Here is a 56592-nt window from a genome sequence, read left to right on the forward strand (position 1 = left end):
TTCGAACGTGCAGGGCCAACGCACCGTCGGCGTCACCGAGAAGCCCGAACTCGCGCCGCTCGATCAGCTCGCGAAGCAGTTCTCGTTCGAACCGCCGCGCAAGCAAGGCATGAACACCATCGAGGCATTCGAGGCGATCGTCAAAGGCGAGGCGAGAGCCGTCGTCAACCTGGGCGGCAACCTGGTACGCTCGGTACCCGACCGTCTGCAAACGGAACCCGCATGGGCCCGGCTGCGCCTGACCGTCAGTGTGGCGACCAAGCTCAATCGCAGCCATCTGGTACACGGGGAAGTGTCGTATGTGCTGCCGTGTCTGAGCCGGATCGAGACGCACCGTACGCCGAAGGGCGATCAGGCGGTGTCGATGGAAGACAGCACCGGCTGCATGCACGGCTCGCGCGGCGTCACCGAGCCGGCCAGCGACAAAGCGCGCGCTGAGCCGTTCATCGTTGCCGGCATCGCGAAAGCGACGCTTGGCCAACGCTCGACTATCGACTGGGACGCGTGGCGCGACGACTATGCGCTGGTGCGCGACGAGATCGCGAAGACTTACCCCGAGATCTTCCACGACTTCAATGCGCGCATGTGGGAACCCGGCGGCTTTCACCGCCCGTTGCCTGCTTGTCAGCGGCAGTGGAAGACCCAATCGGGCAAAGCCGAATTCATCGTTCCACATTCGCTGGGCGAAGACCCCGATATGCCCGAGAAGGTGCCGGATGCGCTGCGCCTCATGACGCTGCGCAGCGACAGCCAGTTCAATACGACGATCTACAACCTCGGAGACCGCTTCCGCGGCGTCAAGGGCACGCGGATGGTGATCTTCATGAACAAGGCCGATATGGAGAAGCGCCAGCTTCGCGAGGGCCAGCAAATCACGTTGCAGACGATCGCGGACGATGGCATCGACCGGCGCCTCGCGGGGCTGGAGGTAAAGGCCTACGAGATTCCCGAAGGGTGCATCGGAGGCTACTACCCGGAGTGCAATGTGCTGTTGCCGCTGTGGCATTACGCAAAAGAAAGCAAGGTACCCGGGGCGAAGTCGATCCCGGTGCGCGTCGTGGCTCCCTCGGGCAGTGCTCTCCGATGAGAATGCTCGCGGTGGATGCGAACATGAATCGGGGTACGGCGAGGCTTTGTGCGGCAGGCCCCGTCAGGAGTGGCAGAAACGTTGATGACCCGGTCAGCTAGCCGTCCAGACAAGCGCGCAACTTTCGCGCGAGGCGGCTAGCATCGTCGGCACTGGCGATATTCGCGAAGCCCATCACGAGGCCGCGCGGCGTGCGGCGTGTGCCGGCGTTGGCATACCAGATCGAAAGCGGCAGCACGGCGAGCCCCGCCTCGCGTGCGCGCGCGGCAACGGCAACGTCGTCGATCGGCCCGTCCGGGCCTTCGGCGAACCGCGCTGCGAACTGGATTCCTCCCGGCGGCAATTCGACGATCAGCCGTTCGCCGAACGCCTGCTCCAGTGCACGGACGATCAACACGCGCCGCTCGGCGTATAGCGCTCGCATGCGCTTCAGATGCCGCGCAAAATGCCCCTGCTCGACGAAGTCGGCCAGAGCGGCCTGCAACAAGGTGGGCGATCCCGCGTTCATGCTGCGCGCCACCCGCCCGACGCGCTCTACGGCCCGCTCGGGCACCACCGTATACGCGAGCCGCAGGCCGGGAAACATCACCTTGCTGAACGTGCCGCAATAGATGACATGATCGTGCCGGTCGAGGCTCTTCAATGCCGGCAGCGGCCGGCCCAGATAGCGGAATTCGCTGTCGTAGTCGTCTTCGACGATCCAGCTCGATGCCTGTTCCGCCCAGTCCAGCAGCGCCATGCGCCGGGCGAGCGACAACGTGTGCCCAAGCGGGCTCTGGTGCGACGGCGTGACCAGCGCGAAGCGCGCTTGCGCTGCGAGCTGCTTGCCGCGTTCCACATCGATCCCTTCGTCATCGACCGGCACTGCGACGAGATGCACGCCGGTTTCGGCGAGAAAACCCCGCGCAAGGAGATACCCCGGATCTTCGTACCACACGCTGTCGTTCGGGCGGCCGAGACTGCGCAGCAGGAGCTCGAGCGTCGCACGGTAGCCGCCGGTCACGAACACCTGGTCCGGCACGCAGGTCACGCCGCGCGAGAGCCCGAGATACGTGGCGATGTGTTCGCGCAGCGGCCGGTAGCCGGCAGGATCCGGATAGGCGAGCAGCGCGCGCTCGCCGCCTCGCGCGCGATGCGCAACGAGACGATTCCAGACCTTGAGCGGAAACGCGTCGAGCGCGGGAAGGCCGGGTTGGAGCGGTCGCGGCTCGCCGCTCATGGCGGCGGCAATGGCTGGCTGGTGCGGCGCCGGTCGAACGCCTCGCGCATCACCCGGCGTTTGCGGTACGGCCGGGTTTCCGGTGCTTTGCCTGCTGTTCTGTTCGTTGGCGCCTCGCGCACGCAGGGAGTGCGTGATCGACGCCGGCAGCGAGGGCGATACGAACGTGCCGGCTGCTCCGCGCATCTGAAGGTAGCCTTCGTCGACGAGGATGGTATAGGCCAGTTCAACGGTGCCGCGTGCGGTATTCAGTTGCGTGGCAAGACTGCGCAGCGCGGGCACGCGCTCGCCTGGGCGCAGGTGCCCCGCGGCGATCGCGGTTCTGAAGCGCTCGCAGATCTGCAGGTAGATCGGTAACTGCAACTGCCGGTCGATATCGACGGTGAATGCGTTAGGCGCGGTCATGACATCCTGGAGGCAAGCGGACCGGAATCAGAATGTCCTGGTCCGCTCGACAATTCTTGGCACTTTTCGATGGTTCATGATCTTCCCACAATGGCCTCACACGATGCGAAGGCGGCGAGGGCTTTCCCCGATGCCATGGCTGCCAGCCGCTTTGCCGTGTCAACTGAATCTCATCTGGAGAATGTGCCATGAAGATCGTCGTAATCGGTGGTTCCGGCCTGATCGGCTCGCGTCTCGTCACGCTGCTTCGCGAAGCCGGTCATGAGGCGCTCGCTGCGTCGCCGCGCAACGGCGTCAATGCCGTGACGGGCGAAGGCCTGAGCGAGGCGCTGGCCGGCGCGGACGTCGTCGTCGATGTGGCGAACGCGCCTTCGTGGGAGCCCCAGGCGGTGCTCGATTTTTTCCGCACCGCGACGCGCAACCTCGGCAAAGCCGAAGTGGCCGCGGGGGTACGCCATCACGTCGCGCTGTCCATCGTGGGCTGCGAGCGCACGCCGGATAACGCGTACTTCGTCGCCAAGGTTGCCCAGGAAGAGGCGATCGAAGCGGCTGGCGTGCCCTACACGATCGTGCGCGCGACCCAGTTCATGGAGTTCATCGGCGCCATTGCTGAGTACGGCACCGTAGACGGGACGGTGCGCGTTGGGGAAGGACTGTTCCAGCCAATCGCCGCGGACGACGTCGCAGCAACCCTCGCGCAAATCGCGCTTGCGGCGCCGCTGAACGGCACCGTCGATATCGCGGGCCCGGACCGTGAATCGTTCGCCGCGATAGTCGGGCGCTATTTGAAGGCGGTCGGCGATCCTCGCCCCGTGGTGACGGATCGGGATGCGCGCTACTACGGCGGTCGCGTCGAGGAACAATCGCTCGTACCGCTTGGCGACGCGCGCATTGGCCGCATCAGTCTCGATCAGTGGCTGGCGCAGGCAACAAAGGGCTAGTTGCAGGTTTGCGCGGAACATCGACCACCATGCCCGGCGTCTGGCTTTATCGAAGCCGTAGACGCGGCGGGCGTGGCGGACGGGCAATCAATATTCAGGTCTTGAGCATGAGCACATCACAAAAGGTTGTCGTCGTAACCGGCGCCTCGCAAGGTATTGGCGCCGAAGTGGTCAAGGCGTTTCGCAAGCTCGACTATCGCGTCGTCGCAACTGCGCGTTCGATCAAGCCGTCCCACGACGCGAACATCGTGAGCGTCGCGGGTGACATCGGCGACCGCGAAACCGCAGAGCGCGTCATTACCGAAGGCGTCGCACGATTCGGCCGGATAGATACGCTGGTGAACAACGCCGGCATTTATATCGGCAAGCCTTTCACCGAACACACCGTCGAGGACTACACGGCAGTGATGAACGTGAACATGGCGGGGTTCTATCACATCACCCAACTCGCCATCGCCCAGATGGAAAGGCATTCGAGCGGCCACGTGGTTAGCGTGACGGCCAGTGCCGTCGACACTGCGCACAGCGGTGTCTATTCGGCACTGGCAGCGCTGACGAAGGGCGGCCTGAACGCCGCGACGAAGTCGCTGGCGATCGAGTACGCGAGAAAGGGGATTCGCGTGAATGCCGTCGCGCCCGGGATCATCAAGTCGCCGATGCACGCCCCGGAAACCCATGGTGCGTTGGGCGCCTTTCATCCGTTGGGGCGCATGGGCGAGATGAGTGATATCGCCGACGCGATACTCTTCCTTGATTCCGCGCCGTTCATCACCGGAGAAATCCTGCACGTCGACGGTGGCCAGAGCGCTGGCCACTGAGTTGAAACGGGCACCGCAAGTCGGTGCCCGGTCGCGTGCGAGAGCGCGCCGGGCGTCGTTGTGGAATCGGCTATTCGTGCCGCGTGGCGAGGCGACTTGATGATGCCGGGAGAAACCGCATTGGCACGAATGCCGCGCTTTGCGTACTCGATGGCAAGCGAGCGCGTTGCGGCCGCGAGACCGTCCTTGGTCAGCGAGGCCAGCACCGACGGCACGCTCGGCACGGCGCGAAGCACGTGCTATCGCACCGACGTTTTCGCGCAGTACGATGCACAAGCCGACGGCGAGATCGCGAAGATCATCAAGGAAAACGAAATGGCTTCGGCCGCGACTGCGGCACAACCGTCGGCACAGCATGTGGCGGCCCGCGAGCACAAGGGGAATGCGGGCTAGCAATGGCTGGCCGCGCAAAGCGGCTCAGCTCAGCGCATCGGCGTCCGCGGCCAGCGCTTCGGGTACCGCCTCGCGCAAGTCATCGGTAAACCTCGGTCGGCCGTCTCCAGCGCGCATGCGCCGCAGCGAACCGCCCACCGCCGCGTCAAAAAATCGAGCGGCCGATGCGCGTGGTCAGCCACTCCAGGGCCAGCGAGCCCACCAGCGAATTGCCCGTCGCATCGAGTCCCGGCGACCACACGCATACCGCGAATTCACCGGGCAGCACCGCGACGATCCCGCCGCCCACGCCGCTCTTCGCGGGCAAACCCACGCGGTAGACGAAGTCGCCCGCGGCGTCGTAGGTCCCGCAGGTCAGCATCAGCGCGGAGAGGCGCTTGGTCGAACTCGCGTCGAGCACGCGCTCGCCGCTCGCGGGCGAGACACCGCCGTTCGCGAGGAAGAGCGCCGCGCGCGCGAGCTCTACGCAACTCATCGAAATGGCGCACTGCCGGCAATACGCGTCTATGACGGCATCGGCGGGCATCTCCAGATTGCCGAAGCTCGCGATGAAATGGGCCATCGCGCGGTTGCGCTCGGCATGCGTGAGCTCCGACTGCGCGACGCGCAGGTCATAGCCGATGCCGGGCTCGCCCGAGAGCCGCCGCACGAAATCGACGAGCGCGGTTTCCGCCTGTACGAAGCGGCGGCACAGCACGTCGGTGACGACGAGCGCGCCCGCATTGATGAACGGATTGCGCGGCTTGCCCGCTTCGAATTCGAGCTGCACGAGCGAGTTGAACGCCGTGCCCGAAGGCTCGCGGCCCACGCGTTGCCACAGCGCGTCGCCGAGGAGCTGGAACGCGAGCGTGCAGGCGAAGAGCTTGGAAATGCTCTGGATGGAAAAGCGCATGTCGGCGTCGCCGGTGCGGTAGACATGGCCGTCCACCGTCACGATCGCCATGCCGAAGTGATCGGCGCGCACGTGGGCAAGCTCGGGAATGTAGTCGGCCACGCGGCCCGTGCCGAAATGCGGTTGCAGGTCGCGATGGATCGCTTCGAGAATGGGGGCGTAGTTGAATGTGTGATTCATGGGCGGCGCGGTGAAGTCGCGGCGGAGCGCCCGCCGCGGTCCACGCGATTGTAGCGGCTCCCTTCGCGTGCCGCGATCGTGGCCCTGCTGCGTACGAGCGCACAGTGCGCAGGCGCGTGCGTCGTGCGCTATTCGGCGTCCGCCTTCATCTCGCGCAAATGCTTGTACACCGTCGCGCGCCCCATGCCGAGCACCTTCGCCACGTAGTTGGCCGAGCTCTTGCCCTTGAACGCGCCTTCGGCATGAAGCGCCTCGACCAGTTCGCGCCGGTGCTCGCGCGTGAGCGAGTTGAGCGCGATCTGGCGTTCGCGCAGCCAGCCGTGCAGGAAGGTGTTGATGCGCTCCTGCCAGTCGTCCCTGAAAAGCTCCTCGGGCTGCGCGATCACGCCCGCGCCGCGCAGGAAGAGGTTGAGCGTGGCCTGCACGTCCTCGAAGGCGGCGATGTTGAAGTTGATGCACATGACGCCCGCGGCTCGCCCTTCGTCGTCGAAGAGCGCCGTGCTCACGCAGCGCATGCGCCGCCCGTCCCAGTTCACCTTTTCGTAGGGGCCGAGCAGCTTGTTGCGCGTGGTTTCCTCGACATCTTCGAGCGCCGAGTCGTCGCCGATCTCGCGCTTCGACAGGTTGTTCGAGATGTACACCACCGTCTGGTCCGAGAGGTCGTGAATCACGACTTCCGCGAACGGGAAAAAGAGCGTCGTGATGCTATCCGCCACGTGAGCGTAGCGCGCGAGCAGCATCTCGCGCGACGTTTTCGGGCTGGCGGACGGCTTCGCTTTCTCGTTGGCTCGTTTGTGCATCGGACTTTGACCGTGTTGCGGCGGGAAGGACGTCGATGATACTGCGTTCGGCTTTGTTAGCGGCTTTCGCGCAGATGCGCGTACAGCGCGTGCGCGACGGCGATATCTTCGAGGCCGAGGCCGATCGAGCGGAAGAACGCGTGGCGCGCATAGGCGGGCCGCGGGCACGCGTCGTTCGCGAGTTCCGCGAGATCGCCCACGATCGCTTGCGGCGACCAGCCATGCTCGCGCGCGGCCAGGACCATCTCGCCCGCGCTTTGCGGCGTGGTGTGGCGATAGTCGCAGTAGACGTCGAGCGAGGGCAGCGCGGCCGGATCGATCTCGTGCGCCAGGGCGACGTTCGTGCTGATCGACGTGATGAGCGCGGGTTTCGTGAGGGCGTCCAGCGCGAGCACGGGTTTGCCCGAGGAGGTGCACAGCATCACGACGTCGGCGTCCTGCACGCAGGCTTCGGCCGTCGCGGCCACGCTCGCGCGTGCGTCGAGCGCGCGGATTTCGGCCTGCCGCCGTGCGTCTTCGGCCAGTTTCGGCGAGTACACGCGAATGCTTTCCCACGCGCGCAGCGGCGCAACATGGCGAACGTGCGCGAGCGCGACGGCGCCCGAGCCGATCACGGCAAGGCGGCGCGCCTCGCGCGGCGCGAGCTGGTCGACGGCGAGCGCCGTGGTGCCCGCGGTGCGCTCGGTGGTGAGCAGCGCCGAGTCGCACCACATGAGCGGCTGGCCAGTTTGCATCGACATCAGCGCGGTCCATGCGGTGATGACGGGCGGCTCGCCTGCGGCGCCAGCGATGTACGGCGAGAGCTTCGCGCCGAACACGCCGGCCTCGGCGAGCACGCCGAGATAGGTGATGAAGTCGCCGGCCTGCTTCGGGAACAGCGCGAGTGTCTGCGGCGGCTGGACGGCGTCGCCGCGGCCGAGCGAGGCGAACATGCGCGCAAGTTCGCCGCGCACATCGAGAGCGGGCAGGGCCGCGCGCACCTGCGCGGCTTCGACGACGAACGGTGCAGCGGCGGGTTGGGACGTCTCGTTCATGTTGGGGCTCCAGAGTCGTGCTGTAGACATTTTTGTCCATTCTAGACTTTATTTTTATTTTTCGTCTATAGTGCTCCTGCGGCCGCGGCTCTCGGGAGAGGGCGCCGCAAAAAGCGCATGGCGCTCGAACGGATACTTATTACGAAACAAGGTGACGACGATGAACAGGAAGACGATTCGCTTCGCGGCTGCGGCCAGCCTCGCTTGCTTTGCGGCGATGACGGCGAGCGCGGCCCACGCGCAGGACCCGAAAACGCTGCGTTTCGGCGTGGAGGCATCCTATCCGCCGTTCGAGAGCAAGACGCCCTCGGGCGATCTGCAGGGCTTCGACATCGACATCGGCAATGCCGTGTGCCAGAAGCTGCAGATGAAGTGCGTGTGGGTGGAGAACAGCTTCGATGGCCTGATCGCCGCGCTCGAGGCGCGCAAGTTCGACGTCATCAACTCGGCGATGAACATCACCGACAAGCGGCGCCAGCAGATCGCCTTCACGCCCGCCATCTACGTGATGCCGATCCAGATGGTCGCGAAGCGCGGCTCGGGCCTCGAGCCCACGGCCGCGAGCCTGAAGGGCAAGTCGGTCGGCGTGCTGCAGGGCTCGACGCAGGAAGACTACGTGCGCAAGCACTGGGGCACGCAGGGCGTGAACATCGTCACCTACGAGAACCAGGACCAGATTTTCGCGGACCTCGCGGCCGGCCGTCTGGACGCCGCCGTGCAGGAAGTGCAAACGGCCACCGACGGCTTCCTTTCGAAGCCCCAGGGCAAGGGCTTCGACTTCGCGGGCGCGCCGCTCAAGGACCCTGCCACGCTCGGCGAAGGCACGGGCTTCGGCATGCGCAAGGACGACGCGGCGCTCAAGGCCAGGGTGGTCGCGGCGATCGATTCGCTGCGCCAGGACGGCACGCTCACGAAGCTGTCGATGAAGTACTTCGGCCGCGATATCGTCGCGAAGTGATTTTGCTTACTTCGGCATCCAGAGTAAATCCATGACAAGGAGCGCGATCGTTCTCGGCGCGGGCATCGTGGGCGTGAGCGTCGCGCTGCATCTGCAGGCGCGCGGCGTGCAGGTCACGCTCGTCGACCGGCGCGGGCCCGGAGATGAAACGAGCCATGGCAATGCGGGGCTGATCGAGTCGTCGTCGGTCGTGCCGTACGGCTTTCCGCGCGACTGGCGCACGTTGCTGCGCCTCGTGCGCAACGACTCGACCGTGCTGCGCTACGACGTGCGCTCGCTGCCCGCGTACGCGCGCTGGCTCGCGTCGTTCTGGCGCGAGTCGTCGCCGGCGCGGCTCGCGCTTGCCGCGCGCGACATGCTGCCGCTCATCGAGCGCAGCGTGGCCGAGCACGACGCGCTGATCGCGCGCGCGGGTTTGCGCGAGATCGTGCGGCCCACGGGCTGGCTCGAAGCGTGGCGGTCGTCCGCTGGCTTCGAGCGCGAAATGCGCACGGCGCAGGGCGTGGCCGACGCGCACGGCCTGCACGTGCGGATGTTCGACGCGCCGGGCTTGCGCACGCTGGAGCCGTCACTGGCCGCAGGCTACGCGGGCGCGATCCACTGGGTCGATCCCGCGAGCGTGGCCGATCCCGGCGCTTTGACGAAGGGTTATGCCGCGCTGTTCCTGCGCGAAGGCGGCGCGCTCGCGCGCGGCGATGCGCGCACGCTTGCGCGCGAAGGCAAGGGCTGGCGGGTGCAGACCGACGCTGGCCCCGTGAGCGCCGAACTCGCGGTCGTGGCGCTCGGGCCGTGGTCCGATTGTGTGACGCAGCCGCTCGGCTACCGCGTGCCGCTCATGGTCAAGCGCGGCTATCACATGCACTACGCGAGCGAGGCGTCTGCGCCGCTCGTGCGCCCGGTGGTCGACATCGAGGGCGGCTATGTGGTCGCGCCGATGCGCCGCGGTTTGCGTCTCACCACCGGCGTGGAGCTCGCCACGCGCGAGCGTCCGCCCAACTATGCGCAGCTCGATGCGGCCGAGCGCGAGGCGCGCCCCGTGTTCGGCCTCGGCGCGCGGCTGGACGATACGCCGTGGATGGGCCTGCGCCCCTGCACGCCCGACATGCGCCCGCTGCTCGGGCCCGCGCCGCGCCATGCGGGGCTGTGGTTCGCGTTCGGCCATAACCATCACGGGCTCACGCTCGGGCCGGTCACGGCGCGCCTCGTTGCCGAGCAGATCGTCGGCGAAACCCCGTTCGTCGATCCCACGCCATATTTGCCCGCGCGTTTTGGCTGACACATCGATACGCCATCGACGCGACACCGAGGCGAGGCGGGTCAATGCGCGCCCGCCGCGCCGCCTGCGCCGCCCCTCGTCGACTTCGTGATCCAGATGAGCGGAATGATCATGAGAAAGATGATCGCCGAGATATAGAAGATGTCGTTCAGTCCCATCATCGCGGCCTGCGTCGTGAGCTGAAAATCGAAGAGCGCGCGCGCGGAGGGCTCGCTCAGGTGCAGCACCTTCTGGGTCTGGTCGATTGCCTGGACGAACGTCGGATTGTTGACCGATGCCTGCTCGGTGAGCCGCGCGTGATGGAGGATCGTGCGGTTGTTCCACGCGTTCGTGGCGATCGACGTCCCCACCGCCCCGCAGAACACGCGCACGAAATTCGAGAGGCCCGCTGCCGCCGGCACGCGGCTCGGCGGCTGCCCTGCAAGAATGATCGCCGTGAGCGGCACGAAGAAGAGCGCCATCGGGACGCCTTGCAGCGTGGGCAGCACGAGGTGGAAAGTGTCGATCTCGATCACGTACTTCGATCGCATGTAGAACACCAGCGCGAACAGCACGAACGCGATCGTCGCGATGATGCGCGCGTCGGAGCGCGGCAGCAGCCGGCCCACCACGGGCGAGAGCAGCAGCGCGAAGACGCCGAGCGGGGCGGTGACGAGGCCCGCATCCACCGAGCGGTAGTTGAGGTACTCCTGCATCCACTGCGGCAGCAGCACCAGATTGCCGAAGAACACCGCATACGCCACCGAGATCGCGATCGTCCCGCCGAGGAAGTTGCGCTGCCCGAAGAGCCGCAGATCGACGATCGGATGCGCCTCGGTCAACTCCCACACGAGAAAGAACGCGAAGCTCACGAGCGCGACGATGCCGAGCGTGACGATCACGGGCGAGTTGAACCAGTCGAGGTCCTTGCCCTTGTCGAGCATGATCTGCAGCGAGGCGACCCAGGCAACGAGCAGAGCGAGCCCCACCACGTCGATGGGCGGCTTGCGCGTGGCCGATTCGCGATGGCGGTAGATCGACCACGTCACGAAGGCCGCGAAAAAGCCCACCGGTATGTTGATGTAGAAGATCCACGCCCAGTTGTAGCTATCGGTGATCCAGCCGCCGAGCGCGGGCCCCGCGATCGGTCCGACGGTCGTCGTCATGGCCCAGAAGGCGAGTGCGCTGGCCGATTTGTCCTTCGGCCAGGAGCCGAGCAGAATGGCCTGCGAGAGCGGAATTAGCGGGCCGGCCACGGCGCCTTGCAACACGCGCGCGACGAGCAGGAAAGGCAGGCTCGGGGCGATGCCGCAAAGCCACGAGGCGAGCACGAACGAGAGGATCGAGGTGACGAAGAGGCGCACCTGCCCGAAGCGCTGCGTGAGCCAGCCGGTGAGCGGAATGGACACGGCGTTGGCCGCCGCGAACACGGTGATGACCCACGTGCCTTCATCCACGGAAACACCGAGATCGCCGGAGATGGTCGGAATCGCGACGTTGGCGATCGACGTGTCGAGCACGTTCATGAAAGTCGCGAGCGAGACCGCGACGGTACCGAGGATCAACTGGCCTCCGTGGAGCGGAGGCGGCGGCGCGGGCGGCGCGGATGACGCTGCGGGCTGGCTCAAGCTTGTTCTCCGTGGGTCCGGTTTGAGGCACAGAATACCTGCATTCGCCCGCGGCGAAACGGGCGCCTGGAAGCATCCCCATGCCCCGCAGGGTCATCGCGACAGCGAACTGGCACCCGGTGGAGGGGCTTTACGTAACGTGAGGAAATGCAGTCTTTCATACACGCGGCGGGGGGCGCGCGTATCCTTGCGCCTGCCGCACCGCGCATAATGCGAGCGCTGGACACACAATACTCACAATTCGACAACGCCCTCGAGGGGAGACCCGACCATGAGCTGGGAAGCATTCGAAGGAGGCTGGCGTCTTGCGCCCGCCGCAGGCGCCGCGCGCGCACTCGTCGTGCTGCTGCACGGCGTGGGCAGCAATGCCCGGGACCTGACGCCGCTCGCCGATGTCTGGCGCGACGCGATGCCCGACGTCGCGTTCGTTTCGCTCGATGGCAGCGAGCCGTTCGATGGGGGCTTTGGCGGCCGACAGTGGTTCAGTCTGCGCGATATCAGCGAGAGCAATCGGGAGGCGCGCGTGATTGCCGCCTCTCAGGTGTTCGAGCGCCGGCTCGGCGCCGAACTCGCCCACTGGGGCCTCGGCTCTGACGCGCTCGCGCTCGTCGGCTTCTCGCAAGGCTCCATCATGTCGCTCTATCACGTGGCCACGCAACCCTCGGGCGCCGCGGCCGTGGTCGCCTATGCGGGCCGGCTCGTCACGCCCGTGGTCGCGAAGAGCCGCACCGTGCTCACGCTCGTGCACGGCGAGGACGACGAAGTGATTCCGGCCAGCGAACTCGAGCGCGCGGCCTCGGCGTTCAGCGACGCGGGATTTGCGGTCACTGCCTTTGCTCTGCCGGGCGTCGGCCATACGATCACGCCCCAGGGCGTCATGCTCGGGCGCGACGCTTTGGTTCGCGCGCTCGTTCACGCCTAGCCGGGAAGTGCGAGGTCGGACCCCGTTAATCGGCGCAAATCGGCAAAAACGAGGCATCCGCTGCGTGGGCGGGTGTCTTATTTCGGCCACTTTTGCCGGCTAATCTATGCAGTTTTTCTGGGCACGGTTAAAGTTCGCGCCGGTCGCGGCCGTTAAAACGGGGAGTCGCCGCGAACCTATGGGCCGCGTCGGCCCGTTCCGCCCGGCGCGCGGTGACTTCGCGCTGGATAGACGAGGACGCCATCGGGAATGCCATCCGGCGGTGTTTCGTCTGCCGGGCTGCTAAAAAAACCGCACATCAGACCAATATGGCCCGAGCCAAGCCGCATTCCCTCTTTTCCAAAAGCCTGTTCCGCCAGGACGTGGCGCTCGATCTTGGCACGGCCAACACGCTGATCTATACCGCCGACAAAGGCATCGTGCTGAACGAGCCCTCCGTGGTCTGCTTCGAGCGCCGCGTCGGCGCGAGCGAGACGACGGTCGCCGCCGTGGGCAGCGAGGCCAAAGATCTTCTTGGACGCACGCCGGGCAACCTCGAGACGGTGCGTCCGCTTTCGCACGGCGTAATCGCCGACTTTTCCGCCGCCGAGCACATGATGCGCCGCTTCGTGGCGATGGCGCAGCCGCGCCGCCTGCTCGGGCGGCGCGCGGCGTTCACGGTGTGCGTGCCGGCCGGCGCGACTCGCGTCGAGCGCCGCGCCGTTCGAGAGGCGGCCTTCGCGGCGGGGGCGGCGAGCGTGAACCTGATCGGCGAGTCGCTGGCTTCGGCGCTGGGTGCGGGCCTGCCGGTGCACGCGGCGACGGGTTCGATGGTCGTGGACATCGGCGGCGGCACGACGGAAGTGGGTATCGTCGCGCTCGGCGGCGTGGCGTGCAGCGGTTCGGTGCGCGTGGGCGGCGACCAGTTCGACCGCGCCATCGTCGATTACGTGCGCGCGCTGTACGGTGTCGTGCTCGGCGATCAGACCGCCGAGCATGTGAAGAAGACGATTGGCTGTGCGCTCTACGGCGAGCCGATCGAACGCATGCGCGCGACCGGGCGCAGCATGGAAGACGGTCTGCCGCGCACCATCGAGATCACGAGTCACGACGTGGTGGACGCACTGGCCGCGCCGTTGCGCGTGGTGATCGGCGCGGTGCGCCAGGTGCTCGAGACGGCGCCCGCCGAACTCGTCACCGATATCGCCGACAGCGGCATCGTGCTCACGGGCGGCGGCGCGCTGCTCGGCAGGCTCGACCAATGCCTCGCGGCGGAGCTTGGCGTGGCCGTGCGCGTGGCCGATGAGCCGCTCACCTGCGCGGTGCGCGGCGCGGGCGCGGCGGCGTCGCTCATGAGTGAGCACGCTTTCGAGATGGTCGAGTAAGCGGCCGCCCGCCGCCTGCATAAAGACGCTGGCGGGCGCATGAGGCAGCACCCTCAGCGCACCGCATTTCGCGGCGCGGGCATGGGACAATACGCCACTTTGCCGGCGTGCGCCGCGCCGGGCCTCCCTTTGCCGCGCGCCGCCGATCCGTTGCTTCCTTATCGTCCAGCCGTGAACCCAGCCGCTTTTCCGGCCCCCGGTACGTTCATCGAATTGCCCGGCGGCTTGCCCATGCCCTATGTCGAACGCGGCGAGGGCGAACTCCTTCTCTTCGTGCACGGCTCGCTTTGCGATTACCGCTACTGGCAGCCGCAGCTTGCGGGTCTCGCGCGGCAGTATCGCTGTGTCAGCGTGAGTCTCACGCACTACTGGCCTGCCGGCGACGCGGCGCGTGGGCAACCCTTCAGCTGGCGCAGCCATGTCGACGAACTGGCGGTGTTCGTCGATGCCCTCGGCGCGGGGCCGGCCCACGTGATCGGCCATTCGCGCGGCGGCAGTGTCGCGTTCCAGTTCGCGCGGCGCCATCCGCGGCATGTGCGCACGCTCACGCTCGCCGATCCAGGCGGCCCGGTGCAACAGCCGGGACAGACGCTCGCCACGCTGCCGGAGACCGTCAACGCCCTGCGCGCGCGCGCGGTGACGCTGATCGAGTCGGGGCAGGTGGATGCGGGGCTGGAGCTGTTCGTCGATTCGGTGAGCCGTCCGGGCTTCTGGGCAAAGAGCACGCGCGCGTTCCGCCGCATGGCCACCGACAACGCGCACACGCTCGGGCCGCAGTTCAAGGATCCGCTGCCTGCGTATACGCGCGAGAGCGCCGCCGAGGTGCAATGTCCGGTTCAGCTGATCGATGGCGCGTTGAGTCCCGAAGTGTTTCACCGGGCCGTGGCCGCACTCGACGCGTGGCTACCCGACGCGCGGCGCGCCAGCGTGGCGGGCGCATCGCACGGGATGAATCTGGCGCGGCCCGCGGCCTTCAACGAATTGATCGATCGATTCGTGAGCGGCCACGGGCGCTGAAGCGGGAAGGGCGGGCCCTTCCGTCGGTTCCTTTGATGCGTGAAATGTCGTAGTCCGAACGACTTCCGCTCAATCGCGGCCGTGCGCGTGGGCGTCGAGCTTGTGCTCGGCAGCTTCGCCCACGAGGCCCGCGTAGTAGAGATGGACGCCGATCGCGAGCGAATCGTTGCGGATTTCGTGGAAGGCCTTCCATGCCTTCACGGGATCCTTGAACACGAGATAGTGCGCTTCCTGCGCAACCAGGCGGGCGACCTGATGCAGGCCGTGACCGTGCAGCGCGTCCACGAGGGCGTCGAGGCTGCGGTGCGTGCGCGCGTCGGTACGCGGATACAGCATGTGCAGCACGGCGACGCGTTCGCTGGCGAGCGCCGCCGAAAGCGCGACCACGATGTCCTGGTGATTGAGTGCCGTGACGACGGCGCCCGCTGCTTGTTCGTCTTCCGCGAACAGGGTGTCGACCGAAATGTTCATCTGTTGCTTCCTTACGTTTTTGCTTTAAGCGTGCGTGGTGATGAAAAGCCCGCGAATGAGAACGGGTTCATTACAAAATGCAAGTAATGGAAAACCCTTGCATGTCAAGCAGTATCGCAAAGGTGGGGTGCGACATGTTGCGCTGCAGAGCAAAATATTGTTGCGGGAATCGACGTTAAGGAAGCCGCAAGGTTCGCAGTGTTGCGGGCTGGAGGAGGGATTGTTGCGAGCTGCGCTATCAATCGATGCTGCACCGCGCCTTAGAATGCGGCGAGCGGTCGCGGCAACGCCGGCCCGGACGATGAAAGACCGGCGGCTGCGTCCTGTTGCGAAATGACAGCAATTCAAGGACATCAAATGATCGATTCGAAGACACACGCCACGCTCACGATCCCCGGCTTCGCTGAAGGCGTTCAGTTGCCGGTCTACAAGGGCGCCATGGGCCCGGAAGTGATCGACATCCGCAAGCTGTACGGCCAGACCGGCATGTTCACGTATGACCCGGGCTTCATGTCCACGGCGTCGTGCAACTCGGCGATCACCTATATCGACGGCGACAAGGGCGAGCTGCTCTATCGCGGCTACCCCATCGACAATCTCGCGCAGAACGCGGACTTCCTCGAGAGCTGCTACCTGCTGCTCAAGGGCGAGCTGCCCACGCAGCAGCAGAAGGACGAATTCGTGGCCTCGGTGAAGAACCACACGATGGTTCACGAGCAAATGCACTTCTTCTTCCGGGGGTTCCGCCGTGACGCACATCCGATGGCGATTCTGGTGGCGGCGGTCGGCGCGCTGTCCGCGTTCTATCACGACTCGCTCGACATCAACGACCCGCGGCATCGCGAGGTGTCGGCGATCCGCATGATCGCGAAGCTGCCGACGCTCGTGGCCATGGCGTACAAGTATTCGATCGGCCAGCCCTTCGTGTATCCGCAAAACGACCTCTCGTACAGCGCGAATTTCATGCGCATGATGTTCGCCGCGCCCACCGAAGAGTACAAGGTCAACGACGTGCTAGTGCGCGCGCTCGACCGCATCCTGATCCTGCACGCCGACCACGAGCAGAACGCTTCGACCTCGACTGTGCGTCTCGCGGGTTCGTCGGGTGCGAATCCGTTCGCGTGTATCGCCGCGGGTATCGCGTGTCTGTGGGGTCCGGCGCACGGTGGCGCGAACGAAGCCGCGCTGAACATGCTGGAAGAAATCGGCTCGCCGGACAAGATTCCCGAGTTCATCAGGCAGGTGAAGGACAAGAACTCGGGCGTGAAGCTGATGGGTTTCGGCCATCGCGTGTACAAGAATTACGACCCGCGCGCGAAGCTCATGCGCGAGACTTGCTACGAAGTCCTGAACGAACTCGGCCTGCACGACGATCCGCTGTTCAAGCTCGCCATGCAGCTCGAAAAGATCGCACTCGAAGACGAATATTTCGTGTCGCGCAAGCTCTACCCGAACGTCGACTTTTACTCGGGCATCGTGCAGCGCGCGCTGGGCATCCCGACCTCGATGTTCACCTGCATCTTCGCGATGGCGCGTACGGTGGGCTGGATCGCGCAGTGGAACGAGATGATCGCCGACCCCGAGCAGAAGATCGGCCGTCCGCGTCAGCTCTTCGTCGGCGAAACGCCGCGCGCAGCGTTGCCGATCGCACAGCGCTGAAGCTTGCGGCGCGCCGCTAAAGGCGTGCTGCGCGTACATTGAACGATATTGCCTCCACGGGCGCCCGCACGTCATACCGTGCCGGCGCCCGCAATTTTTTCCGCGCACGTTCCTTGCAGACGCCGCGCATCGCGTCGGTTTCGATGCCTGCGTCATGCATTCATCGCCAACGCATCCGCCGAAGCCACTACAATCGAGCGGAAGCGAATGTACCGTAACTCACCTTGATGTGACCGGAGGCATGCAATGCAGGATCCTGAAACACTCGGTGGCGTCACACGCTCGAGCGGCGTGGATCATCCCGTGCAAGACGCCCGGGAAGCCGATAGCGCATTCATCGCGCCCGAAACCCCCGAACTCGCGAGCGCCGACCAGCACGTGCTGAAGTCGGGCGGCACTTTCATCGTCAACGATCCGCTCGGCGACATCACGGGCATCGACGACGGCCTCTTCGTCAATGACACGCGCGTGCTCTCGTCGCTGCGCCTCACGTTTGGCGGGCGCGTGCCTTCGCTGCTCTCGGGCAGCGTGAGCAGCGACAACGCCGTATTCACGGCCCACCTCACGAATCGTCCGCTGCCGCCGCTCGGCGGTGCGACCACGCCGGAAGGCGTGATTCACGTGGAGCGCGAGCGCGTGCTCTCGGGCACGATGTTGACCGAGGCCATCGAACTCACGAACTACGGCACGCAAGACGCCGTGGTGCCGCTTTCGATCTCGTTTGCAAGCGACTTTCGCGACATGTTCGAAGTGCGGGGCCTGAAGCGCGAGAAACGCGGCACGCTCATGCCGCCGCGCGTGGAAGACGGCGAGGTGCGGCTCGAGTACATCGGGCTCGACAAGGTGGCCCGGCGCGTGCGCATCGAGTTCTCGCCCGCCCCCAGCAAGCTGTTCGCCGACCGCGCCGATTTCACGGTGGATCTCCCTCCGCAGGCCTGCGTCTCGATCTATCTCACGGTGGCGATCGAAGTCGAGGCGCTGCCCGGTGCCGCGCCGGGCACGCAGAGCGCGGGCATCTTCCAGCCCGCGCATTGCCTCGCAAACTCGAAGGAGCAGCGCGTGGGCCGCGCGGCCGTGCGCGCCGCGCTGGTCGATTCGCATATCGTCATGCGCGAACGCCGCCGCGCCGCAGGGCGCCTGCGCTCCAGCAATCCGCTTTTCAACGCGTGGATCAACCGCTCGATTGCCGACCTGGGCCTGCTGACCACCGATCTGCCGACCGGCCCGTATCCTTACGCGGGCATTCCGTGGTTTTCCACGCCGTTCGGCCGCGATGCCGTCATTACTTCGCTGCAGACGCTGTGGCTCACGCCCGAACTCGCGCGCGGCGTGCTGCGTTTTCTCGCGGAGCACCAGGCGCGCGAGGACTCGGCGTTCCGCGACGCGGCGGTCGGCAAGATCATGCACGAGATGCGCAAGAGCGAGATGGCGGCCACGGGCGAAGTGCCGTTCGCGCTCTACTACGGCGGGGTGGACACGACGCCGCTCTTCGTCGTGCTGGCGGGTGCCTACGTCGAGCGCACGGGCGACCTCTCGCTCATCGACGAACTGTGGCCCTCGCTCGAACTGGCAACGGCCTGGGTCGCGGGTGTGTGCGACCGCAACAAACTCGGCCTGCTCGACTATCGGCGCGAATCGGAGGGCGGGCTGGCGAACCAGGGATGGAAGGACAGCCACGATTCGGTGTTCCACGCAGACGGCCGTTTCCCCGATGGCCCCATCTCGCTCGTCGAAGTGCAGGCGTATGCGAGCGCGGCGTTCGAGACGATGTCGCGCTTCGCCACGCATCGCGGCCAGGTGGAAGACGCGGCCCGCTATGCCGCGCGCGCCGCGAAGATCCGTCAATGCGTGGAAGAGAAGTTCTGGATGCCGGAGTCGGAGTTCTACGGCATTGCGCTCGACGGTCATGGCGAACTGTGCCGCGTGCTGGCGTCGAACGCGGGGCATCTGCTCGCGTTCGGCCTGCCGCAGGAGGAGCGCGGCCGCGCCGTGGCGGAAATACTCGAATCGGCGCTCTTTCACACGGGCTGGGGCGTGCGCACGCTGGCGGCTAGCCAGGCCCGCTTCAATCCCATGGCCTACCACAACGGCTCGGTGTGGCCGCACGACAACGCACTGTGCGCGCGCGGCCTCGCACGCTATGGCCGCAAGGCCGCGGCGGTGCGTCTCCTGCAGGCGCTGTTCGAGGCCGCGGTGACGTTCGACATGCGTCTGCCCGAGCTTTTCTGCGGCTTTCCGCGCCGCCGTGGTGAGCCGCCCACCGCGTATCCCGTCGCTTGTCTGCCGCAAGCCTGGGCCGCGGGCTCGCCGTTCATGATGCTCGAAGCATGTCTGGGCGTGACCATCGACGCGGCGCGCAACGAAGTGCGTGTCGAGCAGCCGATGCTGCCCGAAGGCATCGACTGGATGGAGGTGGGGGATCTGCGCGTGGGCAAGAATACGGTGACACTCATGTTCCGCCGCGTGGACGGCAAGGTCGTGGCGTCCGCCGATCGCAGCGACGTGAAGGTGGTGGCGCTGCTTTGAGCGTCAGCGCGGGCGCCGCATTCCATTGGCGGCCCGCGTCAGCGCTTCATCCTTGCTTGCCAGGCGGGTGATCGACGCGCTCTAGTGCGAACCGGGGCGCAACGCGACCCGTCTCGACGCCCATCGTGTTGACGATGGGCGGGGCGTCAAATTTGCTTAGTCCTGCGATCTGTTCCGTGGTGCCGATGCCCAGTTGCCTGAGCACCGCCACGACGGTTGTATAAAGCGCGGTCTGATCGCCGTCTTCGATCTTGATCGCGATACCCAGCGCGGGGCCGCCCGTGTGCCGAGCGGTCGCTGCGCTTGCGCGCACGCCGATCGCATAGCTGCCCGCCGCGCCCACCTTGCCGACGAGCGCGCCTTCGAACGCGCGCATGAGCGCCGTGCAGAAGCGGCCTTCGCCTGCCACGAGTTCGGGGTATGACGTCATCGCGCGATAGATGTGCGCGAGCGCCTGCGTGCGCGTGTCGGTCGGTGCGCTTGCGGCATCCGCGCGATCCTGCGCATCGGCGAGCTTCACGAAGAGCCGCGCGAGCCGCTCCAGCGGGAACGCGGGCGTGGGCAGATTGCAGCCGTCGATGGCCCACTCGACGCCCGTCTCCGGAAGATCGCAGACCTCGGCCACGACACGCTTCACATGCTGCTGCAAGGGGTGCGACGGGAGATGGTAATCGGCCAGCGCGGCGCCGATGGAACGCGCGCCGGCCAGCATGCCCGCGTGCTTGCCCGAGCAGTTGCTGCACACCGCGCCCGGCGTGAAGTCGCGTTTGATCCACGCCCTGTACACGGCGTCGGAGAGCGGCGCGTGGCCGCCGCAACGCAGGTCCGCTTCCGCGGCGCCAACTTTGGCGAGCATCGCGAGCACGCGCTCGATATGGCGGTCCTCGCTGCTGTGCGAGGCGCACATGAGCGCGAGGTCGGCGTCGTCGAAACCGAAGCGCGCGAGCGCGCCCGTCTCGGCGACAGCGAGCGCCTGCGCGGGCTTGGCCGCCGAGCGCACGAGCGTCATGCGATGCGGATTGCCGAGCGCGTAGAGGAGGCGGCCATGGGCGTCGACCACGGCGATGTGGGCGACATGCGTGGTTTCGATCACATCGCCGCGCAGGACTTTTACGGCGGGTTGGGAGGCGCTCGTCGTCATCGCTGAATTAACTTTGATCTCGGGTTTCGATCTCGCTTGCCGCCTCAGGAACGGCGGCGAAAGCGCGCGGTGCGCGCGGTCGCCGTGCGATTTTAATCCGTGCGCGCGGACGGTGGACTCGCCCGCATCCTCTCAGCGCATTTGCCGTGCGACGCGGGCCGCCGCGAGATCCCACGCGCCGCTGCCTACCGTCTTCAGCAGCACGGGACTGTCGTAACGTGCCGCGCCGGCTGCCACGGCGGCGCCGATCGAGCGCACGTTCGCCCAGTCGATGCCGGCCTGAAGCAGGTCGCCGGCTTCTTCGCGCGCGGCCGCCAGGTCGTCGACGAACAGGCGGCTCGCGCGCACCGTTTCCTGCGCGATCTCGGCGGCGTCCGGGGTGAAGGAGCCGACGCCGATCACCAGCCGGTCCTTGCGCGCCGGGCACTCGTACACGGGCGTCTTGCTCGTCGTCGCGGCGATGACCGTATCGACCTCGTCGGGCACCGCGCCGCGCGCGGGCGTCAAGCGCACGCCGGATTGCGCCATGCGGGCGCGGAATGCTTCTTCGGAAGCCTCGGTCCTGCCTTTTACGTAGAGCATTGCTTCAGGATGCAACTGGCCGATCGCCTCGGCATGAAACCGCGCCTGCTGTCCCGTGCCGATCAGGAGAAACGCGCGCGGCTTGCCGGCGTGCAGCAGGCGCACGCCCAGCATGGAGAGCGCAGCGGTGCGCCGGCCCGTCACCGTCGGGCCGTCGAGGATGAACTCGGGCTGGCCCGTCGCGCCATTGCATACCGTCACCGCGCCGAAGATCGTCGGCATACCCAGCGCCACGTTGGCCGGGCACACGCTCACGAGCTTGTGGATGGCGATGTCGTCGGCGCTGGCGGGCATCGAGAGCATGACGCCGTTGCCCTTGAGCGGCACGCCCGTGCGCACGGGGGCGTGAATGCGGCCCGCGTCGTGTTCCTGCGCGGCCGTGGCGAGGGCGTCGATCAGCACGCCGAAGTCGAGCAGGCGCGCCGTGGCGGCTGCGTCGTAGATTGCGATGGGCTCCATCCAGTGTTCTCTCCTGACGAATGTTGCGGTTGCGGTGTGGCTTCCGCCCACCGGCTTCGAAGCCGAGCCTCAAAACCGGTCGATGCGAAACGGCGCGAGGTCGACGGCGGGCGCGACGCGCGCCATCAATTGTGCGACGAGTTCGCCGGTGAGCGGCCCGAGCGTGAGGCCCAGATGCTGATGGCCGGTCGCCACGAACGCGTTACGCACGCCGGGCATCTCGCCGATCACCGGCAAATAGTCGGGCAGCGTCGGGCGCTCGCCGTACCAGCGGCTCGCGACCTGCGGTGCGCTCGCGCCGGGAAAAAGCGTTTGAAACTGCGTGGCGAGCAGATCGGCGCGGTGCCAGTCGGGCGCGTCGCGCGCGCCGAGTTCGACGGTTCCGGCAAGACGAATGCCTTGCGCCATGGGATTGCAGGTGAAGCCGCGCTCGACGAAGCTCACGGGCACGCGCAGCGTGTCTTGCGAGGGGGCGGCGAGCTGCACGTGATAGCCGCGTTCGTTGGTCAGCGCAATGTTTGCGCCGAGCTGCCTCGCAAGTTCGGCGCTGCGCGAGCCGGCCGCGATCAGCACCTTGGCGACGGTGCGAGTCTCCCCATTCAGCATGACGCCGATGCGGCCATCGGGGAGGGCGCGCAACGATTCGACGGCGGCGCGCGTGAAGCTCGCACCCGCCGCGAGCGCCGCTTCGAAAATACGCTCGACGACCTGCTGCGGATGCGTGACCGAAGCCATGCCCGGAAAATAGCGCGCATGGCTGATATGCGGCGTGAGCGACGGCAAATAGTCGCGCCGCACCTGCTCAGCCGTGAGATTCTCGTAGCGCACGCCATGCCGTTCGAGCAGATCGAGCTGCGCGCGTTCCGTTGCGCTCGCAACGGGACGCTCGTACACATAGAGCGAGCCGATGTCGCGAAAGAGTCCCGTGGAGATGTGTCTGTCGAGCAGACGGCGCCAGGCGTGCGCCGCCACCGTGACCAGGCTCGCGAGCGCGCGCGTGTTGCGCCGAAAGCGCGGGCGCTGCGCCTGGGCGACGAACTCCAGCAACCAGGGCGCCATGCGCGGGACGCTGCGCTTGTGCAGACGCAACGGGCTGTCGCGGCGCAGCAGCATGCGGGGCAGTCCGGCGATCGTATCGGGGCTCGCGAGGGGCGCGACGTGATCCACCGCGATCAGTCCCGCGTTGCCGAACGAGCAGCCTGAACCGGGCGGCGCGCTGTCGACGATATGCACGCGCATGCCGCGCTGCGCCAGGTTCAGTGCGGCGCATGCCCCGATGATGCCCGCACCGATGACGACGACGTCTTCCATGCCAGTCTCGCGACGAAGAAGTGGTTTGGTCCGATGCTAACCCAACTATTTCCGATAAGAAACTTTTTTCTTATCGTATGTACGTGGGCTACCGGGATCAGGCACGACCTTGCGAGGCGTTATAGGCGCTCGCGTGCTCGAGCAGCCATGCGCGAAAGAGTTCCAGCGGCTTGCCGTGGCTGAGCTCCGTGGGATAGACGAAGTAATAGCCGCCATCGGCCACGGCCGCGGTGTCGAACGGAATGACGACGCCAAACCGTTCGAGCTGGCCTTCGACGAAGAACTTCGGCACCAGTGCGATGCCGAGCCCGGCCGCTGCTGCGGCGATCAGCATCGTATGCAGTTCATAGCGCACGCCATGCATGGTGGCGCTGTCTTCCACGCCGAGATCGGAGAACCAGCGCGTCCAGGCGTCGGGCCGTGTGGTGGAATGCAGCAGCGGGTAGGCAAGCAGTTCATGCGCTTTCTTGATGGGACGCGCGACCAGCGATGGCGAGCAGACGGGCACGACCTCCTCGCCGAACAGATAGTCGGCCGAGGTGCCGGGCCAGGTTGGCTTGCCGTAGTGAATGGCGGCTTCGAAATGCGATTCCTCGAACGAAAACGTCTCGGTGCGCACGCCCATGTTCACGCGCACGTCGGGCGTGCGGTCGTAGAAGTCCTTGAGGCGTGGAATCAGCCACTCGGAGGCGAAAGTCGGCAGGACGGCCAGTTCCAGGTAGCCGCCGCCACTGCCGTGCGCAATGATGGAAAGCGTGTCGCGGTCCAAACTCTCAAGCGCACGGCGCACCTGCGTGCTATAGAGCCGGCCCGCACGCGTGAGCACGACCCGCTGCTTGGCGCGCACGAACAGGCGCACGCCGAGGTTCGATTCGAGCGTGGCGATCTGGCGCGACACCGCGCTTTCGGTGAGGAACAACTCCCTCGCGGCGTGCGTAAAGCTCTCGTGCCGCGCCGAGGCCTCGAACGCCGTGAGCGCACCGATGTTCGGGATCTTGAACTTGCGCATGTTGATTCCATAAACTCATCAAGTGACAATTTAATCTCGCTTTACGCGGCGTGCAACCATTCGAATAATTCATTTTACGTATACCCGGCCACGACACATGGCCGGTGGCCTGTTTGATCACCGCTCTTCGGCGGTCGTTTCCTGTGAGACTAGCGATGCACAATTCGAACGTAGAACGCTTGTTGTCGGCGCTGCTCGGCCACGAGAAAACCGAAGCCCTATTTTCGACGCTCAACTTCCCTTCGATTCTCGAAGACTGGGAAGCCGGCACCGTCACGCGCGCCGAGCTCGCCCAGGCAATGAACATGGCGCTGTTCGAAGGCCTGCTCGCGCGCTCGCCCAATGGCCGCACCTACACGAACGACGCGGTGGCGCAAGGCGGCACGGTGTATTTCGATCACGGGGCGCTGCGCACGGTGCGCTGGGCCCATAACGGCGCGCTGCCTCCGGGCGAAGCGGCGTTCACGCGCATCCTGCGTCCGCTCGGTTTTCGCTTGAACGGCCGCTATCCGCTCGACAAGCTCGGCATGACGGGCCGCGCCTATGCCCACGAAGACGCGCCCGACGAGATCGCGCAATTCTTCGTGAGCGAACTGCACCCCGAACGCTTTTCCGCGGCGTTCCAGCAGGCGGTGACGAACGTGGTGGGCGCGTCGAAGGATCCGCTCACGCCGCTGGCCATCGCACAGCTTTCAGAACTGGAGCGCGATGGCTCGCTGCCGCTCGATGCGGCGCTGCAACTGCTGCCCGTGATTGTCGGTGCGTTCGCCCGTCAGCACGAGGTGCCATTTATTTCGGATTACGAGACGTTGCTGCGTGAATCGGCAGAGATGGCCTGGATCGCGACGGAGGGCAATGCCTTCAATCACGCGACCGACCGCGTGGAAGACGTCTTCAAACTGTCCGACGACGAGAAGGCCAAAGGCCGCCCGATGAAGCCCGACGTCGAGCGCTCGCGCTCGGGCCGCGTGTTTCAGACGGCGTATCGCGCTGACACCGTGGTGCGCGAGTTCCGCGCGGCCGACGGCCAGCGCGTGACGCGCGAGGTGCCGGGCTCGTTCTATGAGTTCATCACGCGCAAGCGGACGTTCGATCAGGTCGCGCGCCGCTGGCAGACCGATTTGCGCTTCGACGCGGGCAATGCCACCGGCATCTTCAAGATGACCGCGAACGCGGCATAGAACGTGGCCTGACCGTGCCGGATCAAATGCCCGGCGCGCCGCGATCGCCATCGCGCGTGTCCGGGTGCGGCTCGTTGATGAGCCAGAGGACTTCGGCGTCTTCGTCGCTCGTGGAAACGGCCGCATGCCCCGTGCGGCTGTCGAAATAGATGCTGTCGCCCGCTTCGAGGTGGGTCGGCGCGTAAAGCTCCGAGTAGAGGCAAACCGAGCCGCTCAGCACGTAGAGAAATTCCTCACCCTCGTGCCGGCCCCATTCCGTGAACTCGTCCAGCGAGTGCGCCGTGACGCGGATGCGAAACGGGTGCATCGACTTGTGCGCGAGTTCCGTTGCCAGCAGTTCCATCTGATAGCAGCCCGCCGAATGCTGCTGGCCGCCGCCCTTGCGCGTGAGTGCGCGCCGTCCGCTCGCGCGTGGTTTCGGCACCGAACCGAACAGCTCGCCCAGATCGATCTTCAGGCCGTGAACGATCTTCTGGAGGACGTCGAATGTCGGCGACATCACGCCGTTTTCCACTTTCGAGAGCGTGGAGCGCGACACGCCGCACGCGCGGCTGGCCGCTTCGAGTGTGTAGTCGTGCTTCAGACGGGCCGCCTTGACGCGCTTGCCCAGTTCCACCGATGCGTTTTCTGCGGGCTTGAGAGATGGGGTTTCCATGCGGGAAGTGGGGAGGTGTTCGCCGGTTGTTCGTATCTTACTCTTTGTTTCCGATCATAGCATTCGCGTTTCGAGTGACGTTCATCGGTTCCGCGTTGTTATGAATAGCATGACGCAGCAAGGGGCGCGGATGATGATTCTGATGCGAACGCGATTGCACGCGGCATGGAATCCGCCGCTCCATGAAGTCCACGCACAATCGGGTGTCTCCGTGCAACCGGGTATCTCCCAATGCCTGCAAGGTGACGCTTCATATCGGCGCACCACGCGTGAGCATGGGCTTGATGAGAAAAACGAATCATGTGGTGATTAGATTTCGTTTGATGCGCCTCATGGGGCTGCCGACAATCCGCTTACGTCCCGCCCCCTGGCAGCGCGCGGCGAGAGACGAACGCCGTGCGCCGAAGGTCCGTGCGACTGACGGGACGCATCGAGTGCCGATTTCCCATACCGAAGGAATATCCTATGCATCCCCGTTTCCTTGCTTCTCGTCGTGGCTGCGCGATCGCAGCGTCGTTGATGTTGGTTGCCGGCGCCGTGAGCGCGCAGGAACGGGTCGTGAAAATCGGTGTGGCCAGCCCGCTCACGGGCGGGGGCGCGGCGTATGGCAAGGACATCGAGAACGGCGTGCGTCTCGCCGTGGACGAAGCCAACGCGAAGCATCCCACCATCGGCGGGAAGCCGGTCAAGTTCGTGATCGATTCGCAGGATGACCAGAGCGACCCGCGCATTGGCGTGCAGGTCGCGCAGCAACTCGTGGACGACAACGTGGCCGTGGTGATCGGCCATTTCAATTCGGGCACGACGCTGCCGGCCTCGAAAATCTACGCGAAGGCCGGCATTCCGATGATCACGCCGGCGGCGACCAACCCGGCCATCACGCAGGGCGGCTTTCCGAGCCTCTATCGCGTGATCGCCACCGATGCGCAGAACGCGGGCAACGCGGGCAACTATGCGGCGACGGTGACGAAGGCGAAGCGTATTGCCATCATCGACGACCGCACGGCCTTCGGCCAGGGCGAAGCCGACGAGTTCGAGAAGGCCGTGAAGGCGGGCGGCGGCACGATCGTGGCGCGCGAGTTCACGAACGACAAGGCCGTCGATTTCAGCGCACAACTCACGAGCATCAAGCGCACGAATCCCGACCTCGTGTTTTTCGGCGGCCTCGACGCGCAGGCGGCCATGATCGTCAAGCGCATGCGCCAGCTCGGCCTGAAGGCGCAGTTCCTCGCGGGCGGCGGCGTCATGGATGCGAACTTCATCAAGCTCGCGGGCGATTCCGCCGAAGGTGCCTCGGTGTGGGAATACGGCCAGCCGCTCGACACGCTGCCCAAGGGCCGGGACTTCGCTGTGAAGTTCAAGCAAAAGTACGGCATCGACATGCTCGCCTACGCGCCGTTCGCCTATGACGCGACGTGGGTCGCCATCACGGCGATAGAGAAGGCGGGTTCCACGAGCCCGGCCGACTTCAACGCCGCGCTGAAGGCGACGAGCTATGACGGCATCACGGGCAAGATCGCCTTTACCGCCCAGGGCGATCTGAAGGGGCCGAGTTCGACGCTCTATCAGGTCAAGAACGTGGCGTGGGTGCCGGTCACGACGCGCACCGCCGACTAAACCCGGGAACCGGTGTCCCCCGGCTGACGCCCGCCTGGTCGGGCGTCAGCAGTCTGTTTCCGATAGGAAATGCATCATGCGCCCGCGCTGCGGGCGTATGGTTTGGCAACAGGCGCGGTGCGGCCCGAAGCTCCGCCCATGCAATGCGCGTAAGATGGCTAAATTGCCGTAATTTTCGTATTGTCGCCGCCCCATTGCGCGTGTATAGTTTCCGAAAGTAGCAATGTTTCGTATCGGGAATTCTTTTGAGGGATTGTACCTATGAAAGCTTCCACCATCCTGTCGGATCTCGGTATTTCCCACCTCACGGAAGCGGGCGACATCGCCGTGCATTCGCCGATCAACGGCGAGCTGATCGGCCGCGTCGCGAGCCAGTCGGCGGCCGACGTCGACGCCGTGCTCGCGAAGGCGCAGGAGGCGTTCAAGACCTGGCGCAATGTGCCGGCGCCGCGCCGCGGCGAACTCGTGCGCCTGCTCGGCAACAAGCTGCGCGAACAGAAGCGCGCGCTCGGCAGCCTCGTCACGCTGGAGACCGGCAAGATCTTCCAGGAAGGATTGGGCGAAGTGCAGGAGATGATCGACATCTGCGATTTCGCCGTTGGCCTCTCGCGTCAGCTTTACGGTCTCACCATCGCTTCGGAGCGTCCTGGCCACCGCATGGCCGAGACCTGGCATCCGATGGGCGTGTGCACCGTGATCTCGGCTTTCAACTTTCCCGTTGCCGTGTGGTCGTGGAACGCCGCGCTCGCGCTCGTGTGCGGTAACGCCGTCGTCTGGAAGCCCTCGGAAAAAACGCCGCTCACCGCGCTCGCCGTCAACAAGCTTCTGCAGGACGTGCTCAAGGAATTCGGGGATGCGCCTGAGGGCCTGACGAGCCTCGTCATCGGTGGCCGCGAAGTGGGGGCGAAGCTCGTTGCGGACCCGCGCTCGAGCATCGTGAGCGCCACGGGCAGCACGGAAATGGGCCGCACGGTCGGCGTGGAAGTTGCGCGCCGCTTCGGCCGCTCGCTGCTGGAACTGGGCGGCAACAACGCGGGCATCATCTCGGCGACCGCCGATCTCGAACTCGCGTTGCGCGGCATCCTTTTCTCGGCCGTGGGCACGGCGGGACAGCGCTGCACGTCGCTGCGCCGCCTCTTCGTGCACGAGAGCGTGTACGACAAGGTGACCGAGCGCCTCAAGACGCTGTACGGCAAGGTTGCGATCGGCAATCCGCTCGAACAGGGCACGCTGATGGGGCCGCTCATCGACGAGCAGTCGTTCACTCGCATGCAGGCGGCGCTCGAGCAGGCGAAGCGCGAGGGCGGCAAGGTGTTCGGCGGCGAGCGTCATACCGTGGCGGGCAACGAAAAGGGCTTCTACGTGCGTCCGGCAATCGTCGAAATGCCTTCGCAAACCGAAGTCGTCCTGAAGGAAACCTTCGCGCCCATTCTCTACGTGCTCAAGTACCGCGACTTCAACGACGCCATCGAGGCGAACAACGCGGCCCACCATGGCCTCTCGTCGTGCGTGTTCACGACGGACCTGCGCGAGAGCGAGCGTTTTCTCTCGGCCTCGGGCAGCGATTGCGGCATTGCGAACGTGAACATCGGGCCGAGCGGCGCGGAAATTGGCGGCGCGTTCGGCGGGGAGAAGGAAACGGGGGGCGGGCGCGAGTCGGGCTCCGATGCGTGGAAGGCCTATATGCGCCGCGCGACCAACACGGTCAACTATTCGTCGGCGCTGCCGCTCGCGCAGGGCATCGATTTCAACGTCGAATAAGCGCGTTTGGCGTGGAGGTCCGGGCGCATCGCGCGCCCGGACCCTGCACTGATTCACTCGATGTCGTCTGGCGCACGCGCGCAGCACTTACCCGTTCTGGAGCAAGTCGTGAGTTCTCAAGTCGTTATCGTTGGCGGCGGAGTCATCGGTAGTTCTATTGCTTACTTTCTGCGCGCAACCGACCCAACGGTTTCGGTGACCGTGTTCGAGCGCGACCCGAGTTATGCGCGCTCGTCTTCGGCGCTTTCGGCCGCGTCGATCCGGCAGCAGTTTTCCACGCCGCTCTCGATCCAGATGTCGCTCTTCGGCATCGAGTTCCTGCGCGGCATTGGCGAGCGGCTCGAAGTCAACGGCAGCCGTCCGTCGATCGATCTGCACGAGGGCGGCTATCTTTTCCTCGCCACCGAGGCGGGCGATGCGACGCTGCGCGAAAATCACGCGCTGCAGACGCGCCTCGGCGCAGACATCGAACTCATGTCGCGCGACGCGTTGCAGGCGAAGTTTCCATGGCTCAACGTCGAGGATCTCGCAAGCGGCGCGTATGGCCGCAGCGGCGAGGGCTGGTTCGACGGCTACGGCCTCGTGCAGGCGCTGCGCAAGAAGGCGCAGTCGCTCGGCGCGCGCTATGTGGCGGCGGATGTGACAGGCGTCGTGCGTAGTGGCCGCAAGGTCACGCACGTGATCGCGAGCGACGGCGAACGCCATGCGTGCGACACGCTCGTGAACGCGGCAGGCGCGTGGGCACGCAAGCTCGCCGTGATGATGGACATCGACATTCCGGTTTACGCGCGCCGCCGCAGCATTTTCAATGTGTCGTCACCGGCGCGGCTGACCCATTGCCCGTTGCTGATCGATCCGTCCGGCGTGTATTTCCGCCCCGAGGGCAACACGTACATTACCGGCACGTCGCCGAGCCCGGAAAACGATCCCGATGACCTGCCGCTCGACGAGGTCGATCACGCCATTTTCGACGACGTGATCTGGCCCACGCTGGCGCACCGCGTGCCGGAGTTCGAGGCGCTGCGCGTGGAGAATTGCTGGTCCGGCTACTACGAGTACAACGTGCTCGACCAGAACGCCATCATCGGGTATCACCCGGCAATCGACAATTGCGTGTTCGCCAACGGCTTCAGCGGGCACGGTCTGCAGCAAGGGCCGGCAACGGGGCGCGGTGTGAGCGAACTGATTCTGAATGGCAGGTACACCACGCTCGATCTTTCTTCGCTCGACTGGTCGCGCGTGCTGGAAAATCGTCCTATCGTCGAAAAGAACGTGGTGTGATGCCGTAGTGACGATCGAGTCAGGCGACGCAAATTTGAGGCCCGTATCACGGGCCTCTTTCGTTTGACCCGCCGCCTCGCCATGAACGAAGGCGCGCGGGACGCTTGATGAGCAAACCGCAAGATGTGGTGATTAGATTTCGTTTGATGCGCGCAGGCGGCCCGACCACAATCGAAGCTTATCCGGCCACCGCCATTGACGACATGTACGACTTCACCGCACCTTTCCAGCATCCGGCCGGTTCGCCGATTCGAGAGCTTTTCAGGTACCTGGCACAACCAGGCATGATTTCCTTCGCCGGCGGCTATCCCGCCAGCGATCTTTTCGACGAGGAAGGGTTGCAGGCGGCTGCCGCGCGCGCATGGCAGGCCCCCACACAATGCCTTCAGTATGGCCCGACCGACGGCTTGCCGGAGCTGAAGGCCCAGCTCCTCGCACTCATGGCGCGGCGCGGCGCGATATGCGCGCCAGAGGAAATGCTGATCACCACGGGCTCGCAGCAAGGGCTCGATCTCTTGTTGCGTGTGCTGCTCGATCCGGGCGACACGGCGTTGACGGAGCAGCCTGCCTATCCGGCCACGCTGCAGGCCCTCAGGCTCCAGCAGGCGCGTGTCGTGACGGTGCCGGTGGACGGTGACGGCATCGACGTCGATGTGCTCGCCGCCCGGCTCGCATCGGGCGTCATTGCGCGGCCGAAATTGCTGTACACCGTGCCGACCTTCGCAAACCCTACCGGGGCCACGCTCACGCGTGAACGTCGCCTCGCGTTGCTGCGCCTCGCCGTTCAATACCGCTTTGTGATCGTCGAGGACGATCCCTACGGCGATCTGCGTTTCGCCGGCCAGGCCATGCCCTCCCTGCTCGCGCTGGCGAGCGAAGTGGAGGGTGCGCGCGCCTGGGTCGTGCATTTTTCGAGTCTTTCGAAAGTCGTCGCGCCCGGCTTGCGCGTGGGCTGGACGATCGCCCCCGCCGAAATCGCGCGGCGCTGCGTGATCGCCAAGCAGACCGCCGACCTGTGCAGTACACCGTGGACGCAGGCGATCGCCGCGCACTATCTGGAAGCGGGCTCGCTCGAACAGCATCTGCCGCGTATCACACAAGCGTATCGGCGCAAATGCGAGGCGCTCTGCGATGGCCTGCGCGCGGAATTCGAGGGCGAAATCGCGTTTCATCAGCCCGAAGGCGGCATGTTCGTGTGGGCGCGCATGCCCGGCGTGGCGATCGATGCGCTTTTGCCGAACGCGATCGCCAGCAACGTAATATTCGTGCCGGGCAAGGCGTTTTTCGCCGACCAGCCGGATAGCGCCTCGCTGCGCCTTTCGTTTGCCGCGCCGAACGTTGACGAGATTCGCGAAGGGGTGGCGCGTCTGAAGCAGGCGGCGCAGGCTACGCGCGCGGCGCAGGTCGCGTCGGCGCGTGCGTGAAGTGCATTGAATCGCGGCGTTGCCCCTCCAGGGGGTGTCACGCGGCAGACCGGCTTACCGAACGAGGAAGCCGTAAGTCAGCGGGTCACGCTCGTCTACGATCCACGTTGCGAAGCCGCACACGAACGCGTTGCCTTCGACTTCCGGAATGACTGCACGGAAGCCGCCGACCGTCGTTTCGCCGAGCACACGTCCCTTGAAGACGGTGCCGATGATGGATTCGTTCACAAGGGTCTCGTCCTTGCCGAGTTCGCCTCGCAGATACAATTGGGCGACGCGCCCGCCGGTTCCGGAGCCGGTCGGCGAGCGGTCCACCTCGCGGTCCGCAAACACGCAGCAGTTCGCTTGCGTCGAGCCCGGGTGTCGCGGTGCGCCGGCAATGATGGTTCCGTATATGTGATTGATCTCCGGAATCTCGGGATGGACGACAGGGTACGCCTTGTTGGCGGCTTCCTTGACTTCGGCGCCGAAGCGGATGAGCGCCTCGGCCGACGACTCGCGAACTTCAAGACCATGCGGGTGACCGTCTGTATAAAAATAGAACGCGCCACCGAAGGCGATATCGCCCTTGACGGTGCCAAAGGAAGGCGTCTCGACGGTCACATCCCGCTTCCAGATGAAGGACGGGACGTTCACGAACCGCACATTGCCGGCGTGCTCGCCATCCCACTGAACGTATGCCTCGATGAAGCCGCAGGGAGCGTCGATGCCGACCCGCGTTTCCGGCACCTGGCGCTGCACCCAGCCAAGCTCGACCGCGGCGGTGGACAGTGCGATGACGCCGTGTCCGCAGTGATCGCTATAGCCCTCGTTGTGGAGGAAGATGATGCCGAAGTCGGCGCTCGGGCTGACCGGTTCGGTCAGATAGCCGCCGTACATGTCGGCATGGCCGCGCGGCTCGAACATCAACGCGGTGCGGATTTCGTCGGCGTTTTCCTTGAGCCACGCACGACGCTTGACGATGGTGTCGCCAGGGAGGCGGGGGAGGCCGCTGGTGACGATGCGGAAGGCTTCGCCGCCGGTATGGACTTCGACTGTCGAAATGGTACGCGTAGTTTTCATGGTGTTTTCACGTGCGATGCGTGGTTGTAACGACATCCGTCTGGCTCGTCCTGCGCGGGTGAAACATAGGCGCCGGGCGCGGGCTTCCAATGCGCGAGGACAGGCAAGCAAGCGTCAACGGAGAAAGCGCCATAAACTGTAGCGGAAATCGCGAGCGGAAAGGCTTCAGCATGGCGACATGCGTTTGTGCATACGCTCGACGCACCGTGGTCTCCGTCAACGACAGCAGGGAGGCGCAATCGTGGAACTGACCGACTTCGACCGGCTGACCTTTGACTGTCATGGCACCCTGTTTGACCGGAAGAGCGGCATTTTCGATGGCCCAAAGACCCTGCTCGAACACGCCAGGGCGCCGCTCGCACGCGACCAGGTGCTTGACGCACGTGCACGCCACGAACCATGACCACGCCTTCGGGACAAGATTCGCTGATAGCACGTCTTGCGCAGGCTCGGCGGCTGCTCGCACTCGCGCAAACGGGTTTGCACTACGCAACGAGCCCCTTCGACACGGAAAGATACGCCGAGATCGCACGCATCGCGCATCTTCAACTTGCAGAGATGGCTTCCATGCAAGCATGCGATGTCGCCGCGCTCTTCGCGTCGGAAACGGGCTATGCCAACCCCAAGCTCGATGTCAGATGTGCCGCCTTCAACGAGGCCGGGCAGATCCTGCTCGTGCGGGAGGCCGTGGATGGCTTGTGGTCCCTGCCCGGCGGGTGGGCCGATGTGGGCGTCTCGCCCGCCGAGAATGCGGCGAAGGAAGCCCGCGAAGAAAGCGGCTATACGGTGAACATCGTCCGGCTGCTTGCCGTGTGGGATATGCTCAAGCACGGTCATCCGCCTTCCGTGTTTCACATCTGGAAGCTGGTTTTTCTTGGGGAAATCGTGCAGGCGGGCGAGATATGCGGCGCTGAAACCGACGCAGTCCAGTTTTTCGACGTCGATGACCTTCCCGCTCTATCGCAGGGGCGAATTCTCCCTGAACAGATTCGACGCCTGCATGCGTTGCGCAACAGCGGCGATGTCGAATTCGACTAGGACCAGCGGCGCAGTACGGCCGTTTCGTTAGAACGCTACATTTGTGTCGACCTTATCGAATGCAAAGCGAACCGCAAGTCAGTGTGATCCGGCAGATTCCGCGCAGTGTCTGGGTGCTCGGGTGTGTCAGTCTGTTCATGGACATTTCGTCCGAAATCATTCACAGCCTGCTGCCGATGTTCCTGGTGGCAAGCCTCGGCGCGAGTGCCGGCGCGATCGGCATCATCGAAGGCGTCGCCGAGGCAACGGCCCAGATCGTCAAGGTGTTTTCGGGCACGCTGAGCGACTATCTGCACAACCGCAAATGGCTCGCAGTGGCCGGCTATTCGCTCGGCGCGTTGAGCAAGCCCATTTTCGCCATTGCGCCGACGGTTGGGGTCGTGGTCACGGCTCGTGTCATGGACCGGGTCGGGAAGGGTATCCGGGGTGCGCCTCGCGATGCGCTCATCGCCGATGTCACGCCGCCGCAACTGCGCGGTGCGGCCTTTGGCCTGCGTCAGGCGCTCGACACGGTCGGCGCGTTGCTCGGGCCGCTGCTGGGCGTCGCCATCATGCTGGTGTCGGGAAACAACTTTCGGCTCGCATTCTGGATTGCCGTCATTCCCGCAGTGCTCACCGTCACACTGCTGACATTCGGTGTCAGGGAGCCCGTGCATGAGGCTTCCGTCAAGAAGGGCAATCCCGTGACCTGGACGCGCCTCAGGCAGCTCGGCACGAACTATTGGTGGGTGGTCGGCGTGGGCGCTGTTTTCGCGCTGGCGCGATTCAGCGAGGCGTTCCTGGTGCTTCGCGCAATGGGCAGCGGCGTATCGATCGCGCTGGTTCCGCTCGTCATGGTTGCGATGAACTTCGTCTACGCACTCTCCGCTTATCCGTTTGGCAAGCTCGCGGACACGATGAGCCACACCCGGTTGCTGATAGCCGGCCTCGTCGTATTGATCGGCTCCGATATCGTGCTCGCGCACGGCGCGCACTGGAGCCTGGTCCTCGTGGGAGTTGCACTGTGGGGGCTGCACATGGGCATGACCCAGGGTCTGTTTTCCGCGATGGTCGCCCACACGGCGCCGCCAGATCTGCGGGGCACCGCGTTCGGCTTCTTCAATCTGCTGAGCGGTGTGATGACGCTGGCGTCGAGCGTCGTCGCGGGCCAGTTGTGGGAACGTTTCGGCGCAGCCACTACGTTCTACGCAGGCGCCGCATTCTGTGCGGTTACCGTTGTGCTGCTCCTGGTCCATCCGACGCCGATCGCCAGCGAGGGGCGCTAAGTCAAGGACGTAGCCACCTTTCGATCGGGAATCACGTGGCTGGCTTCTGGGAACGGGCGGCATCGTGCTGCGCGGCCCGTTCCTCTGCATGGGCCTTCGCAAGGTGACGTCCGACGATGCAGCCGCCTACCGCGCCCGCGACTGCGTGGTGACCCGCATAGTGTCCCGCGACACCGCCGACGACCGCGCCCTTCAGGCAGCCGGCGGCGTGTGCCGATCCGGCTGCCGCCAGTACGAGACCAGTAGCCGCAGCAAGTGTCCTGATACGGTTATTGACGTTCATGTGCTCAGCTACTGATGTGAAGGTTCAGCGGCGAAATCGGCTCAATAGCCCCAGCGATCATGGTCGCGCCAGGCTCGCTCACGCCATTGGTGCTCGCGCCGTTCGTGTTCTCGCCATTCGCGTTCGCGCCACTCACGCGCACGCCAGTCGTCGTCGCCGCGCCAGGCGACCGCGACCGGTGGAGGCGCATACTCAGCGGGCGGCGGAGCGACATAAACAGGCTGGGCCGGGGCGTAGGCCACGCCAGGTACTTCAACGCCCAGTGCTACATCTACGTGGGCGAACGCTGCGCTCGACGCTGCCAGCGCCGCCGCACCCAATACCACGCCGAGAATCGTCCTTTTCATTTCGCTGCTCCTGCGCACTTGATGTGCGTTGCTGGTGGGTACGGTTCGCAGTGTAGGCGGCGGACCCGGACACAGGTGCAACGGCGATGCTAGATTCGTAACGTTGCATTATCGGGTCTGCGCGTTCGGTTTTGCAGCCACGAATCCTGCAAAGGCGTTGGCTTGTGATAAGCACCCCGCGAGCTAACGCGGACAAAAAGAAACGCCAACCTGAAGCGGTTGGCGTTTTGCGTGGGGTATTGCGAGTATCAGAACTGGTTCATGGTGTTGTCTTTACCCGCCGCTTTCAGGGCTGCTTCGCCGCTGAAATACTCCTTGTGGTCGTCGCCGATGTCCGAGCCGGACATGTTCTGGTGCTTGACGCATGCGATGCCCTGGCGGATTTCCTTGCGCTGCACGCCAGCCACATAACCGAGCATGCCCTGGTCGCCGAAGTATTCGCGGGCCAGGTTGTCGGTCGACAGTGCCGCGGTGTGGTAAGTCGGCAGCGTGATCAGGTGATGGAAGATGCCGGCTTCGCGCGCCGCATCGGCCTGGAAGGTGCGGATCTTTTCGTCGGCGGCGAGCGCCAGTTCGCTTTGGTCGTATTCCGCGCTCATCAGTTGGGCGCGATCGTATGCCGACACATCCTTGCCTGCGGCTTTCATCGCGTCGTACGCCTGCTGACGGAAGTTCAGGGTCCAGTTGAACGACGGGCTGTTGTTGTACACCAGCTTGGCATTCGGGATGACCTTGCGGATCTCGTTCACCATGCCGGCGATCTGGCCGATATGCGGCTTTTCGGTTTCGATCCACAACAGGTCGGCGCCGTTTTGCAGCGCGGTGATGCAATCGAGCACGCAGCGCGCTTCGCCCGTGCCGGTGCGGAACTGGAACAGGTTGCTGGGCAGGCGCTTGGGACGCAGCAGCTTGCCGTCGCGCTTGATGACGACGTCACCATTGCCCAGTGCGTCGGCCGAAATTTCGTCGCAGTCGAGGAACGAATTGTATTGGTCGCCCAGGTCGCCCGGCGCGTGGGTCACGGCGATCTGCTTGGTCAGACCGGCGCCCAGCGAGTCGGTACGGGCCACGATGATGCCGTCGTCCACGCCCAGCTCGAGGAAGGCGTAGCGGATGGCGCGGATCTTGGCGAGGAAGTCCTCATGCGGCACGGTGACCTTGCCATCCTGGTGGCCGCACTGCTTTTCGTCGGACACCTGATTTTCGATCTGGATGCAGCATGCGCCTGCTTCGATGAACTGCTTGGCCAGCAGGTAGGTGGCTTCGGCGTTGCCAAAACCCGCGTCGATGTCGGCGATGATGGGGACGACGTGGGTGATGTGGTTGTCGATTTTTTCCTGGATGGCGGCTTTGGCAGCGCCTTCGGCCGCGTCCAGCTGGCGGAACAGGCCACCCAGTTCACGGGCGTCGGCCTGGCGCAGGAAGGTATACAGCTCGCGGATCAGTGCGCTGACGGCGGTCTTTTCGTGCATCGACTGGTCCGGCAGCGGGCCGAACTCGGAGCGCAGCGCGGCCACCATCCAGCCGGACAGGTAAAGGTAGCGGCGCTCGGTGCTGTTGAAATGCTTCTTGATGGAGATCATCTTCTGCTGGCCGATGAAGCCATGCCAGCAGCCCAGCGACTGGGTGTACTTCGACGGGTCGGCATCGTAGGCGGCCATGTCGGCGCGCATGATCTTCGCGGTGTACTTTGCGATGTCGAGGCCCGTTTTGAACTTGTTCTGGGCGCGCATGCGGGCCGCAGACTCGGGATTGATGGCATTCCACGCGCTGCCTTGTTTCTCTTTCAACGCAGCAACTGCCTTGATGTCGTCTTGATATTGGGCCATTTGGTTCTTCCAGGAGTGAGCGAGTTTGAAAAATGGCTGAATGTCCCGTTGTGGCTGCCGGAACACACTGCATGAGTGAATTGTAGGCTCCTTCCGCGTCCAAGAGTTATGTCTTATATAAGACATATGACTTAAATTTGTGGTTATTTTTCAATCGGTTATAGGTAGCATATCGTAATGTGAAACGGTATTTTGGTAAATGGAAAGGATGCGTTTGGAGAAATCGGGCGGAATCTCACAATGTGAAATCCGCTTTCGAGGATCGGAAAAACGCCAGGTATGGAGGGGAGGTCGCAGAAGGAAAGGGCTCGAGCCTGACCGCGACCCGGCGCGGCTGCGCCGCGTGAGCGCTGGAACCGGCGGCGCGCTTTCGACTGGGCTAGCCGTGCGCCCGACGGGCTGCGGGAACAAGTTGCGCAGTCACTGCAAGAAGTCACTGTATGAACGCCGGCGGGCTCCCGTGTAGCTCCGACGCGCATGGCTTCAGGGTTGTCTGCCGATGGCGGTGCTGCGGACCTGCGTTGCCGCGTGGCGCATTGCGCGCCTGACGCGCGGCTGAAGGCGCGCGAGCTCGAGGTCTTCTGCGATGTCAGCGCGATACGACGACTATGCCGTAGCCGCGAAGATGGAGCGTATCGGGATCGCGCCGCGGCGGCATTGGGCAAGCGAAACCGGGAATCCGCCGTGTTTCGTCCACACAAGAGCGACGGCGCGTATCTACCGCCGCGGGATGAACAGGGTCGGTCATCGGCCTTGTGACACGTAGCCTTCCGAATGGATCAGGTCGGACTTTGCACCGAGCGCTTTCGCCTGGGCGGCGCAGGCCTCGGTGAAGTCCGGGCTGCCCGCAATGAACACGCTATAGGCGCTGAGATCCGGAAACAGTGCTGGCAGCAGGGCTGGAATGCGCCCGCTCCTGAAGCCCGGGGCCTCGCTACGGGTCAGCGTCGGAATGTAGCGGAAATTCCGGTAGAGACTCTGCCAGTAGCCGAGCACGCCGCTGCCGTAAACGTCGCCAGGCGTTCTTGCCGAAAACAGCAACGTTACGGGTTGTTTGTAGCCTCGACGTAAGGCGGCCTCGGTCAACGACAGGATGGGCGCCAGGCCCGAGCCGGCCGCCATGCACAACACCGGAGTCTCGGAAGACGGATCACCGATGAACGTGCCGTACGGGCCCGAAAGCCTGACGACATCGCCTACCTTGAGTTGCTCGTGGATCCAGACAGACGTCGCGCCACCGTCCAGTCGGGTTACCTGCAATGCGATCTCGCCATCGGGCCGTGGCGCATTCGCAATGGAATAACAACGGGCCGGCGCCCCCGAAAAGTGATCGCCTAGCGTCACATATTGCCCGGGCCAGAAGCGCATGACCGGCTCGACGGGCCGCAGGCGGAGTTCGACGATACGCTCGGTCCGACGGATGCGGTCGACGAGGATGTAGGTCATGGCCTCCTTCGGCGGAAAGAGTCGGGGTCTCGAGCCGTCGAAGTCCCATTCGATCTCGAGCGTCTTCGACAGGGGCTTGGCCATGCACATGAGGCCATAGCCTTGCTGGCGCTCTTCCTGGGACAAGGCCATGTCGAGCACCAAACCCTGATCGAACTCGCCCGAGCGCACCTTGACCTTGCATTCGCCGCACGCGCCGGCGCGGCAGTTGCTGGGCAGCGCGTAGCCTTTGCGCTCCAGGGCCTGCAATACGGTGTCGCCGGGCAAGCAGTCGACGGTCTTGCCCGATGGCATCAGACGGATTTCGCTCATTCTTGAGTTCGCAGATAAGAAAGGGACTGCAGCCGCGGGGCGGCTGCAGCGTCGCTCAGAGGGTCGCGCGACTCAGAACACCGGGATGATGTCCTTCATGTCGATATCCCGGATCTCCTGGCCGGTGATGCCCACTTCGGGAATCGCCGGGAAGGGGATACCGTAACGGTCGAGTACGCTCTTGAGGTTGAGCATCGCATTGCGCCAGTTCTCTTTTTTTGTTTCGTACTCCGGAATCTGGAAGCCGGCCTTGCGAGCCACCGTTTCGCCTGCGCGCTGGTTGGCGATGAAGTCTTCGGGCAGATCCCAGAAGTCCATCGGTGGCTCGAACAGCACGGCGGACAGGAAGAGGTATCCGGCGCGGACCTGCTTGGTGATGAGCGCTTTGTTCTCCAGTTCCATTTTCGGGTAGTCGCGCTCCATCAGTGCCATGCAGATGGCCATGTGGCGGCCTTCGTCCCGGCCGATGTTCCGGAAGGCTTCCTTGAAAACGGGCTCGGTGCAGCCGGCGGCCATCTGATGAAAGATGGTGGCCGCAGCGATTTCGCCCATCAGAAACGAGCTGAACAGGACGGCCAGCGGATACTTCGGGACGGCGGCCTTGTAGCCCGTCCAGTAACGTCCGCCGTTGTAGTAGAGCCACTTCGCATTCTTCTGCAGGCGTTTGCCGAGCTCGGTTTTGGGCGAATACGTCAGCGGGTCGGGGTGCTCCAGCAGGCGCGTGATCGCCGCGCCGCACATCTGCTCGTGGTTCTGCTCATCGCGGGTCACCGAAAAGAAACAACGGCGTACCGCGTCTTCTTCATGCACCTCGTAGGTCTTGATGAATGCCTCCGCGAAGACCGGCGGCGCGGAAGCATCGAACACGGACAGCAGGGTCCACCAGTATGCGATGGCCTCGCGCTCTTCCCAGCTGTAGCGGGCCGGGTCGAACGTCGCCCAGGGGAGCTTCTTCACATCCCAGTATTCACGCTGTGACGCGTCCCAGACTTCTTCCAGCTTGGCAGTGCCCGCGTGCCAGCTCAACGGGTAGACGTTGGGCTGTTCGGTGGCGGGCGGGAACTCCATGGTGCGGGCGAGTTTCTCGTTATGACTCACAGACGTGTCTCCTTGAGGCGAAAGCGACGCTTGACAAGAGGGCCCGCCGAAGAGGGGCGGGCAAAGGTAATTAATTAACCGACCGGACGGTAAATTAATGTATCGCATCGAACGTCGTTTTTTATTGATTTAAATCAACTCGGCGGAGGCCGCACCGGTGAGGACGTGACGAAGCAATGCGGGCCTCACGCAAGCATGCACAAGGGCACGTTTCTCTGCATGAGCGCGCAAATCTGGAATCAGGAGTCGGCAAACCTGCGTGGCATTTCCACTGAAAACCTGCAACGCGGCGAGTGGTCGAGGGACCAGGTTCGCGAGGGGATCCGCGATCTGCTGGGACAGATGCCGCGCCTTGATCGCTTGCCAGGCTGCTCTCACTCTCTTGGTGGAGACCAGGAGAAAGTAAGTACAGCTGCAAGGCGCGGGGAACGTCGCGGACGGCCGCTTCCGCGGTTGAAAGTTCGCTTCAGTTCTATCCCGCCTCGGTAATCGCGCGGTAGATCGATCGTTTGGGCGCCTTCATCACCCGCCGCACGATCGGCTCGAATACCTCGATTGCACACGTCTTCGCAGTGGCGTCGAATGCCGGATCGTCGTACCGATCCACGAACTCGAGCGTGCGTTGATAGTGGGGGTGCTCGCTGAGCTGATCGCGCATATGGCGGTCCATGCCGATGTGGTGAAAGAAGTTGTGCCCCTGCACGATTCCATGGTGCTCGATCATCCAGAGGTTAGCCTCGGAGACAAATGGTTTCAGTATGGCGGCCGCGATTTCCGGATGGTTGTACGAGCCGGTCGTGTCGCCGATATCGTGCAGCAGCGCGCAGACCACGTACTCATCGTCGCGGCCATCCCTTAGCGCCAGTGTGGCGGCCTGCAGGCAGTGTTGGTAGCGGTCGATCGGGAAGCCGCTGAATTCCCCGTCGAGGAGTCTCAGGTGCGCAAGAACTCGCTCGGGCAGTCGGGAGAAATACTCGGCAGCTTGAGGCTTGATGATCTCCCAGTCTTCGCGGGTACTGTCTTGCATGCGTGTGAACGTTGCGCGTTTCGGTTTCATCGGTGAGGTAGTGAGTGTGGTGGTGTAGAGGGATTCAGGCGATCGACGGAACAGCGCGAGCGCCGCCGACGATTCACTCAATCGATTCACTCAATCGATTCATTCAAGCCCGATTCCCGCGCGCCGTAATCGGGACGCGCCTGGTGCGGCGGCCGCTCATATCACCGCGCCGCCATTGGGGCTGATGACCTGGCCGACGAAGTAGTGATCGCCGGCGAGGAACGTCGCGACCGCCGCATATTCGTCCATGGTGCCAAAGCGCCCCGCCGGTATGAGCTGCCAGAAGCGGTTGCGTGCCTCCTCGCCGATCGAGTCGAGGTATTGTTCGAAGAACGGTGTCTGCACGCCGCCAGGCGCGAGCGCATTGACGAGAATGTTTCCGCCGGCAACTTCGGCAGCCACGGTCCTGGTGAAGGCGATCACCGCCCCCTTCGACGCGCTGTAGTGCGGACTATGCGCGCTAATGGTCGAAAACCCGGCGACCGATGCGAGATTCACGATGCGCCCGTAACCTTGGGCCTGCATCAGCTTGAGCGCTTCGCGCGTGCAATAGAACATGCCGTGCACGTTGACGTCCCAATAGCGGTGCCAATCCTCGTCCGTGATCTCGCTCGTGAAGCCGAGCGCCTGCCTGGGTTGCGGGGTCGTGATATACGCGTAATGCCTGTTGCGGCGCATCTCGTCTGCTGCCGCTGTCGGGCCCAGCGCCGCGTTATTCACGAGGATGTGCAGGGTGCCAAAGCGCTCCACGATCGTTGCGAACATCTCGCGGACCCTGGCGCTCGAAGTGATGTCGCAAGCGAGCGCGATACAGCGCGCCCCGATGGCTTCGACCGCTTCCCGCGTTTCTTCGAGGGCCGGCTGGTCGACATCGCAGATGACGATGTCCGCGCCCGCTCGCGCGAAATGCCGTGCGATCACGCCGCCGAGGCCGCGACCGGCGCCGGTGATGAGTGCGACGCGCCCCTGAAGGGGACGCGCGTTAGCCAGCGCTCCACTGGAACGTTCGATCTGCTCGTTTTTCAGCATAGATTTCTCCGCTTTCGGGTAACTGTGTTCGCCGCGACGCTCAGGCACGACGCATCAAGCTGTAGCTTTGTGCCGTCGGACCACCGTCGGGCATGCTGGCGAGGAACAGGGCCAACGGCACCACGTCTTCCGGTTGCTTGGCCCACTCGCCGGGCGGCATCGGAACGTCACGGGTCATCGCCGTCTTCACCGGACCTGGGATCAGTTCGTTGACGCTGATGTTGTAGTCGAGCAGTTCCACCGCAAGCGACTGGGTCAGCATCCAGAGACCGCTCTTCGAGCAGGAGTACGCGGAAAACCCGGCAACGGGACGGTTACGCTGGCCCGAGCCGACCATGATGATCTTGCCCGCCCCGCGCCGGCGCAGATACGGGATGGCCGCATGCGCGGTGTGATAGGCGCCAGTCAGATTGATGTCGATCGTCTTGCGCCACTCGGCCGGGTCGCTGTCTTCGATCCTGCGCAGGTCGGAGGCGACACCGGCGTTGGCAACCACGATATCGATGCCGCCGAAGACTTCGCTTGCGCGCCGGAACAACGCGACTGTGTCGTCGTAGTCACTGACATTGGCCGTCAGGGCAAGCGACGCCCCTCCTGCTTCACCGATCATGGCAGCGGTTTCGACGATTTCCCCTTCGCTGCGCGCACTGCATACCACCGAGGCGCCGGCGCGCGCATAGGCAAGCGCAATCGCACGGCCGATGCCGCGGCCAGCACCCGTGATCACGGCCACTTTGCCGTCGAGCGAGGAAGAAGTTTGGGTTTGTGTCATGAGACGACTCCTGTAGGGATAGCGAGGCGGATCGCGCCGCCGCGCTACCATCGTGTTGATTCGAAGCGGCGCAGGTCTCGCTCATAGGTCGCTTTGGCGCAGCCGAAGGCCAGCGCGGCGCCAACTGAGACCAGCGGAATCCACTGCAGCGCGCCGAGCAAACCGATGCGGTCTGCGAGCAGGCCGGTCACATAGGGGCCCGGCGCACCGCCGAGCAGGTTGTTCGCGAGCGTCAACGTGGCGAGTGCCGTCGCGTGGATCGAGGCTGGCACGAGGTTCGTTGCCATCGCACCGGCCGGCCCCCAGGTGCCGGCGGCGAGAAACACACCGGCGGCGATGACCGCGAACTGGGCGGCGCCCGTCCCCATGCGCATGCCGATCATCAGCAGTACGCATGATCCGAGGCAGTACCCGATCGCCAGCGTGACCTTGCCGCGCGGCGAGTTGCGCGCGACCCGGTCCGCGACAACCCCGCAGAGCGACATGCCCACGCCGCTCACGATCAGCATGAGCGCGGCCGCGAGAGCGGACTTCGCCGGCGCCATATGATGGTAGCGATTGAGGTAGCTGGGCAGCCACGCGATGATGGCGTAGGCGGTGAACAGTTGAAGACCGCTGCCCACGTAGGTGAAAACCAGCGTGGGCGTACAGAAGAGCGATTTGAGAAGCTCCGGCAACGTTTGAGAAACGCCCTTTGCACAGCGCTCATGTCGACGCGCATGGCGTTTCACGCGGGCTTCGGTAACGGTTGCGGCGCACGCCAGGACAAGGAGCAGGCCGAACAGCGCCATGCCCACGAAGGCGACGCGCCAGCCAAAGCGTGCCGCAATCACGCCGCCGGTTGCCATGCCGAGCACCGAACCCAGCATTCCGGCGGAGGTGAAGGCGCCCGTGAGCGTGGCTCGCATCGAGGCCGGAAACACGCTCAGGATGATGGCGAGACCGACGCTGCCATAACCGGCCTCGCCAATCCCCACTAGCAGGCGCGCAGTGAGCATGTGACCGTAGTTCCTGGCGAGCCCGCACCCGAGCGTGGCGAGGCTCCAGAAGAGCGCCATCAGTACGACGCTTCGAGTCCGGTTCCAGCGGTCGGCGACCAGGGCGACCGGAAAGGCCAGCAACCCGACCATCAGGCCAACCACGCCGCTGAGCAGACCGAGTTGCGCGTCGGTCAAGTTCCATTCGGACTTGAGTTGCGGGAATACCGCATTGAGCACCTGTCTCGACATGTAATCGGAGAGCATCAACCCGAAAATCAGCCCGAAGACTACCCAGGCATATACGCGAGGGTGGGTGGGCCGCACAGTGACGGCGGCCCCTGTCAACGAACCAACGTTTTCTTCCAGCATGCTGACCTCTTGTCGTTTTCAACCCGCAATTCGTTGCATCGAAATGGGATGCTGTTCTATCGATCGCCCGCACCCAAGTGCATTGGCGTGTTCGAAGTCTCAGCGAAAGGCAGGCATGACATTTGACTTTTTGTGGCAACGTTTTTACATTTCGTGGCATTGGTGGAGACCCCTATGCCTTCCTTGTTGAGAAGCGCCAGCCTGACCAACTACGTCGATATTGCCCGCGAAGTGGGGCTGGATCCTCACGAGCAGCTGCGCCGTGCCGGCATCAGCGGCGCAGCCTTGCTCGATCCGGACATTCGTCTGCCGGCGGGGGCGGCGATGCGCATGCTCGAAGAATCGGCAAAGATCAGTGGTGCAGAAGATTTCGGCCTTCGCATGGGGGAGACGCGCCAGCCCGCCAATCTCGGTCCGCTGGCCATTGCCCTGCAGGAGGAGCCCACGCTGCGGCGGGCGCTCGAGTCGTTTTGCCGTTACGTGCGTCTGCAGAACGAGGCGATGGGCTCGCGCGTGGAGGCGACAGGCGACATCGCGGTGTTCATGGTCGAAGTTCTCAATGCGGGGCCCGGAACGTTTCGCCAGTCCATCGAACTGGTCGTCTGCGTACTGCACCGCACGCTCACCAGGCTTCTGGGCAGTGACTGGAGGCCGCGCGGTATCTGCTTTTCGCACCCACCGCCGGCCGCGCTCGCCACCCATCGGCGCGTCTTCGGCGTGCCCGTCGATTTCAATAGTGACTTCAATGGCATCGTGCTGAAACGATCCGATCTGGATGCACCGATCTCGTCGTATGACGCGTTGCTCGCTTCACATGCGCGAGATCTCCTCGATGCGAAGCTGGCGCAATCGCACGCGAGCGTGCCCGAGAAAGTAAGGGAACTGGTCTTTGCGCTGTTGCCGGTTGGCGAATGCGATTCCGAACGGGTGGCGCAGGAACTGGGCATGCATAGAAAGACCCTGTACCGGTACCTTGCCGCGCATGGACATACGTATCAATCGCTCGTCGACGAAGTGCGTGCCGAACTCGTGACGCGCTATGTCGAAGCCGGCGAGCGTCCCTTTACCGATGTGGCGAGGCTGCTGGGCTTCTCGTCGCTGAGCGCGTTCTCGAGGTGGTTCTCGAGCCGGTATGGATGCACCGTGTCCTCGTGGAGACGGGCTAGCGGTTCCAAGGCTTGAAAGCTTGTTCGCTGGAACCGCCAGCGACGCCGGCGTCTGCGGCTCACTCTTGGTCAGGGCTGGCTCACGGTGATGTTGAAAGTCACATCTTCTGTGAAGACACCCGGAATGGAACCGATCACATGAATCGTGTGCGGCCCCAGTGGGAGCGGCTTTATCATCAGCCAGTATCCGTCGCTTATGGCCATGCCTGAACCTGCACCAGAGAGCGGTGGAGAGTCCGTTACGAAGAAATTGTTATGCGGTACAGAGAATTGAAAGAACGGCGATTGCACCCGGAATGGAGATGACGGCGGCTGCACTCCACTGACTGGTATGTTATCAATCGTGGCACTCACGGAGGTGACGAGGTTAATTATGTTTTTGGCACACACGCGGCAATCAGATTCAACTGAACAGCCAGGACCGGTCGGATTTGATGATGAAAAAGCACCCGCCGGTAGCTCGTAGGTGGAGCAGTCCGCGTTAATAATCGGCACAAAAATGTATTTCCCGGCGGGCACCTTGCATTGCTCGATTGCTGGCTTTGCGGCCAGAGAGCCTGATGGACCGGTCAGGAACCAGACCGGTCCAGACTGGTTGACGCTACAGTGTGTTCCGTCGTTGTAACCCGAAGGGTTCGGCCGAGGCGGCCCATACGGTATTGCAAGTAACCATTGCCACCACGCCGCAGACCACTGATTGTAGGTCATCCCGTCGACCGTTTGCTGCGGCGGTACGATAACTGTGTCCTGGCCATCAGCCAGCACCTCCTGGCTCGCGACGCCGAAGAGGATGCCGACCATTGCTAAGGCGAGCGCATGTCGCCGAATCTTTGCATTGCGGTTCATTATGACCTCCATTGAACGAACGACGAACGGTGCTGCCATCAACTGAGCTGACAATAAGGTTTAAGTTACTGTCCGTGGCGTGCGCATTCCAAGGCGCTCTGCCAGGTCGGACAGAAATGGTGCCTGTCTGGATGGCCTGGTCACAACCACTGGTGCAGCTGGTGCCGTCTGGAGCGGAGGGCCGAGTTGATGACGTGCTATGCGCTCGTGCCGCCGATGTTTGCAGGGCGTTCTTGAGGTCACCCGCAGTTCGCACTCTTCTAAAGCACACACATCCCTTGGGCTTAACGAGCAAGCAAGGCCTGGCTGACCGCCAGGCCCATCCTTTCTGCGATGCACGCAGTTTTTAGTTGTCGTAGTCCAGCGTCGCAGGGTCGCTGTTCTTAAAGATTGGATACCACGGCGACTGTAACGGGCCGCCCGTGGAGTTGGCCGGCACGATGACGTTGCACTGTATGGTCGGGCTCGTAGTCGTGGTCGTGGTATTGCAACGCCGCACCTCACCTGTCGTCGTCTTGTCACTACCCGTGTTAGGCGAACCAGTGATTGGGACGTACAGATACCCACCCGGCCCGAAGATGATTGCTTCTGCGTATGACCTGAGCGAACCGGCTACATCCAGCTCGACCTTGTCGAGCAGGTGACCGGTCTTTCCGTCAAGCTTCAGTATTTTGTCGGTGTCCGTGGCCCCAGCACGGAAGCTCGTCACCCACAGATTGCCTTTGCTGTCAAAGACCAAGCCCTCAGGGCGATGCAAATCGGGGACTGTTGCATCGGACGCAAATACGTCAACGAATGCATTGGTCCGTGGGTCGAAGCGCAAGACGTAGCCAACTGAAGGGTCATGTGGGTCTTTCGAGACGGGGCATGCTCTTGCAGAGACGTACAGTAGTCCGTCGGGTCCGAAGACGACTCCACGCGGGTAAAACCCCGGCTTGAAGTTCTTCCGGTTGAGATTACCCTTGAAAGCACCCGCCGCATCATATTCCTTTACGTCGCCCTCGTTAGCACATTTGTTGTTCGCCACACCATCATCGGCCACATAAAAGTAGTTGTTTGGGCCGCCGCGCACGATGCCGCGAGGCGAGAAAGGCGCGTTGGGGTCAGTCGAAGAGACTAGTTTGCCGATAAATGTACCGGTCTTCGCATCAAAGCGCATCACCTCACCGTTATTTGGAGTGTTTACGTTCTGATTGACGACCACGAGCTGCCCATCTGTAAAAATCATTCCCCGTGGCCCGGTCAGTCCGGCAGCCGCCGCCCCGGAAGCCACGAAGGGGCCAATGTATGCCCCAGTCAAATTAAACTGCTTGATGGAATTGTCTCCCGCGTCGCCAATGAACAGCTGCTGTGCGGTTGAAGATTGACTGACCATCAACGCACTGAACCCCACCGCTGCCGAAAGCAGCATGGAGCGCAGCACGCCTTGAGTGAACCGACATGTTGTATGCCAGGAGCGACTGTCTGAAGAGACAAGAGAATATGCAAACATTTGACGCCTCCATTTGGTATTTACCACTTGGTGTCACAACAAGAAGGTCGTAGAGCCGGCGCGATGTCCTGGTTGCGCTATCCGCCGTTTGCCGGCGTCGACGAAGCTGAATTGTCGACTGCGGAACCGGCGGGACCTGCGTTTCCGCCGCCGCATGCGCTCAATGTCGTTGCGACCAATAGGGCAAATGCTGTTGCGTGCACGGTCCTAAGCAAGATGTAATGGAGCATTATGGACTCCTAAAGGAAAATTAAAAACGCATTCTGGCGAGTTGACAGGTGACAATGGACTTCGCGTGTCGCGACGACCATCTCCAGATAGACCGGTAGGTGAACAAACGCAATCGCCGCGCACTCCGCGCTTTGTGAGCGGTGCAGACGGGCGCACGTGAGCGCCGGATAGGGCGCGCCGAGGCGCTATTGGCGGGAAAACAAGAGCCTGTGCAGTAAGCAGGTGTCCATGGGCACCAACTCTTGTCGGTTCACTATATCGTCCTGGACACCAACTTAGCTAGCAAACCAAGGTGAGGCGTACGTTCTAATATATGAGTAAAGCCTAGGGCAGCGTTTGGTAGATTACAACCCACGACGATTATAAATTTGAGGATTCGGAATGGCTGAAGTCGTTACCGAATACAAACGCCGAATTCCATGAATATTACAAAGATTTTAATACGAAGATTTTCGGGAGCTTTCCCTCGTGTCACAAGTAAAGCGCGCCCCGATGGCGATAACGGAGCCGGCGAGGTGTTGATGCCGGCAATCGAAATAAAGGGCTGTTGAAACGGCGAACTATTAGCAGCACCCGCCACCTGCCTCCCAATTGCCTGACCGCCACATGGAGGCCGTTGGCGCCTCAAATGGTATCTGCCTCGTCAAGTGGTTTCATTGTCATCGGTGGACCGACGGCGAGCGACTCGCGCCGCTGGCCAGGCTCGACGTCCAGTTGGCAGCCATGGCGACAACGTGCCCGTGCGCCTGAAGCTCCTGCAGGTGCTTGTACTTGTCTTCAGGTAGCACGCCGGCCTTGACGCCATCAAGTGCGAGTGCCTTCGCCACCGAGTTCGCGGTGACGGAATTGTCGCCGGTGAGCATCACAATCTGCACGCCGGACTCTTTCAGCAGACGCACCGCGTCCGGCGTCGTCCCTTTAACGGGGCCGCTACCCCGATGTAGCCAGCAAGTTCGCTGTCTATCGCGACATACATAACCGTTTGCCCGGCCTCGCGCAGCGTGTCGGTATTTTCTTCGACCGACGAACAATTGATTTTCAGCTCTTCCATCAGGCGCGCATTGCCCAAGGAGACCGCGTATCCGTCGAGTTTTCCTGTCACGCCTTTGCCGGGCACCGAGTCGAAAGCGTCTACGCGACTCGTCTCTGTTCCAGCGTCTTTCGCGTGCATGATGATGGCTTGCGCGAGGGGGGTGTTCGCTCGCGCCTTAGAGACTTGTAGCGTAAGCAAGCACCTGGGATTCGGACCAGCCAGCCAGCGCAACGACAGTCTGTCCGCGCGGTTTGCCCTCCGTAAAGGTTCCGGTCTTGTCGACCACGACGGTGTCGACTTTCTCCATCAACTCGAGGGCTTCCGCGTCCTTGACGAGCACCCCTTCGCGAGCGCCGCGTCCAATCCCGACGATGATGGAAACCGGGGTGGCCAAGCCGAGCGCGCACGGACAGCATTGTTTTTGTCAGGACAGGAATCGTTTGCGAATCACCACAATCTGTCCCGACTTGCAACATCTGGCAACACGAGTGGTAACATTTGTTGTCAACCACTGCCCGAGCATCACATGCCAGACAGTTTCGAACAGCTCGCCGCGCTGATCCGCGCGCGCTTCGCCGATTTGAGTCCGCAGTTCCAGACCGGCGCAGCATTCCTGCTCGACCACCCCGACGAAGTGGCCGTCTCGTCGATGCGCAAGGTCGCCGAGCGCGCCCGCGTGCAGCCTGCGTCGCTAGTGCGGCTCTCCCAGCTACTGGGCTTTCCGGGCTGGAACGAGCTGCGCGACCTGTTCGTCGCGAGAGTGCGCACGCGGCCCGAGCCCCTTTCTTCGCGGGCCCGCTCGCTCGTGGCGGGCAGCACGAAGGACGGCCTCGCGCGCGAGATGCTCCTCGCGCAGCAGCATAATCTGGAGGCGAGCGCCGCCCAAAACACCCACTCGATGGTCGAGGCCGCGCGCCTGCTGCGCCGCGCGAAACACGTGCACGTGGCGGGCTTCCGCTCGTGCTACGCGGTGGCGTTCGGGCTGGTCTACGGTTATCGGTTCTTTCGCCCTTCGGTTTCGTTGCTGGGCGGCGAGGCTGGGACGCTGGAGATGCAACTGCTCGGCATCGAGCGCGACAGCGCGACGATTGTTGTGAGCTTCGCACCGTATTCGGTCGAGGCGGTGCGCGTGGCAGAGGCCGCGCTCGCGAAAGGCGGCCGACTGATCGCGATCACCGACAGCGCCGTTTCGCCGATTGCGCTCCATGCCCACAAGGCGCTGATCTTCACGCACGAAAGCCCGTCGTTTTTCCCCTCGCTCGTGGCGGCCACGGCGCTGGCCGAATCGCTCGTCGCGCATCTGCTGGCGCTCGAAGGTTCGGGCGGGATCGCCCAACTCGAACAGGCCGAGCGTTCGCTGAACGCGCGTGGCGCCTACGTGCCCTGAGGGCGGGGCGCTCCCTTCGATCCTCTGTATTCCCGCTCCCGGGTACCGTTGCGAAACGGCATCCGGCTTCAACTTCTTCGCTCATATCTCGTTTGTTGTTGTTTGTGCTTTTGTTGACAACATATGTTGTTTAGCCGTATAAAACGCAATGCAGAGGACTGACGCAAGAACGGAGCGGGAAAATCGATGCGCCACCGATTCGTCGCGCGACCGCCCGCTCCGGCTCGGCGAGTTGCTGCCCTCGGGCGTACGTTTCACGACCGCGCGGGCACTGGGATGCCTGGCTTGCGCAACGACCCCCACGATCCCGAAGACGAAAACAGGCTCGCCACCGCATGCATGCGCATCGAGCGGCGTGGTGTCGCGCTGGACGTTGGGCAGGCCGGCGCGCGGGTGCTCGGCTTCCATATCGATTCGGATGCGCGCGAGGCTGGCGACGCGGCGCGTTGATCGTCCACCGACTTCATCGAGGACCCTATGACCATGGCGTCTCCAACCAAAGTGTTTCATCGGATGCCGAGACAAACCTTGCCCGTCGCGGTGGCGGGGGAAGGCATCGAGATCATCGATTCCACCGGCAAGCGCTACATCGATGCAAGCGGCGGCGCAGCTGTCTCGTGCCTCGGCCATAGCAACCCGCGCGTGATTGAGGCGATCAAGCGTCAGGCACAACAGCTGCCGTACGCGCACACCGCGTTTTTCACGACCGAGGCGTCGGAGCAGCTCGCCGATCATCTCATCGCCGCCGCGCCGAAGGGGCTTGACCATGTGTACTTCGTGTCGGGCGGTTCGGAGGCGATCGAAGCCGCGCTCAAGCTGGCACGCCAGTATTTCGTGGAAAAGGGCGAACTCGCGCGCCGCCACTTCATCGCACGCCGCCAGAGCTATCACGGCAACACGCTCGGCGCGCTCGCGATTGGCGGCAATGCCTGGCGCCGGGAGCCCTTCCTGCCGATCCTGATCGAGTCGCATCACGTCAGCGCGTGCTATGCGTACCGCGAGCGTCACGAAGGCGAAACCGACGAGGCCTACGCACAGCGTCTGGCCGACGAGCTCGAGCAGAAGATTCTCCAACTGGGGCCCGACACGGTGGCGGCGTTCATCGCGGAGACCGTTGTGGGCGCAACGGCTGGCGCGGTGCCGCCGGTGCGCGAATACTTCCGCAAGATCCGCGCGGTGTGCGACCGTTACGGCGTGCTTCTCATCCTCGACGAGGTCATGTCGGGCATGGGCCGCACCGGCTATGTGTTCGCGTGCGAGGAGGACGGCGTTACGCCCGACCTGCTCGCAATCGCCAAGGGCCTCGGTGCGGGCTACCAGCCGATTGGCGCGACACTCGTGAGCCAGCGTATCTACGAGACGATCGTTGGCGGCAGTGGCTACTTTCAGCACGGCCACACCTACATCGGCCACGCCACGGCTTGCGCGGCGGCGCTCGAAGTGCAGCGTGTGATTGCCGAAGAGAACCTGCTCGACAACGTACTCGCCCGCGGCGAGCAACTGCGCGCGCTTTTGCGCGAGCGCTACGCAGCGCATCCCTGGGTGGGCGATGTGCGCGGCCGCGGACTGTTCGTCGGTGTCGAACTCGTGAAGGACCGCGCCACGAAGGCCACATTCGACCCGGCACTCAAGCTCCACGCGGCGATCAAGCGAGAGGCGTTCGCGCGTGGCCTGATGGTCTACCCGATGGGCGGCACGGTGGACGGCAGAAATGGCGACCACGTGCTGCTGGCGCCGCCTTTCACCTGCACGGCGCAGAACATCGACATCATCGTCGATCGGTTGGCCGCCGCAATCGACGGCGCGCTCGTTATGGCAGGCGTGGCGCGCCCGGCGTGAGGCCCGGTGTAACGATTGACATGCAACTAACTGCCAAACCCGCGTGTCCACCGCGAGCGGTCGCGCGCGACCGGCCATGATACGCAACGGAGCAGATCGATGACCCAAGACCAGAAGACACGGCTTCCCGCATTTGAGTTTGCACTTGCGTCCCCCGAGCAGAAGGCCGTGCTCGACGAAATCCTTTCCGGTCCGCGCGGGAATCTCGACGGACCCTTCCTCGGCTGGATCCATAGCCCGCAACTCGCGCAGCACGCGCAGCGCCTGGGCGCGTTCTGCCGCTACCGGACCGGCCTGTCGATACGGCTCTCCGAACTCGCGATCCTCGTCACGTCGGTGCACTGGCGGGCACAGGCCGAGTGGTACATCCACTATCCGATCGCCCTGAGGGCGGGCGTGCCGGAGGCGCTGGCCGAGCAGATCCGCACGGGCGCGACGCCGCAGTTCGACGAGCCTGACGATGCGCTGATCTACGCGTTCACGACCGAGCTGTACGAAACGAAGCGTGTATCCGACGCGACCTATGCGCGTGCCGTCGAGCGCTTTGGCCATGAAACGACGATCAACCTGGTCGGGCTCCTGGGCTACTACGCGCTGGTGGCCATGACGCTCAACGTTTTCGACATGCGCGCCGAGGGTCAGACGACCCTGCCGTTTGGCGAATAAGCGCGGCGCGCCCGCGCAAGCTTCGCTCGAAGCCCCATACGGTCTTCCGAAGTTTTTTCAGTGCGATTCCGCACGCGTGACAACCATATTTCAGGCAAACCTGTTTGAACCCGGCAATTCCTGATGATTTGGCCGGAGCGGTGCACCACGCATCCGCCGTTCAGCGATTAATCGAACGGACGGTTTTATCTGCGCAGAAAACGTTTCCACACCTGTCGCTGCGCGGGTGGCATTTTGAACGAGGCCGTGAACCCGGTTGCCATGGCGACGCATTCATAGAAGCTGTGGCGCGGCATTTTCAGCAAATACGCTCGAAATAATATGACTGTTTGAGCGCGCAAGTTTGCCCGGTACGTTTTGCCGCACATGTATGGTATTCCGCGTAATTTGTGCGGAGCGCCACTGGATACGGTTCGGCCGAGCCGCGAATAACAGGGTTTTCAGCAAGTCTTATGAAAATCGCTTGCGCGCATTAATTCCAGTTGTTAGTCTTGCCAAACTTATTAATGACCGCGGCATTCTCATTCCGAAAGCGCGGTAGGGTGGCGAGATGTTCGTCCCGCCCAGTCTTTTCTCTGTGCGCCTTTTTAACGGGGAACTTCATGCTTGATACGACCATCGACGTAGCCGAAAAGCCGCACGCCGCCATGGCCGGAATTGGCGACGTCGTCACCCTGAAGTCGGGCGGTCCGCGCATGACCGTCATGTACGCCGGTCCGGTCGGATTCGCCAGCGGCCACTGGTTGATTTGCCAGTGGTTCGACGAGCATGGCGAATTGCGTCAGGACATGTTCTCGCAGGACATGCTGCGGATAGAGCCTCGCTCGATCCCGGCGGCGTTCGTCAAGATGCGCAATCCGGCTGGCGGAAGGGCCGTGGGCGGAATCTGAACGGTAACCCCATCGCAGGCTGGGGCGGATCCGCTCGGGCGGATCCGGTGGTTCTGCAGATTTGCATAAGCGGCCGGGCCTGTGGGTCCGGCTATTTATTTATCGCTGGCCCTCTGCGGCGATACGCACGGCAAGACCCGCAAGCACGGTGCCCATAAGCCAGCGCTGAAGCTGGAGCCATCTCGGCCGCCCCGCGAGGAAGGTCGCAATCGTGCCAGCCGTCATGGCAACGGCGGCGTTTACGCTAATCGAAAGCGCGATCTGAATGCTGCCCAGCACGACCGACTGTGCCAGCACGCTGCCCTGTTGCGGGTCGATGAACTGCGGCAGCAGGGACAAGTAGAGAACGGCGATCTTCGGGTTCAGCAGGTTGGTGACGAAACCCATCAGAAAAAGCTTGCGAGGCCGGTCGGCCGGCAATTCGCGCACCTGGAACGGCGAGCGGCCGCCTGGCTTGAGCGCTTGCCACGCGAGCCAGCACAGATAGAGCGCGCCGCCCAGGCGCAGTGCGTCGTACGCGAACGGTACGGCCATGAGCAACGCGGTAATGCCGAACGCCGCGCACAACATATAGAACACGAAACCGAGGGCGACCCCGCCCAACGAGATCAGCCCCGCCTTGCGCCCCTGGCAAATCGAGCGCGAGATCAGATAGATCATGTTGGGTCCGGGCGTAAGCGCCATGCCGAGGGCGACGGCGGCGAAGGCAAGCAGCGGGGCGGCGTGTGGCATCTCGGGTTCCCTGTTGAGTGTTGCCCAGATGGGTCGGGCGGCGCGCGCCGGATTGGCGCGGCAAAAGTGGCCTGTTTCCTTTGATTATTTCATGTGAAGCTGGCGCGTGCGCGCCGTGGGCGCCGCGTTGGCCGGACGGATAAGCCGAGAGGGCCTCAGTGCGAGGAGCGCTCTCGCTCGGCGCTGCGCGTTTTGCGCGCCTGAATGCGGTCGTCGAGCCGTCTCGAGAACAGGAGCATGCCTAGCCGCCGGCTGCGCTCCTTCGTTCGCCCGCCGAGATCCCTCGGCGGATTCGGTTGTAGCGCCCAGAAAAGCGCCAGCAGCCAGCCGAGCACTGTCCAGCCGAGCACGGCATTGAAGACGGCGATGATCAGCAGGTCGTGGCGCTGGCGCCGGTCGGCGATCAGCGCGGGCAGAAAGTAGAGCGCGACCACCGCTGCGAGGACGACGATCTCGAAGACGGAACGGCTCACCATGGGTCGCTCTCCGTAAATAGGGGAAATATGCCCGACACATCATTGTCGCGCGGATCGTCGCTGGGCGCATGGCACGCCCTGGCCGGACGGCTAGCGGTCGGTGCGAGGGGGTGTCGGCGGGCGTGGGTTCGGGTCTATCATCGGGTTTTTGATCGCACGGAACCGACATCATGATCTCCGACCTGTCAGAGGCCACCCGCCATCTGGATCACGACGCGCTGCGCGACTTTGTCGAGCGGAAATGGCAAGACGAGATCGTACCCGCATTGACCGACTACATCGCGGTGCCGGCCAAGAGTCCGGCGTTCGACCCGCAGTGGGCGCAGCACGGCTATCTCGAGCGCGTCGTGCAGGAGGCGGCGAAATGGGCGGAGCAGCAGCCAGTGCGCGGCCTGAAGCTAGAGATCGTGCGTCTGCCCAATCGCACGCCAGTGATCTTCTTCGAGGTGCCCGCCACGCGCTCCGGCAGCACCGAGACGGTCGTGCTCTACGGCCATCTGGACAAGCAGCCGGAATTCGCGGGCTGGCGCAACGATCTCGGCCCCTGGACACCCAAGCTGGAAGATGGCCGGCTGTATGGCCGTGGCGGCGCCGACGACGGCTATGCGATCTACGCGAGCGTCACGGCGCTCGCCGCGCTCGACGCGCAAGGCATCGAACGGCCGCGCTGCGTGGGCCTCATCGAGACCTGCGAGGAGTCGGGCAGTTACGACCTGCTGCCTTATGTCGATGCGCTGCGCGAGCGGCTCGGCACCGTGGGCCTGGTCGTTTGCCTCGATTCCGGCGCGGGCAATTACGACCAGCTCTGGCTCACCACTTCGCTGCGCGGGCTCGTGGCGGGCGATCTCGAGGTCGAAGTGCTCGAAGAGGGCATTCACTCGGGCTCGTACGGCGGCATCGCCCCTTCCAGCTTCCGCGTGATGCGGCAACTCTTCGAGCGTCTCGAAGACGCCGCTA

The 56592-nt window shown here is 64.0% G+C and carries 51 protein-coding genes and 2 pseudogenes (2 of these 53 cut by a window edge); 25 read left to right on the plus strand and 28 right to left on the minus strand.

Going from position 1 to position 56592, the window contains the following annotated elements:
- Nucleotides 1-1087 carry the end of an FdhF/YdeP family oxidoreductase gene (locus tag VSR34_RS05170; RefSeq protein WP_342962023.1) on the plus strand. 1217 nt of this gene lie to the left of the window's left edge, so 1087 of the gene's 2304 nt are visible here — the last part of the coding sequence; the start codon falls outside the window, past its left edge; the stop codon is at nucleotides 1085-1087.
- Between the two features lie 97 nt (nucleotides 1088-1184).
- On the opposite strand, the gene VSR34_RS05175 is transcribed toward VSR34_RS05170, so the two are convergent.
- Nucleotides 1185-2711, minus strand: coding sequence for a PLP-dependent aminotransferase family protein (locus VSR34_RS05175; protein ID WP_342962024.1), 1527 nt, complete (start codon nucleotides 2709-2711; stop codon nucleotides 1185-1187).
- 188 nt (nucleotides 2712-2899) lie between these two features.
- Between VSR34_RS05175 and VSR34_RS05180 the strand changes: the two genes are divergently transcribed.
- Both VSR34_RS05180 and VSR34_RS05185 read left to right on the plus strand, forming a co-directional pair.
- On the plus strand, nucleotides 2900-3652 hold the full coding sequence (locus VSR34_RS05180; protein WP_028210291.1) for an SDR family oxidoreductase: 753 nt from the start codon (nucleotides 2900-2902) through the stop codon (nucleotides 3650-3652).
- A gap of 107 nt (nucleotides 3653-3759) precedes the next feature.
- Nucleotides 3760-4470, plus strand: a complete 711-nt coding sequence (locus VSR34_RS05185; protein WP_342962113.1) for an SDR family oxidoreductase — start codon at nucleotides 3760-3762, stop codon at nucleotides 4468-4470.
- Between the two features lie 80 nt (nucleotides 4471-4550).
- Here VSR34_RS05185 and VSR34_RS05190 read toward each other — a convergent pair.
- The 4 genes and pseudogenes from VSR34_RS05190 to VSR34_RS05205 all read right to left on the minus strand — a co-directional run.
- Nucleotides 4551-4697: pseudogene (locus tag VSR34_RS05190) on the minus strand (SDR family oxidoreductase); the annotation flags it as partial.
- Between the two features lie 311 nt (nucleotides 4698-5008).
- Nucleotides 5009-5935: a glutaminase gene (locus VSR34_RS05195; protein ID WP_028210288.1), complete on the minus strand. Its 927-nt coding sequence runs from the start codon at nucleotides 5933-5935 to the stop codon at nucleotides 5009-5011.
- A 128-nt stretch (nucleotides 5936-6063) separates the two neighbouring features.
- Nucleotides 6064-6735 (minus strand): PAS domain-containing protein, encoded by a 672-nt coding sequence (locus VSR34_RS05200; protein ID WP_342962025.1) that lies wholly within the window; start codon nucleotides 6733-6735, stop codon nucleotides 6064-6066.
- Between the two features lie 56 nt (nucleotides 6736-6791).
- A complete protein-coding gene (locus tag VSR34_RS05205; protein ID WP_342962026.1) occupies nucleotides 6792-7769 on the minus strand; it encodes an ornithine cyclodeaminase family protein in 978 nt (325 codons plus the stop codon).
- A 160-nt stretch (nucleotides 7770-7929) separates the two neighbouring features.
- Here VSR34_RS05205 and VSR34_RS05210 point away from each other — a divergent pair, with 160 nt between their 5' ends.
- Together VSR34_RS05210 and VSR34_RS05215 are read left to right on the plus strand one after the other, a co-directional pair.
- Complete coding sequence (locus VSR34_RS05210; RefSeq protein WP_028210286.1) at nucleotides 7930-8727, plus strand: ABC transporter substrate-binding protein; 798 nt, start codon at nucleotides 7930-7932, stop codon at nucleotides 8725-8727.
- Nucleotides 8728-8758: 31 nt separating this feature from the next.
- Nucleotides 8759-10003, plus strand: a complete 1245-nt coding sequence (locus tag VSR34_RS05215; protein WP_342962027.1) for an FAD-binding oxidoreductase — start codon at nucleotides 8759-8761, stop codon at nucleotides 10001-10003.
- Nucleotides 10004-10044: 41 nt separating this feature from the next.
- Here VSR34_RS05215 and VSR34_RS05220 read toward each other — a convergent pair whose 3' ends face one another.
- Nucleotides 10045-11610 carry a DHA2 family efflux MFS transporter permease subunit gene (locus VSR34_RS05220; protein WP_342962028.1) on the minus strand — a complete coding sequence of 522 codons (1566 nt, stop codon included), beginning with the start codon at nucleotides 11608-11610 and terminating at the stop codon, nucleotides 10045-10047.
- 271 nt (nucleotides 11611-11881) lie between these two features.
- On the opposite strand from VSR34_RS05220, the gene VSR34_RS05225 reads away from it, so the two are divergent.
- The 3 genes from VSR34_RS05225 to VSR34_RS05235 all read left to right on the plus strand — a co-directional run bounded on the left by VSR34_RS05225 (nucleotide 11882) and on the right by VSR34_RS05235 (nucleotide 14913).
- Nucleotides 11882-12532 (plus strand): dienelactone hydrolase family protein, encoded by a 651-nt coding sequence (locus tag VSR34_RS05225; protein ID WP_028210283.1) that lies wholly within the window; start codon nucleotides 11882-11884, stop codon nucleotides 12530-12532.
- 308 nt (nucleotides 12533-12840) lie between these two features.
- Nucleotides 12841-13896 carry a rod shape-determining protein gene (locus tag VSR34_RS05230; RefSeq protein ID WP_028230416.1) on the plus strand — a complete coding sequence of 352 codons (1056 nt, stop codon included), beginning with the start codon at nucleotides 12841-12843 and terminating at the stop codon, nucleotides 13894-13896.
- Between the two features lie 231 nt (nucleotides 13897-14127).
- Nucleotides 14128-14913 (plus strand): alpha/beta hydrolase, encoded by a 786-nt coding sequence (locus tag VSR34_RS05235; protein ID WP_028210281.1) that lies wholly within the window; start codon nucleotides 14128-14130, stop codon nucleotides 14911-14913.
- A 69-nt stretch (nucleotides 14914-14982) separates the two neighbouring features.
- Here the strand turns inward: VSR34_RS05235 and VSR34_RS05240 are convergent, their stop codons facing one another.
- Entirely contained in the window at nucleotides 14983-15384 is a 402-nt protein-coding gene (locus tag VSR34_RS05240) for a hypothetical protein (protein WP_028230417.1), read from the minus strand.
- 357 nt (nucleotides 15385-15741) lie between these two features.
- Here VSR34_RS05240 and gltA point away from each other — a divergent pair, with 357 nt between their 5' ends.
- Nucleotides 15742-17043: a citrate synthase gene (gltA, locus tag VSR34_RS05245; RefSeq protein ID WP_028230418.1), complete on the plus strand. Its 1302-nt coding sequence runs from the start codon at nucleotides 15742-15744 to the stop codon at nucleotides 17041-17043.
- A gap of 246 nt (nucleotides 17044-17289) precedes the next feature.
- Nucleotides 17290-19569 (plus strand): amylo-alpha-1,6-glucosidase, encoded by a 2280-nt coding sequence (locus tag VSR34_RS05250; RefSeq protein WP_028210278.1) that lies wholly within the window; start codon nucleotides 17290-17292, stop codon nucleotides 19567-19569.
- Nucleotides 19570-19615: 46 nt separating this feature from the next.
- Here VSR34_RS05250 and VSR34_RS05255 read toward each other — a convergent pair whose 3' ends face one another.
- The 4 genes from VSR34_RS05255 to VSR34_RS05270 all read right to left on the minus strand — a co-directional run bounded on the left by VSR34_RS05255 (nucleotide 19616) and on the right by VSR34_RS05270 (nucleotide 24071).
- Nucleotides 19616-20710, minus strand: coding sequence for an asparaginase (locus tag VSR34_RS05255; RefSeq protein ID WP_342962029.1), 1095 nt, complete (start codon nucleotides 20708-20710; stop codon nucleotides 19616-19618).
- A 132-nt stretch (nucleotides 20711-20842) separates the two neighbouring features.
- Nucleotides 20843-21751, minus strand: coding sequence for a bifunctional Delta(1)-pyrroline-2-carboxylate/Delta(1)-piperideine-2-carboxylate reductase (lhpI, locus tag VSR34_RS05260; RefSeq protein ID WP_342962030.1), 909 nt, complete (start codon nucleotides 21749-21751; stop codon nucleotides 20843-20845).
- A 69-nt stretch (nucleotides 21752-21820) separates the two neighbouring features.
- Nucleotides 21821-23062 (minus strand): FAD-dependent oxidoreductase, encoded by a 1242-nt coding sequence (locus VSR34_RS05265; protein ID WP_342962031.1) that lies wholly within the window; start codon nucleotides 23060-23062, stop codon nucleotides 21821-21823.
- A 97-nt stretch (nucleotides 23063-23159) separates the two neighbouring features.
- Nucleotides 23160-24071, minus strand: coding sequence for a LysR family transcriptional regulator (locus VSR34_RS05270; RefSeq protein WP_342962032.1), 912 nt, complete (start codon nucleotides 24069-24071; stop codon nucleotides 23160-23162).
- A gap of 155 nt (nucleotides 24072-24226) precedes the next feature.
- On the opposite strand from VSR34_RS05270, the gene VSR34_RS05275 reads away from it, so the two are divergent.
- Complete coding sequence (locus VSR34_RS05275) at nucleotides 24227-25252, plus strand: DUF1338 domain-containing protein (protein ID WP_342962033.1); 1026 nt, start codon at nucleotides 24227-24229, stop codon at nucleotides 25250-25252.
- A 22-nt stretch (nucleotides 25253-25274) separates the two neighbouring features.
- On the opposite strand, the gene VSR34_RS05280 is transcribed toward VSR34_RS05275, so the two are convergent.
- Nucleotides 25275-25907 (minus strand): XRE family transcriptional regulator, encoded by a 633-nt coding sequence (locus tag VSR34_RS05280; protein ID WP_042289481.1) that lies wholly within the window; start codon nucleotides 25905-25907, stop codon nucleotides 25275-25277.
- Nucleotides 25908-26372: 465 nt separating this feature from the next.
- On the opposite strand from VSR34_RS05280, the gene VSR34_RS05285 reads away from it, so the two are divergent.
- The 4 genes from VSR34_RS05285 to VSR34_RS05300 all read left to right on the plus strand — a co-directional run bounded on the left by VSR34_RS05285 (nucleotide 26373) and on the right by VSR34_RS05300 (nucleotide 31990).
- Entirely contained in the window at nucleotides 26373-27524 is a 1152-nt protein-coding gene (locus VSR34_RS05285) for a branched-chain amino acid ABC transporter substrate-binding protein (protein ID WP_028210272.1), read from the plus strand.
- A 261-nt stretch (nucleotides 27525-27785) separates the two neighbouring features.
- A complete protein-coding gene (locus VSR34_RS05290) occupies nucleotides 27786-29285 on the plus strand; it encodes an aldehyde dehydrogenase family protein (protein WP_028210271.1) in 1500 nt (499 codons plus the stop codon).
- 108 nt (nucleotides 29286-29393) lie between these two features.
- Complete coding sequence (locus VSR34_RS05295; protein ID WP_028210270.1) at nucleotides 29394-30566, plus strand: FAD-binding oxidoreductase; 1173 nt, start codon at nucleotides 29394-29396, stop codon at nucleotides 30564-30566.
- Between the two features lie 203 nt (nucleotides 30567-30769).
- Entirely contained in the window at nucleotides 30770-31990 is a 1221-nt protein-coding gene (locus VSR34_RS05300; protein ID WP_342962114.1) for a PLP-dependent aminotransferase family protein, read from the plus strand.
- A 54-nt stretch (nucleotides 31991-32044) separates the two neighbouring features.
- Here VSR34_RS05300 and lhpH read toward each other — a convergent pair whose 3' ends face one another.
- Complete coding sequence (gene lhpH, locus VSR34_RS05305; RefSeq protein ID WP_028210268.1) at nucleotides 32045-33052, minus strand: trans-3-hydroxy-L-proline dehydratase; 1008 nt, start codon at nucleotides 33050-33052, stop codon at nucleotides 32045-32047.
- Nucleotides 33053-33293: 241 nt separating this feature from the next.
- Here lhpH and VSR34_RS05310 point away from each other — a divergent pair.
- The 3 genes and pseudogenes from VSR34_RS05310 to VSR34_RS05320 form a co-directional block, all read left to right on the plus strand.
- Nucleotides 33294-33449: pseudogene (locus VSR34_RS05310) on the plus strand (haloacid dehalogenase); the annotation flags it as partial.
- 2 nt (nucleotides 33450-33451) lie between these two features.
- On the plus strand, nucleotides 33452-34090 hold the full coding sequence (locus tag VSR34_RS05315) for an NUDIX hydrolase (RefSeq protein WP_042289484.1): 639 nt from the start codon (nucleotides 33452-33454) through the stop codon (nucleotides 34088-34090).
- Between the two features lie 59 nt (nucleotides 34091-34149).
- Complete coding sequence (locus VSR34_RS05320; RefSeq protein WP_342962034.1) at nucleotides 34150-35355, plus strand: MFS transporter; 1206 nt, start codon at nucleotides 34150-34152, stop codon at nucleotides 35353-35355.
- A gap of 31 nt (nucleotides 35356-35386) precedes the next feature.
- Here VSR34_RS05320 and VSR34_RS05325 read toward each other — a convergent pair whose 3' ends face one another.
- The 9 genes from VSR34_RS05325 to VSR34_RS05365 all read right to left on the minus strand — a co-directional run bounded on the left by VSR34_RS05325 (nucleotide 35387) and on the right by VSR34_RS05365 (nucleotide 44877).
- Nucleotides 35387-35638, minus strand: coding sequence for a hypothetical protein (locus tag VSR34_RS05325; protein ID WP_342962035.1), 252 nt, complete (start codon nucleotides 35636-35638; stop codon nucleotides 35387-35389).
- A 41-nt stretch (nucleotides 35639-35679) separates the two neighbouring features.
- Nucleotides 35680-35985: a hypothetical protein gene (locus VSR34_RS05330; RefSeq protein ID WP_081715851.1), complete on the minus strand. Its 306-nt coding sequence runs from the start codon at nucleotides 35983-35985 to the stop codon at nucleotides 35680-35682.
- Nucleotides 35986-36233: 248 nt separating this feature from the next.
- The gene (locus VSR34_RS05335) at nucleotides 36234-37814 is read right to left on the minus strand and encodes an isocitrate lyase (RefSeq protein WP_028210263.1); all 1581 of its coding nucleotides are present in this window, start codon (nucleotides 37812-37814) and stop codon (nucleotides 36234-36236) included.
- A gap of 744 nt (nucleotides 37815-38558) precedes the next feature.
- Entirely contained in the window at nucleotides 38559-39572 is a 1014-nt protein-coding gene (locus tag VSR34_RS05340; protein ID WP_342962036.1) for a 2Fe-2S iron-sulfur cluster-binding protein, read from the minus strand.
- Between the two features lie 72 nt (nucleotides 39573-39644).
- Nucleotides 39645-40670 (minus strand): hypothetical protein, encoded by a 1026-nt coding sequence (locus tag VSR34_RS05345; protein WP_342962037.1) that lies wholly within the window; start codon nucleotides 40668-40670, stop codon nucleotides 39645-39647.
- Between the two features lie 472 nt (nucleotides 40671-41142).
- Nucleotides 41143-41727 carry an HD domain-containing protein gene (locus VSR34_RS05350; protein WP_342962115.1) on the minus strand — a complete coding sequence of 195 codons (585 nt, stop codon included), beginning with the start codon at nucleotides 41725-41727 and terminating at the stop codon, nucleotides 41143-41145.
- 156 nt (nucleotides 41728-41883) lie between these two features.
- Nucleotides 41884-42756: an SDR family NAD(P)-dependent oxidoreductase gene (locus VSR34_RS05355; protein WP_081715850.1), complete on the minus strand. Its 873-nt coding sequence runs from the start codon at nucleotides 42754-42756 to the stop codon at nucleotides 41884-41886.
- Nucleotides 42757-42796: 40 nt separating this feature from the next.
- Nucleotides 42797-43489, minus strand: a complete 693-nt coding sequence (locus VSR34_RS05360; RefSeq protein WP_238327628.1) for an SDR family NAD(P)-dependent oxidoreductase — start codon at nucleotides 43487-43489, stop codon at nucleotides 42797-42799.
- A gap of 83 nt (nucleotides 43490-43572) precedes the next feature.
- Nucleotides 43573-44877: an MFS transporter gene (locus VSR34_RS05365; RefSeq protein WP_051390741.1), complete on the minus strand. Its 1305-nt coding sequence runs from the start codon at nucleotides 44875-44877 to the stop codon at nucleotides 43573-43575.
- A gap of 174 nt (nucleotides 44878-45051) precedes the next feature.
- Between VSR34_RS05365 and VSR34_RS05370 the strand changes: the two genes are divergently transcribed.
- Nucleotides 45052-46059 carry an AraC family transcriptional regulator gene (locus tag VSR34_RS05370; RefSeq protein WP_028210256.1) on the plus strand — a complete coding sequence of 336 codons (1008 nt, stop codon included), beginning with the start codon at nucleotides 45052-45054 and terminating at the stop codon, nucleotides 46057-46059.
- A 53-nt stretch (nucleotides 46060-46112) separates the two neighbouring features.
- On the opposite strand, the gene VSR34_RS05375 is transcribed toward VSR34_RS05370, so the two are convergent.
- The 4 genes from VSR34_RS05375 to VSR34_RS05390 form a co-directional block, all read right to left on the minus strand.
- The gene (locus tag VSR34_RS05375) at nucleotides 46113-46889 is read right to left on the minus strand and encodes a hypothetical protein (protein WP_155836767.1); all 777 of its coding nucleotides are present in this window, start codon (nucleotides 46887-46889) and stop codon (nucleotides 46113-46115) included.
- 346 nt (nucleotides 46890-47235) lie between these two features.
- Nucleotides 47236-48381, minus strand: a complete 1146-nt coding sequence (locus VSR34_RS05380) for a hypothetical protein (protein WP_342962038.1) — start codon at nucleotides 48379-48381, stop codon at nucleotides 47236-47238.
- A gap of 890 nt (nucleotides 48382-49271) precedes the next feature.
- Nucleotides 49272-49643, minus strand: a complete 372-nt coding sequence (locus VSR34_RS05385; protein ID WP_342962039.1) for an HAD family hydrolase — start codon at nucleotides 49641-49643, stop codon at nucleotides 49272-49274.
- A 177-nt stretch (nucleotides 49644-49820) separates the two neighbouring features.
- The gene (locus VSR34_RS05390) at nucleotides 49821-50039 is read right to left on the minus strand and encodes a hypothetical protein (protein WP_342962040.1); all 219 of its coding nucleotides are present in this window, start codon (nucleotides 50037-50039) and stop codon (nucleotides 49821-49823) included.
- A gap of 132 nt (nucleotides 50040-50171) precedes the next feature.
- Between VSR34_RS05390 and VSR34_RS05395 the strand changes: the two genes are divergently transcribed.
- The 5 genes from VSR34_RS05395 (at nucleotide 50172) to VSR34_RS05415 (ending at nucleotide 54427) form a co-directional block, all read left to right on the plus strand.
- Nucleotides 50172-51032, plus strand: coding sequence for a MurR/RpiR family transcriptional regulator (locus VSR34_RS05395; protein ID WP_028210252.1), 861 nt, complete (start codon nucleotides 50172-50174; stop codon nucleotides 51030-51032).
- 285 nt (nucleotides 51033-51317) lie between these two features.
- A complete protein-coding gene (locus tag VSR34_RS05400) occupies nucleotides 51318-51482 on the plus strand; it encodes a hypothetical protein (RefSeq protein ID WP_155836766.1) in 165 nt (54 codons plus the stop codon).
- Nucleotides 51483-51515: 33 nt separating this feature from the next.
- Entirely contained in the window at nucleotides 51516-52871 is a 1356-nt protein-coding gene (locus VSR34_RS05405) for an aspartate aminotransferase family protein (RefSeq protein ID WP_036018063.1), read from the plus strand.
- Between the two features lie 99 nt (nucleotides 52872-52970).
- Nucleotides 52971-53537, plus strand: coding sequence for a hypothetical protein (locus VSR34_RS05410; RefSeq protein WP_028210250.1), 567 nt, complete (start codon nucleotides 52971-52973; stop codon nucleotides 53535-53537).
- Between the two features lie 602 nt (nucleotides 53538-54139).
- Nucleotides 54140-54427 carry a YodC family protein gene (locus VSR34_RS05415; RefSeq protein WP_036017998.1) on the plus strand — a complete coding sequence of 96 codons (288 nt, stop codon included), beginning with the start codon at nucleotides 54140-54142 and terminating at the stop codon, nucleotides 54425-54427.
- A 99-nt stretch (nucleotides 54428-54526) separates the two neighbouring features.
- Here the strand turns inward: VSR34_RS05415 and VSR34_RS05420 are convergent, their stop codons facing one another.
- Together VSR34_RS05420 and VSR34_RS05425 are read right to left on the minus strand one after the other, a co-directional pair.
- Nucleotides 54527-55159: a LysE family translocator gene (locus tag VSR34_RS05420; RefSeq protein ID WP_342962041.1), complete on the minus strand. Its 633-nt coding sequence runs from the start codon at nucleotides 55157-55159 to the stop codon at nucleotides 54527-54529.
- Nucleotides 55160-55314: 155 nt separating this feature from the next.
- A complete protein-coding gene (locus VSR34_RS05425) occupies nucleotides 55315-55635 on the minus strand; it encodes a superinfection immunity protein (RefSeq protein WP_028210247.1) in 321 nt (106 codons plus the stop codon).
- A 170-nt stretch (nucleotides 55636-55805) separates the two neighbouring features.
- Between VSR34_RS05425 and VSR34_RS05430 the strand changes: the two genes are divergently transcribed.
- A protein-coding gene (locus VSR34_RS05430; protein WP_342962042.1) for a M20 family metallopeptidase crosses the window boundary here: on the plus strand, nucleotides 55806-56592 show its 5' portion. Its footprint extends 674 nt past the window's final position; the window shows 787 of its 1461 coding nt (coding positions 1-787); the start codon lies at nucleotides 55806-55808; the stop codon falls past the right edge of the window.

It is taken from the genome of Paraburkholderia sp. JHI2823 (genome assembly GCF_038900695.1).
Taxonomy (GTDB): Bacteria; Pseudomonadota; Gammaproteobacteria; order Burkholderiales; family Burkholderiaceae; genus Paraburkholderia; species Paraburkholderia mimosarum.

What these genes read in the sequence shown, in the direction of transcription:
- VSR34_RS05340 (WP_342962036.1), bottom strand. Translation starts at nt 39,572, where the DNA reads ATGAGCGAAATCCGTCTGATGCCATCGGGCAAGACCGTCGACTGCTTG.
- VSR34_RS05370 (WP_028210256.1), top strand. Translation starts at nt 45,052, where the DNA reads ATGCCTTCCTTGTTGAGAAGCGCCAGCCTGACCAACTACGTCGATATT.
- VSR34_RS05240 (WP_028230417.1), bottom strand. Translation starts at nt 15,384, where the DNA reads ATGAACATTTCGGTCGACACCCTGTTCGCGGAAGACGAACAAGCAGCG.
- VSR34_RS05395 (WP_028210252.1), top strand. Translation starts at nt 50,172, where the DNA reads ATGCCAGACAGTTTCGAACAGCTCGCCGCGCTGATCCGCGCGCGCTTC.
- VSR34_RS05410 (WP_028210250.1), top strand. Translation starts at nt 52,971, where the DNA reads ATGACCCAAGACCAGAAGACACGGCTTCCCGCATTTGAGTTTGCACTT.
- VSR34_RS05330 (WP_081715851.1), bottom strand. Translation starts at nt 35,985, where the DNA reads ATGAAAAGGACGATTCTCGGCGTGGTATTGGGTGCGGCGGCGCTGGCA.
- VSR34_RS05255 (WP_342962029.1), bottom strand. Translation starts at nt 20,710, where the DNA reads ATGACGACGAGCGCCTCCCAACCCGCCGTAAAAGTCCTGCGCGGCGAT.
- VSR34_RS05265 (WP_342962031.1), bottom strand. Translation starts at nt 23,062, where the DNA reads ATGGAAGACGTCGTCGTCATCGGTGCGGGCATCATCGGGGCATGCGCC.
- VSR34_RS05195 (WP_028210288.1), bottom strand. Translation starts at nt 5,935, where the DNA reads ATGAATCACACATTCAACTACGCCCCCATTCTCGAAGCGATCCATCGC.
- VSR34_RS05205 (WP_342962026.1), bottom strand. Translation starts at nt 7,769, where the DNA reads ATGAACGAGACGTCCCAACCCGCCGCTGCACCGTTCGTCGTCGAAGCC.
- VSR34_RS05355 (WP_081715850.1), bottom strand. Translation starts at nt 42,756, where the DNA reads ATGCTGAAAAACGAGCAGATCGAACGTTCCAGTGGAGCGCTGGCTAAC.
- VSR34_RS05225 (WP_028210283.1), top strand. Translation starts at nt 11,882, where the DNA reads ATGAGCTGGGAAGCATTCGAAGGAGGCTGGCGTCTTGCGCCCGCCGCA.
- VSR34_RS05315 (WP_042289484.1), top strand. Translation starts at nt 33,452, where the DNA reads ATGACCACGCCTTCGGGACAAGATTCGCTGATAGCACGTCTTGCGCAG.
- VSR34_RS05185 (WP_342962113.1), top strand. Translation starts at nt 3,760, where the DNA reads ATGAGCACATCACAAAAGGTTGTCGTCGTAACCGGCGCCTCGCAAGGT.
- VSR34_RS05290 (WP_028210271.1), top strand. Translation starts at nt 27,786, where the DNA reads ATGAAAGCTTCCACCATCCTGTCGGATCTCGGTATTTCCCACCTCACG.
- VSR34_RS05365 (WP_051390741.1), bottom strand. Translation starts at nt 44,877, where the DNA reads ATGCTGGAAGAAAACGTTGGTTCGTTGACAGGGGCCGCCGTCACTGTG.
- VSR34_RS05350 (WP_342962115.1), bottom strand. Translation starts at nt 41,727, where the DNA reads ATGAAACCGAAACGCGCAACGTTCACACGCATGCAAGACAGTACCCGC.
- VSR34_RS05270 (WP_342962032.1), bottom strand. Translation starts at nt 24,071, where the DNA reads ATGCGCAAGTTCAAGATCCCGAACATCGGTGCGCTCACGGCGTTCGAG.
- VSR34_RS05175 (WP_342962024.1), bottom strand. Translation starts at nt 2,711, where the DNA reads ATGACCGCGCCTAACGCATTCACCGTCGATATCGACCGGCAGTTGCAG.
- VSR34_RS05425 (WP_028210247.1), bottom strand. Translation starts at nt 55,635, where the DNA reads ATGGTGAGCCGTTCCGTCTTCGAGATCGTCGTCCTCGCAGCGGTGGTC.
- VSR34_RS05180 (WP_028210291.1), top strand. Translation starts at nt 2,900, where the DNA reads ATGAAGATCGTCGTAATCGGTGGTTCCGGCCTGATCGGCTCGCGTCTC.
- VSR34_RS05380 (WP_342962038.1), bottom strand. Translation starts at nt 48,381, where the DNA reads ATGTTTGCATATTCTCTTGTCTCTTCAGACAGTCGCTCCTGGCATACA.
- VSR34_RS05375 (WP_155836767.1), bottom strand. Translation starts at nt 46,889, where the DNA reads ATGAACCGCAATGCAAAGATTCGGCGACATGCGCTCGCCTTAGCAATG.
- lhpI (WP_342962030.1), bottom strand. Translation starts at nt 21,751, where the DNA reads ATGGAGCCCATCGCAATCTACGACGCAGCCGCCACGGCGCGCCTGCTC.
- VSR34_RS05210 (WP_028210286.1), top strand. Translation starts at nt 7,930, where the DNA reads ATGAACAGGAAGACGATTCGCTTCGCGGCTGCGGCCAGCCTCGCTTGC.
- VSR34_RS05285 (WP_028210272.1), top strand. Translation starts at nt 26,373, where the DNA reads ATGCATCCCCGTTTCCTTGCTTCTCGTCGTGGCTGCGCGATCGCAGCG.
- VSR34_RS05335 (WP_028210263.1), bottom strand. Translation starts at nt 37,814, where the DNA reads ATGGCCCAATATCAAGACGACATCAAGGCAGTTGCTGCGTTGAAAGAG.
- VSR34_RS05320 (WP_342962034.1), top strand. Translation starts at nt 34,150, where the DNA reads ATGCAAAGCGAACCGCAAGTCAGTGTGATCCGGCAGATTCCGCGCAGT.
- VSR34_RS05405 (WP_036018063.1), top strand. Translation starts at nt 51,516, where the DNA reads ATGGCGTCTCCAACCAAAGTGTTTCATCGGATGCCGAGACAAACCTTG.
- VSR34_RS05200 (WP_342962025.1), bottom strand. Translation starts at nt 6,735, where the DNA reads ATGCACAAACGAGCCAACGAGAAAGCGAAGCCGTCCGCCAGCCCGAAA.
- VSR34_RS05325 (WP_342962035.1), bottom strand. Translation starts at nt 35,638, where the DNA reads ATGAACGTCAATAACCGTATCAGGACACTTGCTGCGGCTACTGGTCTC.
- VSR34_RS05250 (WP_028210278.1), top strand. Translation starts at nt 17,290, where the DNA reads ATGCAGGATCCTGAAACACTCGGTGGCGTCACACGCTCGAGCGGCGTG.
- gltA (WP_028230418.1), top strand. Translation starts at nt 15,742, where the DNA reads ATGATCGATTCGAAGACACACGCCACGCTCACGATCCCCGGCTTCGCT.
- VSR34_RS05215 (WP_342962027.1), top strand. Translation starts at nt 8,759, where the DNA reads ATGACAAGGAGCGCGATCGTTCTCGGCGCGGGCATCGTGGGCGTGAGC.
- VSR34_RS05300 (WP_342962114.1), top strand. Translation starts at nt 30,770, where the DNA reads ATGTACGACTTCACCGCACCTTTCCAGCATCCGGCCGGTTCGCCGATT.
- VSR34_RS05275 (WP_342962033.1), top strand. Translation starts at nt 24,227, where the DNA reads ATGCACAATTCGAACGTAGAACGCTTGTTGTCGGCGCTGCTCGGCCAC.
- VSR34_RS05235 (WP_028210281.1), top strand. Translation starts at nt 14,128, where the DNA reads ATGCCCTATGTCGAACGCGGCGAGGGCGAACTCCTTCTCTTCGTGCAC.
- VSR34_RS05420 (WP_342962041.1), bottom strand. Translation starts at nt 55,159, where the DNA reads ATGCCACACGCCGCCCCGCTGCTTGCCTTCGCCGCCGTCGCCCTCGGC.
- VSR34_RS05415 (WP_036017998.1), top strand. Translation starts at nt 54,140, where the DNA reads ATGCTTGATACGACCATCGACGTAGCCGAAAAGCCGCACGCCGCCATG.
- VSR34_RS05280 (WP_042289481.1), bottom strand. Translation starts at nt 25,907, where the DNA reads ATGGAAACCCCATCTCTCAAGCCCGCAGAAAACGCATCGGTGGAACTG.
- lhpH (WP_028210268.1), bottom strand. Translation starts at nt 33,052, where the DNA reads ATGAAAACTACGCGTACCATTTCGACAGTCGAAGTCCATACCGGCGGC.
- VSR34_RS05230 (WP_028230416.1), top strand. Translation starts at nt 12,841, where the DNA reads ATGGCCCGAGCCAAGCCGCATTCCCTCTTTTCCAAAAGCCTGTTCCGC.